The sequence below is a fragment of the Helicobacter macacae MIT 99-5501 genome (assembly GCF_000507845.1).
GTDB lineage: Bacteria > Campylobacterota > Campylobacteria > Campylobacterales > Helicobacteraceae > Helicobacter_B > Helicobacter_B macacae.
This window is the reverse complement of sequence record NZ_KI669455.1, coordinates 388231-445222: the sequence shown is the minus strand read 5'-3', so window position 1 is coordinate 445222 and position 56992 is coordinate 388231. Positions and strand designations below refer to the sequence as shown.

Genomic DNA, 56992 nt, shown 5'->3' with positions numbered 1-56992 from the left:
GATACTTCCCTTTCATCTGTGGGAATTTGATTTTTGTTTGTAGATTTCGCGGGGGTGGATTTTGAGCTAGATTTTTGGCTAGTTTTTGAGCTAGACTTTGAGCTAGAATCTAGACTTTGCAAATCAAGTGTGATTTTTGCCATTTTGTTTTACTTTAGATTTTGATATTTTGGTGGATTTAGTAGCTTTCTTGCTCGCTTGGGAAATCGCCACTTTTGACTTCATCGACATATTTTTGCAATGCGGATTTGAAAATCTCTGCGCCATTTAGGTATTGGCGCACAAATTTTGGCTTAAAATCCCCAAATAATCCAAACGCATCGCTCCAAACAAGAATCTGCCCATCGCAATCCACCCCAGAGCCTATCCCGATAGTTGGGATTTTTACATTGCTAGAAATCTCTTTTGCCACGCCACCTATAATCCCCTCCAAAAGTAGCCCAAATGCACCTGCTTCTTCAAATGCAAGTGCTGATTCTAGCAAGTATGCGCTTTGATGATTGTCTTTGCCTTTGACTTTATACCCACCCTCAAACTTCACAAATTGCGGCATAAGCCCGATATGCGCCATAATGGGAATCCCCTCATTTGCAAGGGCTTTTATGATATTTAGCTTGCTTAGTGGCACTTCTAGCTTTAGGGCTTGCACCCCTGTTTGTTTGATGATTTTTAGTGCGGATTTTAGTGCGGATTTTTCATTTGCATAACTACCAAAAGGCATATCAGCTATGACAAAAGATTGCTTTGTGTGGGCTAGAACTGCTTTTGTGTGGTATATCATATCTTGCAGGCTTAGGCTTGTGGTGTCCTCTTTGCCATTAAAGCTCATATTTAGACTATCGCCAACCAAAATCACATCTACAATGCCATCAAAAAGTCGCGCAAAAAGTGCGTCATAGGCTGTGATAGCAGTAATCTTGCTAGGATTTTTGCCTAAATGAGGGGGGATATTTTTTTTGGATTTTAGGGTGGTGAGTGTGATTTTTTGCATCGCTTTTGCTCCTTAAAGTTGTTTGCTTGTGAGTGTCGCTCCAAATGTGTGTTTATTTGCGTGCTTTTGTAAAAATCGTGGCGTTATTATACCCAAACTCGCTTATTTAAGGTTTAAAGTGTATAATGCGTTTTGCTTTGGGAAAATACTTTTAGAGTTTGTTTAATGTTATGAAGTTTTTAATGTTTTATAAGGTTTGATATGACAAAAAAAAATATCACTAATATCGCTACTAAAATCCCTCGCAAATGCGCATTGATTTTTGTCTGTGTGGTGCTAGCAAGCACCATAAGCTATGGTGAAAAATCTAAGCGATATTTGAAATATGAAAAATCTAGCAAAGAATCTACAAGCACAGCCAAAAAATCCCAAAAAGATTCTATAAAATCCAAAAAAGATTCCACCACAAAAGAAACCAACAAAGATTCCACAAAGCCACAAAAAGAATCCAAAACCACTGCAAAAGACAAGTCAAAACAAGAATCACAAGATGAAAATCTAATTGATTATTCCACGCTTAGCTTGTATTATTATCCATACATTATGGCATATCACAAAATCAGCGATAAAGAAATCGCCTCCCTTATCAAAAACCTAGACGCTTCAAAGAAAAAATCAGGTATTTTTATCGGCGTGTATGGTGGCTGGATATTTCACAATGCGGCTGGAAATACAGACTATGTCGTGGATAATTTCCTAGCTTATGGTGCAAAGGTGGGATTTCAGAGCTTTTATCCTACAATGTTTGATAGCATATCTTTCCCAAATAAAGTCGGTGGCAGAATCTATCTGCAATACTTAGGAAGCAATGCAAAGGAGCTAAACCTCTCCTCGCTTGGATTTTCTAGCATCGGCATAAGCGCAGATGTGCTGATAGATTTGCCTCTATTGCCGATGATAAAGGGCAAAAACAGCTTAGAAGCGGGAGCAATAGCGGGATTTGGATTAGCAAGTATGATATATGATTCTAATAGCGATGCTACGCTTGGTGGGATTATAAACATTGGGGCGAGCTTCACTCTCATAAGCAAGCACCGCATAGAGGGCGAAATCAAACTCATCATCAATGAAAGGCTAAATTGGTTTGGGATAATGCCTATGGTGGGATATAGCTATGTGTTTTAGGAAATGTGCTGTGCGTGCAGTGATAGATATGGGAATTGTGAAAGCTATGAGGGTATTGAAAACTATGCTGAAAAATTTTGGCAAAATCTGCTTTGTTGGATTCATAAGCGCATTGCTGATAAGCAGTGTAGCTCAAGGTTTAAGCGCGAAGCCAAGCGCAAAATCACTAAAATCTAGCAAAGAATCTCAAAGAGTGCAACCTAGTGATTCTAGCTCACTAGATTCTAAAGCAAAAAAAGAGCAAAAAAAAATCTCCAAAAATATCGATGAAATCGAAGTGATACACGGCGATGAAGAATCCTTACAGCAAATGTCAAAGCACCAAAAAGAAAAAGAGCTTTATTTCCTGCGCGGGCGATACTATCAGCTTTTGTATGAAAAATCTCAAGAGCTAAAAAACAAAACAAAACACGGCTGGTTTGCTGGAGTTTCGCTTGGCACTAGCCAAATGGAAATCAACAAAAATAGAGGCTTTGGCGAGGAGCTAAATCCATTTGCATTTGGGATTAACGGAGGATATATGCGATTTTTGGGGGCTGCACCTATGGGTGTGCGCGTGTATTGGCAATATCTAGCTGCGCTAAATGCCTCGCCAAATATACCCGATAGTGTCTCTAGCCATTTGTTTAGCTTCAATATAGATATGGTGGGGGATAAGGCAATAGGTGGCGAGGAGGGATACTATCTAGGTGTGTTTATAGGGATGGGAGCGGGGGTAAATCTCTACAAGCAAAGTGGCACACAAAGAGAGGATAAAATCACCATAGGACCTGTGCTAAATGTAGGCGTCTCTGCCACACTCAAATATCATCATCGCATAGAGCTAGGTATCAAAACTCCACCAAATATCTCAAACCAAGCAAGCTACTTTCTAGGGACTATGTATATCACGAGCTATCAATATTTGTTTTAGCTGGATTTGGGTTGGGTTGATAAATGGATTGTAGGAAAATATAATGAATCTAAAAAAACGCACAATATTAAATCAACTATCTTTGCAAAATCTAATGCTAGGCATTATATGCGTGGTATTTTTGCTAAGTAGTGCCCTAGCCGTGCCCACAAAATCTCCACCCGCAAAATCCCCCAAAAATCAAGTAAAAAAATCAAGTAAATCAAGTCGTATCACTGATGAGGAAATAGCGATGCTTATCTTGCCAAAGGATTTTAAAAATAGCCAAGTAAATCCAAGTGCGCTAATGAATGCCCAAGATGAGCGACTAAAGGACAAAAGCCTAGATGTCAAAATCGCTTTTTATCGCTCACTTTTGGAGATAAATGGCATAAAAGTAGAGCCTATCTACTCTCAAAGTGAATATATCCAAAAGCATTTCGCAGGAAAAACACTAGAGCAAAAAAAAGCAATCGCACATAAATATATGAGGGCTGGTAATAAAAGCGGGATTTTCATAGGGGCGAGTGTGGCAAGTGCTGGCATAACACAAACTTATGCTGATGGCAAATACAATACCCAAAATAGTGTAGGCACTACTACGAATGGGGTATTTAGCCCCGATATGACAGGTGCGCTAGATTCTAGCCTAGATTCTCCGCTTATCGCTCGCTCGGTGTTTGTCGCTTCTGGTGGAAATGTGGGGTATCAAAACTTCTATAATCTCTACTTTGGTAGCAGAATCTATGTCGATGTGCTTATCGGTGGTGGGAATCTCTCTATGAGAAAGCAGGGGCAAGGTAGTGCAAAAAGCGTGGGAAGTTTTTTTTATATGCTAGGGGGGCTAAATGCTGACTTGCTAGGCGAGCTACCGCTAAGCCTGCTTGGCGTGAAGCAGAGATTTTGGAGGGAGGTGGCTTTGGGTGGGTATTTTGGCTTAAATATCGGTGTAATGCTACTCACAGATAAGGCAAATAGTGAGCTAGATAGCTTCATAAAAGCTGGCGTAACAAAAAGTGAAAATGTGCTATGGAACTACCAAATCCAAGTAGACTACGGGCTAAATATGGGGCTTAGTCTATCACTTGGCATACTTGGCAAGCTAGAAGTAGGGGCAAAGGTCCCTCTCTCTGTGCTAGGGCTACCATCCGAGCTACGACTAGGCATAGAATCCCCTGCAAAATATGGCAACAAAGAAATTTTATCTAAAGACATAGCCTTTAGTCGCACCCCGATTTTTGTAGCGAGCTATATCAAGGTGTTTTAAGGCGTCTAGCAATGCTTGGGAAAATATTTTTGCAAGCATTCTATAATCGCACTTCGCCCTCAATAATCGTATGCAAGACTTTGGAGTGTAAGCACACTCCGTGATATGGACTAAAGCTATCATTTACTTCTGTTTTGGCTTGCAAATCTACGATGATAATGTCCGCGTCTTTTTGTGGTGTAATTTCGCCTTTGTTTAGAGAGAAGCATTTGGCTTGAGCGTATGAAGTCATCTGGCTAAAACGAGATAGACTTATAATCCCCTGCTTGACAAGCTGGCTAAATCCAAGTGGGAAGTAAAATCCAAATGCGTTTATACCAAAGCTGGCGTTTTCAAATACTTGGTCTTTTAGCGAGTTGTAAGAATCGCTCTGTAAGCAAGTAAGCATATCTATGCGAGAATATAAACAATCACGCAAAAAGTCGCGCTCCTCCTCACTCACAAGCGGAGGAAATAGCTTGAAGCGCGTATCGTAGTCCTTTATGTCATCGTGGGTAAAAATAAGGTGGTGGATAGGAGTTTGGGCTAAAATCTCTGCTCCCATAGCTTTGAATGTTTCTATGATTTTTAGGCTTTGGGGGTGGGTTATGGCATCAAAAATCCATTTTGTCTCGCTAAATCGCGACATTTCGCTAAGTCTAGCAACTTCCATAGTTTGCGATATGGATGGGATAGATGGCAAGCCTAGAGTGGAGCTTATCTCGCTTTGGCTTATCACACCATCACAAAGGCTTGGTTCTTGTGCTGTGGCGATGATGGGGACATTTAGCATTTTTGCATATTGAGCGACTTTGTGCAAGGCATAGCCTGATATGTCTGGACTATGTAGATAGATAGCGCGTGCGCCTGTGCTGATAAGAGATGCGATTTGGGTTAGACTATCATCTTTTGTCGCTAGTATGCTAGAAAAAAAATGCACGCTTAGCGCGGAATCTAGGCTTGATACAAGCTCAATAATCGCTTCTGAATCAATACTAGGGCTACTATCTGGGCGCAAAAGCACACTTCCTACACCACCTTGCAAAGCCTTTTGGCTTAGGGATTGTAGCGTCTTACGACAAAGGGATTTGTTTTTGGGATAGGATATGTCAATGAGTGCTGGTAGTATAAATTTATCTGTGCAATCTAGCACTTCCTCGCCCTCTTTTGGACTAAGGCTAGGGGCGACTTCTTTGATAAGTGTGCTTTCTATGCGGACATCAGCTTTTCTTTCTTGGCTATAATCGCAAATTGTCCCGTTTTTTAGTAGCATTTTTTTCCTTTGCAATAGATTTTATATTTTGGCTATCCACTCGCTTATTTTACCCAAATATAAGCTAAAATCCCCGCTAATCATAAATGAGCCCACACAAACAAGCAAAATCCCCGATAGAATCTCTACCTTGCGCAAATGTGGCTTGAATCTATCAATAAGCTCAAACCCTCTCTCTAGCGCAAGTGCAAGCACCAAAAAAGGTAGGGCAAAACCTAGTGCATACAGACATAGCAGGGCAAATCCTTGCGTGCTAGTGCTAGCCATAAGTGCGATAGCTCCAAAAATCGGTCCCGTGCAAGGACTCCACCCTAGTGCAAAGCTCACTCCTAGCACGAAAGGAGCTAGAATCTTTATAGCTGGGTGAGTGGCTTTTAGCTGAAATTTTTTGCTTACATAGAGCCATTTGATATGAAAAACACCCAAAAAATGCAATCCAAAAATAAGCACAACAACACCTGCCAAAATCTCTAGCAAAACAGAATCTAGCACAAAAAACACAGAACGCAAGGCAACACCTGCTAGGATAAATACAAGCGAAAAGCCTAGCACAAAGGCAAATGAGCGAGCAAAAATCATATAGCGGATATTGGATAAGTGTGGGGATTTTGGATTTTGGGAAGAGTATTTTTGTGTAGTGGATTTTTGCGTAGTGGATTTTATGTGGGTTATGGAGGGGTTGTTTTGGGTATTGCTTTGCGCGGGATGTATGGAGAGTTTTGCATGGGATTGCGCGGGGATTTGTGGATTTGCTTGTGATAAGTCATTTATGATGGAATCTTGCTTGGCAAAAATTTTAGAATCTTTTGTGCTATCACTCGTGCTAGCACTAAGCTCTGCTAGCGAAACACCCGAAATATACGCCATATAAAGTGGCACAAGTGGTAAAGTGCAGGGAGAAAGAAAGGAAAGCAAGCCAGCAAAAAATGCCACAAAAAAAGGTGTGATTGTCGCGCCACCATAAAAATACTCTAATAACGACTGCTCCATTTGGTGTGCCTTTTGCGTAAAAATCACTCAAAAATTATTCAAAATCATTCCAAAATCATATTTGGTATATTTGTGTAGTCTTGCTATTAAGATTTTGTAGTTTAAAAAGCACAAAAATTTAATCTAGCCCACATAATAATCTACATACTAATTCCGCGCGTAAATCTACACGCCAATCCACACAAAAATCCTTAAAAACTATGCTAGACTTAGCCACACATAGTCTTTGTCTATTTTTGTCTGTGTGCAATGTGCGACAGACAACACATTGCAAAGACATACTAAAAAAAGCGAAATAAAACTACTCTAGGTTTTTATAACCCCTGCTAGTTGCTACTTGATGAAGTGGTGGTTACTTGTGCTTTTTGGGCTGCTTCTTGCTTGGCGGCGGCTTCTTTTTGGGCTTTTTCAGCTTCTTGCTTTTGTTTTAGCATTCGCTCTAGCTTTTCTTTTTGCTCTATACTCTTTACCATATAGCAGCTTGAACCGTCTTTTAGCTCACAGCCTCGCTTCCAAAATCCCTTTGCTTTGCCGTCTTTATCTTCTTGATAAAGCATTTGGATAGTGTTTGCAGCTAGTAAGCAATAAAATCCCATTCCGTGATTGCACCCCAAAGCTGCTTGTTTGATAGCTTTGTTGGCATATCTTTTGTAGAGTTCTGGCTCTTCGTTTTTTAGGTATTTCGCCGCATATCTTGCACAAGAAAGAGGGTCATTTAGCTGGCAACCTTTGTCATATAGGGCTTGCTCAATGACATCTGCGTATTCAACTTCTTCTTTTACGACTAGCTCGGCTAGAGTAGCACAGCTAGCCCCGCTTCTAATCGTAGGCTTTGGTGCAAGACAATCGTGCTTTAGCTTCTCTGCTGCGATTTCGGTGTCTTCTTCTTCGTTGCTATTGTCATCAAACTCTACAAGCAAGTAGCACGCAGTGCCAAGCCCGCGATTGCAAGATTCATTTAGCATTTGGGTGGCTTTTGCATAGTCATCATTTGTAACGACTTCATAGTAAGCATTGGCATAAAGCTGCATAAGCTGCCTAAACTCTTCTCTAGACTCATCACTAAATTGTGCGCCAAAGACATTTGGATTGATTCGTTTGACTTTGGTTTGGGAAGTGGCTAATTTATTATTTGGTTGGAAAAGAGCACACCCACTTAGATTTAGCGCGATAAATGCACCAAATGCAAAAAGTGCAAGCTGCTTTAGAGCTACTACTAATCGTTGTTTTGATAGGGTATTAAATGCTTGTGTCATTGCCTACTCCTCGCTTAAGGAAATATAATTACGCAACATTGTATAGCAAAAAAACTAATCACAATGCAAAAAACACAAAACTATCGCTTGATGATATAAGGCACACCTTGCAATCCTGCCCCTCCAAGCTCTTGGGCAATATTCATCGCTTTATCGGCGTTTATGTTATTGCTAGGTTTGTAGCTTGGCTCAAATGCTTTTTTTAGGTAGGAAATCTTGCTTTCTTGGGTTTTTTGCTCATCTAGCTTGGTATAGAAAGTAGCAGCTTTTTTGGTGGATTCTAGGCTTAGTGCACCTGCGATTAGGATATGCAAATCCCCGCTTGCTAGATAGCTATTGATTTTTTGTAGCTCTTGCTTGCAGTAGGGACAATTCGTATCTAGCACAAGGTAGGTTATGGATTTTTTAGAATCGCTTTTTGACTTGCCCTCAAGCCTTAGCACAGAGTTTGGGTATTTTTGAAATATCGCTATGACTGCATCTTCTCTAGCTTTTTCGTTAAACTCTTGGACTTTTTTGGTGGTGGATTCTAGGGTATTTTTAAGCGTGGTGTTTTTGGTGATTAGTGCTTCTTGGGAGAGTATCATCAGTGTCTTTCCGTCACTGCTAGCAAAAAACGGAATTTGAAAATTATCCTTTTGAACGATGACAAACCAAAATCCATTTATCCCAGATTCTTGCGTGCTGATGATTTTTGCATTGGTAATCTCGCTAGATTTTAGTGTGTCAATTAGCGAAGTGGTGTTTAGCATCTCTTTGGCGTGCAAAGCTATGGGGATAAGCACAAAAAGGCTCAAAAACAGCACATACGCAAGTGCGCGTTTTTTTTGCGATTTTTTTGCCAAAAATATAAGCGGGGTAAATGGTGTGATATTTCGGGCGCAAAAACGCACGAAAGAGCGAAATCTAGCAAACAAAGCACCCAGCGCATCAAATGCGCCAAAGGCTTTAATGTTTTTAGATGAATGTTTGTGATATGGTCGAATATATTGAGATTTCATCAAATTCTCCTTAAATTTTTAGCGTTTTTTTGTTTTTGTCTGCAAGTAACCTTGCTCAATAAGTATATCGACTATCTTTTTAAACACAGGGGCAGAATTTTGACTACCATAGTAGTGCTGTCCAGATGCGCCAAAGGTAACAACGCCTATGACAAAGGTATTTTGCCCATCTTTTACAAAACCAAAAAATGAGCCATTGTGTTTTTGCCCATATCCACCACTTTGGGCTATTTCTCTAGCTGTGCCTGTTTTGCCCCCTGTGATGATTCCAGCTTGCTCGACTTTGGCGGCTTTGCCCGTGCCTGATTCTACGACTTTGATTAGCAGGCTTTGCATTTTTTTGGCAGTGGCTTCAGAGATAGCTTGTGTGGGCTTAGCTGTCCTTGTGGTGGGGATATAGATTTTGCCATCGGGGGCTATATAGCTTTGTGTGATATGTGGCGTTACTAGGTAGCCACCATTTGCAAAAACCCCATAAGCTCGCAAAAGCTGCATAAATGTTACTCGCGCTACATAGCCAAAAGATACGGATTTTTTGGTAGTGCCAGAGGATTTGGATAGCTCTTTTAGAGATGGCACGATACCATCTCGCTCATAGGGCAAATCAATCCCTGTAAGCGAGCCTAGCCCAAAAGAGCGCAAACCGTCATAAAATTCCTGTCCATTTAGTCGGTTTGATAGCAAAATCATACCCACATTGCTTGAGTGCAAAAGCACATCTTCTATGGTTGGATTTTGGGGCATTATGGTGTCATCTGTGATAGTGTGCTTGCCTAGCATATAATATCCATTGCCCAAGTCTATCGGGCTTAGCGGGTTTATTAGCTTTTTTTCTAGTAGCATTGCATAAATGATAGGCTTTATGGTGCTTCCGGGCTCAAATGATTCTGCTATGGCGCGGATTTTTAGGTGTGGTTTATCTTGCTCTCTTATTGCGTTTGGGTTAAATCGATTTGTCGTAGCGATAGCTAAAATCTGCCCGTTTTTTGGGTTTAGAATCGCTGCGATAATTTCTTGGGATTGGTATTCTTTTTTGGCACTATCTAGCAGCTCTTCTAGTTTTTGCTGCAAGCTAAAAGGAATCCCAAGCCTAACACTAAATCCGTCCTCTCTGCTTGTAGAATGCGCTTGCTTAGTTTGAATAATATTAAACCCAATATCTCGCTTGCCTATAACTTCGCCATTTTGCTTTTGCCTTAGGATTTTCTCACGCGAATTCTCTATGCCATCAACCCCTATTGGCATAGTAAGCCTGCCAATCTCGCTTTTGGTTACATAGCCGATAAATGGCTCAAGCATATCGTTGTATGGATATTCCCTGCTTACTCCGCTTACCTCCACGCTAAGCCCCATTTTGCCTATCACCCTGCCCTTTTCATCAATATATTCACGAAACACATCATAAGCCAAAAGTTTTGCGTTTAGTGCCCGCAGATTTGCAGCGACATTTGGCGAGATTTTATAAGAGAGGATTTGGTATTTTGGGCTTTTTAGCTTCTCTATGATAGTGTAGCGTGGCACACCGCTATAAATCTCTAAAAGCGTGATAAAAAGCTCTTTTTTGTTTGGGTCTATGGAGCGGGGGTTAAACCCTAGTTTGTAAAGTTTGTTGCTCCTTGCAAGGGAGTATCCCTCATCATCTTGGTAGGTTTTTGCCGTGTAGATATTACCCCGCACAGCGACATCTTCTTTTGCTACGATTAGGGTTGGCATTTTGGATTCTCTAGGCAATGCGACTTTTGAATACACACTAAAAAGAAAAATAACCGCGCTTAGCACAAACACCAAAAAAATCGCTAAGATTCTGCGAGATTTGGCGATTCCTATGCCGTTTTTTTGGAATCTTTTTAGTCGATTTTTGGGGGGTAGATTTTGGGGAGATTGCCCTAGAGTAGAATCGTATTTTTGAGAGTTTTTATTTCCATAATTGCTTGGATTTTGTGGGAGATATTTGGGGATAGGCATAGCGACTAGATTTTAGACTTATAGGATTGCTTGGCTTAGGATTCTAGTCGCACGGCTTATAGCTCTAGAACGAACTATACTTGTGTTCTTAGGATTTCTTTATACGCACTTAGGGCTTTGTTGCGCACTTCAAGCATTAGCTTCATACTTGTTTCGGCTTTGCCTATGGTTATGGCGGCCTGGTGCAAGTCTTTTAGCTGTCCGCTTGCCATATCAGCTAGGGCTTTGTCCGAGCTTTCTTGGACTTGGTTTAGCTCATCTATGGATTTTTTTAGTAGTTTGGTAAATTCGCCATTGTCATTTGCGGCTTGGGTGGGTGTGATATTTAGCTTTGGGTTTATAGGGTTTGATAAACCAACCTTTTTTATGTCGTCCATTTTGATACTCCTTATTTGCAAAAACTTCTATAAATTCTAAACAAAACTAATTTAAGCTAAACTACACTTGCATCATCATTATGGCATTTCCTGCCATTGTTTTAGCACTTTGAAACGCTGCGACATTTGCTTGATATGCCCTAGTAGCTTCGATTAAATCCGCCATTTCGACAACGGGATTGATATTGGGATATGCGACATAGCCCTCCGAATTTGCATCGGGGTGGCTAGGCTCGTATTTCATAATAGGACTCCTATCATCACGCACGATTTTGTCGATATACACGCCCATTATAGCAGGTTTTGGTAATTTTCCCAAATCCCCCTCATTAAGCGGGTCTTCATACTCTGCTTCATCGCTCTCTTTACTTAATCGTTCATTTAATGCTTTATTAAAATCAAATGCGCGAAAAGATACCATTTGTCTACGATATGGTCCTCCCTCATCGGTTCGTGTAGTGTTGGCATTGGCGATATTAGAGGATATGAGATTGGCGCGGATTCGCTGTGCTGAAAGTCCATAGCCACTAATGTCAAATGAGTTAAAAAAATTCATCTCTTCTCCTTGTGAGGTTACTTTTTATAAAAATCTTAAGAAATATTTTTGCCCGCTTCAATAGCGTAGTTTAGGATACCTTTGTGCTTTTTTAGGGCGACGGTTAGCCCTTGATAGACTACGGAGTTTTTGCCCATTTCGCTTGTTTCTATATCCAAATCCACGCTATTGCCGTCATTTCTAGCCAAATGCCCATCGCGGAAAAACAAATCTGGCTTGTGTTCAAACTTCGCTGTGCGAGAGGATTCTAGGCTTAAATGCCCTTTGTTGCTTTGTGCTAGCTGAAGTTGCCTTGATGGCTTTTTATACAAAATCTCATCTTGTCGCAACGCTAGAGCTTGGGTAAATTCTATATCGCGCGGGCGATAGTAGGGTGTGTTTTGATTGGCGATATTTCCCGCGATTAAATCCTGCCTTAGCGAGCGATAATCAAGGGCTTTGTGCGCTAGTGGATAGACTTTAGATTCTACCGCAAAAGAAATCATTGCATTCTCCTTAAACTAAGTCTTTAAGCCTTGTTTTGCGTGATTTTAGGTTTGCACTTATTGCTTGTTAGGTAGAAGCAAAAGACATTCCAAATAATGCTAAAAAATGATTGCGCGAAGTTGATTTTAGGAAGTTTATTTGTGAAATTTTTATTAGCAAAAGGTTGATTGTGTAGATTTAGTGTAAGGTTATTGTTTGGAAGTCAATTTTTGGTAGATTCTAGCTTTTAGGCAATACTCAAAAAGCTAGAATCTTTCTGTAAGACAGAATCACAAATAAGCAAAGAATAGCAAAATCTACCTGCTAGAATTTATACGCATAGCCGAGCATAAAAGAATTGTAAGCTGTGATATGATAGCTAGCTTTATTGCTCGCAGTTGGCTCATAATCAGAGCTGTAATATTGATACCTGTATGTAGCAAACACCATATGTTTGGCATTGTAATAGTAGTGGAATCCTGTGCTAAAAAGGTAAGAAAACTTTGTTTTTGTTGTCAAATCATCTTCTACGCTTAAGTTAGAATTAGTAGTGTTGGGAATAGAAGCTTTAAGACTACCAAAAAAAGTGCTTCCACCCAAGCCTATGGGAGCAAAATGCCAGCCAAGTGTATGCTCACCCATATTTAAGAAGTCCCACAAAAATTGTGCTTCTACACCATATTGTATAGCGTGTGAGCTAATTGAGAATTTAGCATTTTGATAATCATACCACCCCCAATCTGAAAAACTTGTGTTTAAATTTGTGTAACCGATATGTCCGCGAACTCTTACACCGAAATGAAACCACGGTCTATCATAGAAATACCACTGATACCCACCAAACACATTGATAGGGAAAGTCGAATGTGTGCTTGAGCCAGAATACCAATATCTACGCACACTCGCATAAGAATACGCGCTTCCTATACCAAATTCCCCGCCGACAAAGCCACCTGTTTTTGGCTTTTTGATGCCTACTTTGTATGGGTCGCTATTTTTTGTGCTATCAGCACGAGCTATACCACCAGACAATGAAAAAACCAAAATAAAAGCCAAAGTTAAAGCTATACAAAAGCGAAAAAAAGAATGTAGCGAAAAGAGAGAATGCGTAAAGTGAGGAGTGCAACTACGCCAAGATATGTTTTTGTGTATGTTTTGCTTATGCCTTGCGCGTGCTAAACGAGAGAGAGAGAGAGAGAGTAGCTCAAAGCCTTGCACGGATTTTCGTGCTGATTTAGAAGTAATGCCATTAAATGCTCCTTAAATACTAGATTTTTGTCCGCTAAATCAACTTTGCAAATTTAAGTTTGCAAATGGACTTCGCAATTTTAACAAAAAAAAAAAAAAACGCTCGCAAAAATCAAAAATACTTTCCAAAACTTCGCACAAAACTAATAAAATCCACAAATCCACAAAAGCTAGATTTTAAATTCACAAGTCGCGCTATTTAGCTCATTTGTCTTGCTGATAATTTCTTTTGAGGCTTTTTGCATTTGGATATTTATATCTGCTAGCTCTTTTATGTATGAATTTATCTTATCTCCATTGGCTATTAGCGCAGATACATTGTCATTTACTAGGTTTGCCATAGAGGAGGATTCTAGGGATTTTTCTAGGGTGTCATTTATCGCTTCCTCTAGGGTGTTGATATTGCCCTGCATATCTTGCGAGCCATTTACTAGCTCTTGCATAGATTCTAGGCTTTCTTCCATTTGGGTGTTTATCTCATCGACTGATTGTAGGATACTTTTTATGATGACACTTGTTTCATTTACGCTTCTTTGAGTGCGCTCTGCTAGCTTGCGCACCTCATCAGCGACAACGGCAAATCCCCTGCCGTGCTCGCCCGCACGCGCCGCTTCGATAGCTGCATTTAGTGCTAGCAGGTTTGTCTGCTCGGCTATGTCTGTTATCATAGAAAGAACGGCTTGTATGTTTTGGGCTTCTTTTGCTAGATGCTCGATTTTTGTGGCATTGTCCCGCTCTTTTTCCATTGATTCTTGCACTTGGGTGTTGATTTTGGTGGTTATATCTTTGGTAGATTTTGCGTTTTTTATGGCGTTTTCTAGCTCATTTTTGGTGGCTTTTAGTATGGCGATATTCTCATCAAGCGTTTGGTTGCTTTTTTGTCCTAGCTCGGTGTTTTCCTCGCTTATGGATTGTATCTTTGCCGAGCTAGAATCAAGCCTCCTAGATACGCCCTCCAAAGTTTGGACAGCACTTTTGTTGCTATTTATCGCTACTTGAAGTCCTACAAAGACTTTATGGATAAAGCCCAAAAACGCATTCACAGATTTTGCCATTTGCCCCACGCCATCTTGGCTTTTTACTTCTATGGTTTCATTTAGGGCTTTGTGGCTTGTGATAAAATCTAGCTTGGTATTTACTGCGCTAAGATTATCTAGTATGTTTTTGGTTACAAACACGCATAGCAATATACTGATAGCGAAAGCCAAGCCATCAAGCAAAAGCACCGCCCAAAATCCAACCTGCTGTGAGGATATTTCTTGGCTTAGTATGTTTTTGATATTTAGCGTGATTTTGTCCTCTACATCTTTTAGTATGTCTATCTTTGTGGTGATAGTATCCCACCATACTTTTGCTTCCACTCCATAGTCGCCACTTTTGTGGTGGGACTTGATAGATTCTCTTATGGATTCTACCTGCTTGAAGCTAGGTTGTTCTCTAGCTTTGTCATAGATAGCCCTATCTTTGCTATCACCAAAATCCAAAAACGCCTTTTCATAGACTTCTTGCTTTGTTAGTAGGCTTACAAAAGTATCATATTGCGCATCGCTTGCGGGGGAATTTGAGCTTAGCATTGCGTTGCCTGTGGCACGCTCTAGCCCTGCACTTTCTTTGGCATACAAGAAATTTGTGTAGCTAAACATTAGTCGCAATATGTGAGAATCTTTGACAAGGCTTGTAGATTTTGCTATGGCTTCCAAAAGCGTGGAAATCGTCTTGGTGTAGTAACCGATAGTTTGTGCGATGAGTGGAGAATCACCTCTAAGTGAGTTATCGGCATTAAGCCTCGTGCTATCAAGCAAATCAAGCGCGTCAAATCCGCTTTGCAAATCAAAGCCTTTTAGCAAATCTTTTGAAGCTATTTTTTTAAGCTCCTTTAGGACAGAATCCGTGCTATTTCTTTGGGATTTTAGCTCGCTAGAAAATTTAACCCCCCTGCTTGAGAGAAATCCAGCACTTAGCCCGCGCTCTTTTTGTAGCTCGTGGATAAGGTCTGATACTTTGGCTGATATGGCGATTTGAGTGGATAGGGATTTGTTTGCGCTTAGGGAATCTTGGGTGGATTTTAGCTGCATAAGCATAAGCACGATGCAGGCGATTAGTGGCAAAAGAGTTAGGGCTATGATTTTGCTTTTTAGCGTGAAATGGTTTAGAAAGTGCATCCAAATACTCCTTGAAATGTTTTGTATGCTGTGGTTTATTATATCTCAATTTTTGTGTTTTTTTTTTTTGTATTTTGTTGTTTTCTTGTGATTGATTGTTTGAGGTTTGCTACAATTACGCCAAATTATGCGACACAAAATAACAAAGGAAATACAATGCGACAAGATAAGCAAAAAGAGCAAGAAAGTATAAAAAAGCAGGACAATGAAGCACCTAGAAATAAGCGTGTATTAGTGAAGTTTTCAGGCGAGGCATTGGCAGGAGAGAGTGGATTTGGGATTGAGCCTGCTATATTGGGCTATATAGCAGGCGAGATAAAAGAACTGCAAGAAGCAAATATTGAGATTGGAATCGTTATCGGCGGGGGGAATATTATCCGTGGGGTTACCGCTGCGCAAGGCGGAATCATACGGCGCACAAGTGGCGACTATATGGGTATGCTAGCTACTGTGATAAATGCTGTGGCTATGCAAGAAGCACTAGAGCATAGTGGGCTAGATGTGCGCGTGCAAAGCGCGATAGAAATCCAAGAAGTATGCGAGACTTATATCTATCGCAGGGCGATTAGACATCTAGAAAAGGGGAGGGTTGTGATATTTGCCGCAGGGACAGGGAATCCATTTTTTACCACCGATACGACAGCTACTCTTAGAGCCGTAGAAATCGGTGCGGACTATGTGATAAAAGCCACAAAAGTCGATGGCGTCTATGACAAAGACCCAAAAAAATACAAGGACGCAAAAAAGCTAGATAAAATGAGCTATGATGAAGCATTGGCTGAAAACATCAAGGTAATGGACGACACAGCAATCGCCCTTGCCAAAGACAACAAACTGCCAATCGTAGTGTGCAATATGTTTAGAAAAGGAAATCTAGCTGCTATCGTGCGAGATAATGCAGGAATCTGCTCGGTGGTGAAATAGCCTAGATTGAGATAGTGGAGGTAGAGATAAAGTCTTTTTGCGCGAAGTGTAGGGGGAAGTGATTTTGTGGGGTTTTTAGCTTTGGGATTTTTTGCATTTTTTTTTTGCGTTTTTTAGTTTTTTTAACATTTTTGGATTTTCGTGGATTTTTGAGGGTTTTATACAAAATCTTAAAAAAGTGTTTTGAAGTTTTTAAGGAGTGGCCGGGAGAGAGGGATTCGAACCCCCGGAGGTGTTACCCTCAACGGTTTTCAAGACCGCCGCTTTCAACCACTCAGCCATCTCCCGCAAAAAGAAAGACAAAGTAAAGAAAGACAATCAAAAATCTAGTGAAGCAAAACTTAATAAAATCGCTAATAAAATTTGGAGGCGACACTCGGAGTCGAACCGAGGAATGGAAGCTTTGCAGGCTTCTGCCTTACCACTTGGCTATGTCGCCACCTGCTAATCCTTATCTAAAATCTTGTGCAAAAACTCCTAAAAATCTGCAAAAAAAAACTTAAAAAATACAAAATCTCTTTTAGTATTTTAGCTCTGTTATTGCGTAGTTTTATTAGCAAGATTTTTGTTTTTATTCTAGGATTTAAGGGTGGTGGTGCCCGGAGTCGGACTTGAACCGACACGGAAGCAATATCCGAGGGATTTTAAGTCCCTTGTGTCTACCATTCCACCACCCGGGCAATTTATCTATAAAGAACTTAAGCAAAAGCTTGTGTATAAAAACTTAAAGTGAAAGCTATCGAAGCGTAATGGAGCGGGAAACGGGGTTCGAACCCGCGACCCCAACCTTGGCAAGGTTGTGCTCTACCACTGAGCTATTCCCGCATATCTGCCGACACAAAATCAAAAAACTACAAATAAAATCCAAAAAATAAAGCTGTAATTTTAGCAATGCTTTATGAAAAAATCAAGACTAAAAGCATATTTTTACGATTTTTGATTACAATATCGCTTTGGCTTTTACCCTATAAATGTTTTAGAACTTCTCTAATCGTAGCTTAAATTTTGGCTTTTTACGCTTTCAATTAGATTTTGTCTTTTTAGATTTTGTAAGGACGCATAAATGCACTTTGAACCATATCCATTTGAGAAGCTAAACAAACTCCTAGAAAACATAACCCCTGCAAAACCCGCTAGAAAACTTACCATTGGAGAGCCACAATTCCCCACCCCCAAACCGATAGAACAAGCCCTCATAGATTTTGCTAGCGAGCTACGCTACTATCCTGCGTCAAAAGGCGAGGATTATCTAAAAGATAGCATTCTAGGCTTTATAAAGCATAGATTTGGCATCGCGCTTAAAGCCAAAGAAATGCTCCCCACATTTGGCACGCGCGAAGTGCTTTTTAATTTCCCTCAATGGCTATTCTCCTCTATAAACGCTCCCGTGCTAGCCCACCCAAATCCGTTTTATCAAATCTATGAGGGTGCGGCGCGTGCAAGCGGTGCAAAAAGCATATATATGAATCTAACCCCTGAAAATGGCTTCAAACCAACGCTTAGCAAAGAGCAAATGAAACTAGCAAATCTTGTAATTCTAAACTCCCCCAACAACCCCACAGGCGTAGCCCTAAGCCTAGATGAGCTAAAGGGGTGGGTGCAAAACGCACTAGAATACGACTTTGTGCTACTAAATGATGAATGTTATAGCGAAATCTATCAGCACACGCCACCTAGCTCGATTCTGCAAGCCTCGCTAGAAGTAGGCAACACCGAGTTTAAAAACATTTTAGCGATAAATTCTATTTCCAAGCGTTGCTCTGCGCCGGGACTGCGAAGTGGCTTTATCGCAGGGGATAAGTCTATTTTAGAGCCTTACGCGCTTTATCGCACTTATGCGGGGCTAGCTATTCCATTGCCTTTGCAGAGGGCTGCTGCGGTGGCGTGGGGAGGAGAGTCTATAAAAATCGCAGAATCTATCCGTCAAACTTACGCGCAAAATCTAAGCCTAGCCCAAAGCCTTTTCCCAAGCGCAAATGTCGCACCTTTTAGCTTTTATATGTGGCTATTTGTGGGTGATGATTTGGCTTTCACTAAGCAACTTTATGCACAAAGCGGGCTTGTGGTGCTACCGGGAAGTTTTTTGGGGCGAGAGGGTGCGGGCAGTGGATTTGTGCGCGTGGCATTAGTCTATGAGCCTAGAATTATGCGTGAAATGCTGGAATCTTTGCTAGCGTTTTATGAGACTTATATCCAATCACGCAAGCACAACCTAAAAAGTGCCATAAGTGCAAATCTAGCTTCCCTCCCTCCACTCTCTCAAGCCAAAATTCACTTTATCGGTATCGGTGGCATAGGGATTTCAGGGCTTGCCAAATACCTAAAAGCGCAAGGCAGTATCATAAGTGGAAGCGATATAGCACACTCTCCCACCACGCACTATCTGCGCTCACTTGGCTCAAATATCACTATCCCGCACGACAAAAAAGCCATAAAAGACCAAGACATAGTCATTCACTCCGCAATCATCAAGCAAGACAACCCCGAAATCCTCCAAGCCCAAAAACGACATATCCCCGTGCTATCTCGCAAGCAAGCCCTAAGCCTAATCCTAGATTCTAAGCGCGTATATAGCGTGTGTGGTGCGCACGGCAAATCAACCACAAGTGCTATGCTAAGTGCGATTTTTAATGAGTATGGCGCGATTATCGGTGCAGAGAGTAAAGAATTTCACTCAAATGTCCGTGAGGTATCAAGCCAAAGTATCATCTTTGAAGCTGATGAGTCAGACAAAAGTTTCCTAAACTCTAATCCCTACTTTGCTGTGCTGCCAAATGCCGAACCAGAGCATTTAGAGACTTACAACCACAATATAGAGGAGCTAAGGGGTGCGTATAGGGAGTTTTTGGGCAAGGCAAAGTTTCGCGTGCTAAATAAAGAAGATGAGTTTTTGGCTTGCTTTTCAAATGATTCTAGTGCCAAAGACTACTTGCCTCATATTGAGCTTTATCCTTCAAAAGACATTAGCGAGATTTCTTATACGCTAAAAAATGACGAACCACATACGCGCTTTAAGCTAAAAGATTTGGGGGGATTTGAAGTGTGGGGATTTGGAGCGCATATCGCCCTAAATGCTTCGCTTGCAATCCTTACCGCGCTAGAATCTAGGGCAAAAGATTTACTAGAGCAAGATAGCGCGCAAAATCACAACAAATCAAATGAGCAATACTCTACCAAACTAGATTCTGCAAGCAAGAAAAAAATCCTGCAAGAAATAAGAAAAAATCTAAGCCATTTTTGTGGGATAAAAAAGCGATTTGACATACTATGCAAAGAGCCTTTGACAATCATTGATGATTATGCTCATCACCCTACTGAAATTTTAGCCACGCTTAGTTCGCTAGAGATTTATGCAGATTTGCGAAAAATCAAAGAGATTTGTATCATTTGGCAGCCACACAAATACTCGCGACTTTTTGACAATCTAGAAGCGTTTCAGAGTTGCTTTGATAGCAAATATAAACTTGTGATTTTGCCTGTGTGGGCAGCGGGGGAGGAAGCGCGTGAAGTAGACTTTGGCTCGCTTTTTTCGCACGCTAGACCTGCGCTAGCCACACGCATAGCCCGCACAAATGAGGGAATCGAAATCTATAATGGCACACATATCATAGACAAAATCACAAATGGCTTAGTGGTAGGGTTTGGCGCGGGGGATATTACCTATCAGCTTCGTGGTGTGAAGTAAATTATCACAAAGCAATCAAATGCACAAGGGAATCAAATGATAGAAATCATCTCAATCGCTCTGCTTTACACGCTTTTAGCTGCGCTTGGTATGGCGATTTTGCACAATGCTAGCATTTCACTTATCAAAAAGTTTTTTTTGGGACTTATTTGGATTTTGGCACTAGGGTTGTCAGGGTTTTATAACTACCGACAAATCTCGCCAGATAGCAACTTTATGGAGCTTGAGAGGGCGTTCAAAGAGGATAAGACGCTAAATTGCGAGGGATTTTTGGTAAATAAAAGTGATTTTAACCTCATAGGACAGACTTATATGCTTATCGGAAAAAGTGGCTCTCCTACAAGCAATATCATTATTTCGCTAGAAAAATGCACTATCATTGTCCCATCAGAGCATAATAATGAGGAGGAATCCCCCGATGGCTACAAAATCGAAGATATAGAGAGGGATTAGCCAAGTTTAAAACTTTTAGCATTGTGCTTAAAATCTTGCTGAAACAAAATCTATAAAAACAAAATCCAAAATTCTATGAAATTTCATCTAAATATTGTGAGATTTTCTCTCTCACGCTATCTTTTATAAAATCTGGGCTTAGGACTTTGATATGGGGTATGTAGTAGCAGATAAGCGGGAGGATTTCCATTTCATTTGTGATATTTAGGCAGATTTCTAGCGAGCCGTCAGGATATTTGCCAAGTGTCTTTTGCCCTTTTAGTGGCTTTCGCAAAAAATACTTAGCAATTTGCTTGTCGATAAAGAGATGCACAGGATATGGCTCATCAAGGTTAAACCATACATTATTTGCATTTTCTAGCTTTTGCTCGATATTTTGCGTGATTTCAAAATGCGTATTTAAGCGCGTGATTTGGCTTATGTCTTTTAGATAAAATTTTTTGAATATTTTTTGAGTAGGATTTATGATGTCAAACCCTAGCAAATACCAAAATCCATCAAAAAATGCTAGCTTCAAAGGCTCTAGCCTAAACTCACTAGAGTGAAACACAAAAGAGATTTGCTCCTTTGCATTTATGGCAGATTCTAACAAAGCAAAGTTTTGTAGCTCTTTTTCACCCAAAGACTCTGTGCTAAAGTGTGTAAAAATCGGGCTTGCAAACTGCGAAGATATGCTCTCAAGTAGATTGTGCGCTTTGTGATAGAATATTTCTCCTACGGATTTTGCTAGATTATCTAGCACCGATAGTGTGATTTTTTCTTGGGATTGTAGGCTATCTTTTGCTAGTTTTTCGTCTAGTAGCCAGCCTTTGCCTACTTTTATCGCACCCATTTGGCTAAGGCTATCGTGCAAATCACGCGAAATCGTCTTGGTAGATACGCCACACTCTTTGGCAAGCTGGGTAATGCCTATCCTTTGCTTTGCCTTGCTAGCATTTAGCAGTCGCTCATAGATATATGTTTGGCGTTTGATTTTGTCATTTGCAAAAGGCATTTTTATGTTTTTCATTAGCCGCCTTGTTTTGTTAGTCGCCCCGTTAGCTACTCTGTGTGAAAATCTAATTTTATAGTTTTTGTGTGATTATTTTCCTTATGATTTGAGTTTTTGTTTGTTTATGAATCTATTTGGTAGTCTTTTACCTCTTTTGCAAGTTTGGCAATCTGCGAATTTGGATTATTAAATTCTTGCTCTTTTAGCCACTCATTGACTTTGATAACTTTTTCATAGTTTTCTTTAAAATATTTTAGCGGATTGTTTTTGCAATCATATAAATTAAACCAACCTTCAAGCCACCAATCATCATCACAAAATTTTATATTTGCCAAGTTAGAATTTTTTAAAATCATTTCTCTAATATTTTTAGCTATTTTGTTTACAAAAACTTCGTTTTTATCTACAAAATTTATACAACCTTCATCTTTCTTTATACTTAGCCTTACTCCAAATGATTTATCTTTTTCATTTTCAAACATAAATCTAAAAGTTTGTCCTGACTCCTCATATCGCTTATTATAAACCACGATATTTTTCCACCAATTCGTATTTGGCGAACTGCAAAATTTTTCACACTCTTTTTTTTCTACCAATATTTTCCAATCTGTAATACTAAGTTTGTCTAATTCTGTTTGTAGTTTTTTGCAAATATGCCTCTTTGATTTTGTCGGTATTTTTTATAATCTCAAACGCCAATTTAAAATCACTTTCAAAATCCTCTGAATCTTTGAAAAAATCCGCTATACCCATTGCATTCTCCTTTTCATCTATAATGATTTTAACTATGTCCTTGTAACATTCTAGCGCGTAGTTTAGATTTGCGATATTTCCTACACCACTTTTGCTCTGACATTTTCCTATCCACTTTTCTAGAATCTCATCTGCATAAGAAATTGGTATGTAAAGCACTTTGTCATTTTCGCATTCTAAAAAATTACCATTGATTTTCCATTTATCATGGCTTTTGTCGCTTAGCTTATCTCCCATTTTTGTGAGATAAACCACAGCGATATTTTCATAGCCGTTTTCACGCAAATTATCAATATATTTTGCTATTTGTTTATCGCCATCACCCGAATCTACCTTGTTCTCCAAAATAATATGTTTTGTATCGTTGTATATATACAAATCAATGAACCCCTTATCGCATTCATTTGTTATGTAATATTCCTTTTCTACACGCGCATTTGCCGTATCGTCAAACCACTCAAGCAAATTTTTATACTCACACCCTTTTAATTGCAACGATTCTAAGAAAAATCGCAAAAATAAATCATCTTGGTAATGTGCCCCATTTGTATCCAAAAATGAATGCAAAATTCTTGTATGCAATTTTGCTTCGTCTTTTGCGCTACGAATCACAAGCAAGGGATTGTAATCATTGTTTCCGCGCTTTTTACTTTCATTTGCCTTTGCTAGATAATCGCTAAATCTACTTACAAAGCTATCAAAATCACTTTGCGTTATGGTATTTTCACTCATCTTTGTCCCCTAAAAACTAAAATTTCATAGCATCTTACCCAAAAAAAAAAAAAAACATTTTTTTTATAAAAGTTTGCCAAGATTTTTAAGAAATTTTGCAAAATCAATGTGATTAAATCATAGCAAGATTGTATCTAACCAAACATTGATTTTACTTCATCTCGCACGCAATAGACTTCATCATACAAACAATGTGCGTTTATTTGCAATCCCAAATTTTTATCAAAATCTAGCGCACTATCAGCACTTTTATCACTATCAGCATTCTTAACACTTTTAGTCCTATCCACATTATCCGTGCCCTTAGTTTTATCCGCATTTCTAGAATCTAAATTCTCATAATCTGCGTTTTGTATCTCCACGCAAAAGTCAAAATCCCCGTGCCAATGCCCAAAAAACCACTCGATTTTCCCGCTTTGCTTGAGTGCGAGCCTTTGTGCCAAAAGCTCAAGCCACACGCTATTATCATCAGGGACTAGCAATTTAAATTCTAAAAGCAAGTGCTTAGAAATATGTGGCAAGAAGCTATTTGGGCAGGTGTGCGTGATGACTATGTCGATTTTGTCTTTGAAGTTTGTGAGATTTTGCAGGGCATATTTTATCTGTGTGGGCGTGATATTTTCTGCTTCCCACCACGAGATATTTGGCTCTCTAAAGTCCTTATCCACGCTCATTGCCCCACCCATAGTAAAGACATTGCGCCCCGCGATTTGATAAATCTCGCCACGCTTTAGATGATAGGCTTTGTCCTTGATATACTCGCCCACATTGCCGCCAAATCGCTTGATAGTGCGGAGGTTTTCTAGGCGGTTGAAATTCTCGTGATTGCCATCGATAAACAAAATCGTGCAAGGAAGTTTTTTAAACTCTTTAATCAAAATCGCCTCATTTGAATCCACTTCATCGCTCCACAGCACGCCAAAATCCCCACAGATGATGACAAAATCATCTTTTGTGTAGGATTTGTTGATTGAAAAAATTTTCTCAATATCCATAATCCCGTGCGTATCGCCAAACATATAAATCGTGGGGTTGCCAATCGTAGGTTTGCTAGGGGCTGTTTGCATAAGAAGCCTTTGTTGTGAGATATTTGCGCATTTTAAAAGTCCGCGCTAGTAAAACCGTGCTTAAAATCTGCACTAGTTAGAAAAATAGATAGAGAATCTCTATATCGGTGCTTATTTGGCTTTTTAGCTAAGTATTTATAGTGCTTGTGATAAATTAGCTAAGCCTATTTTCAGCGGTTTCTTTTAAGCCACTTAGGTGGAGATAGCTCCATTGCCGAGCCATCAAATGCGTTGTCCATAAGTCGCACATTGCCTACATTCCACAAATCCAAATTTTGGTTAAAAGATTTTGCGTTATAAAAGATATTATCCATAATCAAAACTTTTGAAGTATCCCAAGAATCTAATGCTTGGTTGAATGACTCTGCGTTTGCAAACATTCTATCCATAGTTTCTACATTGCTTACGCTCCACTTATCTAGCGGCTGATTAAAGCTCTTTGCCCCAGAAAAAACCGCTATCATTTCAGGGACTTTGGAAGTGTCCCATTGATTTAGTGGCTGATTAAACGCAGTGGCATTGCCAAACATACCTTTTATGCTTATCACACTTGAAGTATCCCATTTATCTAGCGGTTGGTTAAATCTTTTTGCTCCGTGAAACATACAAGTCATACTCTCTACTTTGGATACATTCCAAGTGTTTATGTTTTGGTTGAAGTTTTGCGCATTACAAAACAAATCACGCATATTTGTAACGCTACTTGTGTCCCATTTGTCTAGTGGCTTATTGAAACTCTCTGCACCCTCAAACATACTAGCCATATTTTTTACATTTGAGACATTCCACTTGTTTATGTTGTGATTGAAATATTTTGCATTTTGAAACATACATTCCATACTAACTACACTACTTGTATCCCAGCTCTCAATCCCGCTAAAATCTGTGCGATTTGAATCCCTAAAAAGATAAGCCATATCTGTGATAGCTGAAGTGTCAATGTCGGCTAGATTTAGTGAAAAATCTAGCAGTATTTTTTCTAGCTCATTTCTTGTTTGTGGTGTGTATTTAGCCATTAGCAAACTCCTTTGTTTGAGATAAGTTATTTGAGTAAGTTTTGTTTATTTTTTAGAATCGTATCCTATCCCCCTCCACCTACTCTATGCAAACAAAGCCTAGAAAGTAAAATTATTTAAAACCCTACTTTTGTGCTACCTCTGCCGCTCTCTTTGATTTTTGATTCTGCTTGTAGTTTTGAGAGCAAATCTTGTGCGGATTTTAGCGGGGCAAATCTCGCCTCCCTAGCGATAAGTGCGAAATCCCCAAAGCAGATATTATCTAGCTTAGCAAGATGAGATTCTACACTTGCAAAATCACTAGATTTCGCACTACTTTTCACGCTAGAATCCACCGCACTAGAATCCACGCTAGAATCCCCAAAATCACACTCTAACCCCAAATACTCCGCATACATTCTAAAAGCCTTTTTTAGATTGTGCGGGCTTAGTGGGCGAAACTCTATCTTGCTATCAAACCTCCTCAAAATCGCTCTATCAAGGCAATCCAAATGATTGCTAGTAGCGATAAATACACCATCATAATTCTCCATTTGCGTAAGTAGCTCATTGACTAGAGTGCGCTCCCAAGTGTGGGTTGCTCCCTCTCTATTGTAGCCTATGCTATCGATTTCATCGATATGTAATATCGCCTCTTTTTGCTTAGCTTTTTTAAATGCTCGTGCTATGTTTTTTTCACTTCCCCCCACAAACATAGATAGCAAATCACTCATCTTGTAGCTTAGTAGCTTTTTATCGCACTCTTTTGCTAGTCTTTTTGCAAACTCGCTTTTACCACTGCCAGCACTACCATAAGCAAGCAGTCTTATTCCGCAGTTTTTGCTAGATTTTGGCACTACTTGTGCCTTGCCACTAAAGTCGAGCAAAAAATCCCTATCAAATTCTCTGCCCTCCTTTTTTGCAGCTTTTTTGGCTAGGGCTAGTGGGCTTTTGCATTTGGGCTTCTCACAAAGGGCTTTGATATTTTGGCTTAAGCACACTATGTCCGTGCTACATTCTATCAGCTCCATACTATAAGGCATTTTGCCAGACTCTTTTGCTTCTTTGGATTCTTTAGGCTTTTTGGGCTTTATGGGGGCTACATTTTTGGCACGCAGAGTTTCGTTTATGCACTTGATAAATATTTTTTGCACATCTTTTTTGGCAAACTTACTAGCCACATTCGCGCTTTTTATGAGATTGCCTTGAGTTAGGTATTGATTTGTCGCTACTGCTTCTAGTAGAGGGGTATCAAGTGTGATTTTGCGCTTATCTAGCAGCGATTGTATGAGTGAGATTTTTTTGTGTTTGGGTGGGGGCTTTATCTCACACACGATGTCAAATCTACGCAAAAACGCGGGGTCCATTTGATTGGAATTTGACACAAAAAAGTTTACTAACTTTGTGTTTTCTAGCATTGTATTTATACCTGCTTTGCGCTCTAGTGCATTATAGCATATCGTATCCTCGCATTCATCATATAGCACGATATGCTTATCACTGCTTAGGGTATGCTGCATTAGCGCAAATGCACTCATTCGTTTTTCTGCTTTTGCTCCTTTGCGCTCCTCATCATTGATGATGATATTTTTGACACATATCATTTCTTTGCCCAGCTCTTTTGCTATGACACTTACTAGCTCACTTTTGCCTACACCTGCTTTGCCATATAGAAGTATAGAGCCGTTTTTACTGCATTTGGCATAGTGAAGTAGCATATCTACTTTTTGGCGCATATAAGAAAAATCATCTAGCTTAAGTGCGCTAGGAGATTGCTTGTAGCCAATCTTTTTGATAAGCGTATTTACCGATAGTGGCACACCAAATACCAAATCCAACATATCACTAGAAAAACCACTCCCAAGATTAGAGGATATATTTACAAAACCTGTTTTTGATAGCTTGCTATCTATTTGCAATATATCTTTTATCACAGCACTCCTATATCCAAAGATACGCGATATAAGTTGCGCGTGCATAGATAGATTTATCTTATCCTCATCAAAGGCTTTAGCCCTACCATATAAGACAGAAATATATGCAAGAGTGTCGCACTCCGCACGCGAAAGCCCTATACTTTGCAAAAGCTCAAAATTATCTTTTACAAAAGCAGGGTAGCAAAACTGCGTATAATAGGGCTTAAGAAGTCTAACTGCTTCTGAAGTGCTTATGAGCTTTATCTCTTTTATGTTGTTTTCAAAGAGGTTTTCAAAGTCATATCTATCGACAAAAGAGCGTCCAAAATTGCTAGCTAGAGTGAGGGTAGCGACTTTTGCATTGTGGTTTTTCCAGTGCTCTTTTTTAGATATGTATACTTTGGGTGGATTTTTTTTCAAATCAATCTCTTTTGCTTCCCTCTTTGCTTCCCTCGCTATCGCTTCTTTTCTAGCGTAGATTTGTTTTTGATTTTTTTCTCTTTGTCGCATTGACCAAAGTTGTTGTTCTGTCATTTTGCACTCCTTATGGATTTTGTCCTAAAGCCTTTTGACAATGTAATTATGCGTATTTTAGTGGACAGGTAGTGTCCATTTATGATAGTTTTTGGAAATTTTGAAAGAGAAATTTAGGGGGTAAAATTAGAGGGTATTTTGTGGGGTTTTGCAAATCTTGTGAATTTTTGTGAAAATTTTTGGTTTTGGAAAAGGGAGGATTATATTGAAGTTATACGATGGGCTTTTTGCGCGAGATTATTTTTACGATTTTTAATCAAAATCCAAAAATACTAAAAGTAGAATTTTTGTAGCGATTTTGCACAAAAATCTAAAAGACAAACGAATTTGCCACAATAAAATCTAAATAAAAAAGCTAGCAAAATCTCAAAAATCAACTTCTATTGCTTGCTTTTGTTTGTAATACACACACTTATCATAGCCTACTTCGCGTGCTAATTCTACACATTTATCATAGCCAAATCCCACTTGATTAAGTGCGTGCGCATCGCTACCGAAAGTTATAGGAATCCCTAGCGCGTAGGCTTTTTGCAAAATCTCTTTGCTAGGATAGATTTCGCCGATTTGCTTACGCAAGCCCGCTGCATTTAGCTCGATGGACATATTTGCTTCTTTTATGGACTTTAGCGCGCACTCTAGCTCATAAGCACACGCGCTAGAGTGTGGCATAGCATAGCCAAATACTTTTAGCAAGTCGATATGCCCCACGATTTGAAACAGCCTAGATTGTGCCATTTTTGCAACACTTTGAAAATATTTTACCCAGCAAGATTCTAAATCTTTCTTAGCATACTCTGCCAAAAATGCGGGATTGTCAAACCCCCAATCATCTAAAAAATGCACCGAGCCTATGAGGTAATCTAGTGGCGCACTCAATACTCGTGATTCTAGCAAGTCCTCCCTATCAAGTATAAAATCCACCTCTAGCCCTACCAAAATCTGCATTTTTGGATTTTGCACGCTTTTTTGAGCCTGCATATTTTCGCGCAAAGAAGCAATCTCATTTATATATTCATCTATCTCATCAAGCCTCATTCGATATTCTTCATCAAACTTCATCGGTGCGTGGCAAGCAAATCCATAAATATCAATCCCAAGCTCACAAGCCTTGCTAGCAAATTCTAGTGTGCTACCGCTTGCGTGGTTGCACCTTGTGGTGTGGTTGTGTAAATCTATGCGCATTTTGTCTCTTTTTTTTGCTTAGTTGGATTTGTGTAAGTCATAGCGTCTTGCTTGAAAATAGTTTTCTAAAAATTCCTCTAGGTTGAATCGTTTGCGCGTGTTTTCGGTAAAAATATGCACCATTATTTCGCCCAAATCCGCGATAATCCAATCCTCACTCTCCTCATCAGTGCTATAAAACACCTCGCCTAGTGGCTTTAGCTCACTTCTTAGAAAATCTAGCAATGCAAAAGAGTGCTTGCCAGCAAGCGCGGTAGTGATGATGACACATTGTGCGATATAGTCTTTGTCCTCCAAATCATAGATTGCGATATTTTCGCCCTTTTTGCTATCTAGCAAATCACGGATTTTATCTGCTCTTTTTGCGATATTTGTTTGAGTGCTTGTATTTTTTTTTGTCAAATTCTCTCCTTACAATTATGCTTTTTGCTTTTAAGTGGTTTTTGGATTTCGTGGAGTTTTTTAAAATTGTAGCGAAGTTTTGGCAAAAAATGCCAACACCTCATCACGCAGATTTTTAGGCAGGGCTTGCAGTATTTTTTCATTATTATTTTGGTTATTTAGATTTTGCTTTAGAGATTTTCGCAAAAAAGTCGAGCTTATATCGCCACTATTTAGCTTAAAATCTAGTAGCGCATTTGGACAAAAATCTACATAGTGAAGTTTTACAAAATCTACATTATTTTGGTTTGGATTGCTAAAGTTTTTTTGGTTAGATTTTTTTGCTTTTATAGATTTACTTTGACTAATTTTTTTTGGGCTAGATTTTTGTTCGCCACCTCTTTTAAGCACGACAAAATCTACTAAGCTACTTAGCTCATCTATATTTTTCCATTTGTATAAATCTGCTAGGCAATCCTCCCCTATGACAAAATACAGCGGGGGAGTGAAATTTTGTGATTTTTGCTTATTGCTTAAAAGTTTCTCGCCAAAATATTCTACATAAAAATGCCTTGCTAGCTCACAGGCAAACATTACGCGATTATTTCGAGCTTCTATATCGCTTATGATAACATTATCTATATTTTCACACATTTTTTTGCACCACTGCAAGCGCGTTTGCAGTGGGATAGTAGTGGGGGTTTTTAGCGGATTTTGATACGCGGGGATAACGATAACTTGCCCAAAAATCTTACTAAGCCACAAAATAATCTCAAAATGTGCCAAATGTGGTGGGTCAAAGCTACCACCAAATATAGCAACTTTGTCTGTGGCTATGCTATCTGGCGTGGTGGGGCTTGCTTGATTTTTGGTAGCTACAAGGGCTTTAGTGGCTTTCATCAAATCTGCTCGTGCGGGTTAGTTTGCTAAATTTCACGCCCCTTAGCCCTGCCATTTCTAGTGCGAAATTTTGCACCGCGCTTGGCTTGCCCTTTAGCATTATGGATTCTAGGCAGTTGTGAGCATCGATATGAATGTGTGTGGAGCAGAGAATATCAATATTTGCATTGTGCTGAATGTCGATAATGCGCTGATTTAGCTCTCTTTGATGATGGTCAAAAACAACTACAAGCACGGCGATATTGTCTTGGGACTCATCTTGCCAGCTCTCTTCGACTAGCTTTTGACGTATCATATCACGCACAAGCTCGGAGCGAGATGAGTATCCTTGAGTGATTATGCGAGAATCTAGCTCTGCTAATAAATGTGGCTCTAGCGAGATAGAAAGCCTTGTAACGCTATCTTCTTTAGAATGTTGTTTGGGGGAGTGTTGTTTGGGGGAATGTTTGGGGTTTTGGGTGTTTTCTGCGTGATTTGAAGCGGGATTTTGGGTAAGGTTTTTTGTAAGTTTTTCAGCAAGATTTTGGTTTTTTAGAGAATTTTTTGTGTAGCTTGTGTGGTTTTTTGATTTTGTCTTTATTGTAGCCATATCTTTGCCTTGCTTTTTAGTCCATCTATATCACTTGAAGCATAAAAATCAATATGTGTGATTTCAAAGGCGTTTCTGCGTAGATTGAAGTTTGATTCTAGTAGCTCCACAATCGCTTCGCCCGAATGAATTAGCACACTCTCCCCGCCAAAAAACTCCCCAATCTGCTTAGAGATAAGCGGGAAATGCGTGCAGCCCAAAATCACGGCTTGAGGTTTTGCCCTCCCAAGTGCGGGAGAGTCCAAAAACTCATCTAAATAAAAATGAAGTGCAGAATCTAGCACCACTTCGCCCTTGCCACGATATAGTCCCTCCTCTACAAGCGGGACAAATAGCCCTGTATCTTTGCTTACAAAGCGCGTGTATCCCGCTTCTCTTAGTCGCTTCTCATACTGCTTAGAATCTATGGTGGCTTTTGTGCCGATGATGAGCGTGGGAGAATCTTTGTCATCTAGCGCGTTTATGCAGGCTTTGACACCCGCTTCGATTACGCCTACTATGGGGAAGCTAGCTTTTTTTTGCATAGTTTCTAGGGCATAAGCACTCACGGTGTTGCACGCCACAAGTAGCATATCAATATTGTGCGGAGCGAAAAACTCCAAGCACTCAAGCGCAAATCGCACAATCGTATCACGGTCTTTGACACCATAAGGCACGCGCGCGGTGTCGCCATAATACACTGCTTGAGCAAACATTCGCGCTTCAAGCACGGACTTTGCCACACTTAAGCCACCTATGCCACTATCAAAAATTCCTACCTTTGTCATTGGTTTTGTCATTGCCTACATTGTGCCTTTTGTGATTTTGCTTTTTTGTGAGATTTATTTGGGAGTTTTTATGAAAGCAGATTTTAGGCAAAATATTGCCAAAATCTATCCCCAAAAACTACTCCTTTTCATTCATTTTGTTTAAAAACTCTTCATTGTCCTTGGTGGATTGCATTTTGGCATAGATAAATGATAGTGCCTCGACATCGTCCATTTGGCTCATCACATTTCGTAGCATCCATATTTTTGTGAGATTTTCTTTGCTTAGGAGCAAGTCATCTTTGCGCGTGCCTGATTTTAGTATGTCAAAGGCGGGGTAGATTCTGCGCTCTGATATGGAACGGGCTAGCACGATTTCGCTATTTCCTGTGCCTTTGAACTCCTCAAATATGACTTCGTCCATTTTGCTTCCTGTCTCTATGAGTGCTGTGGCGATGATAGTTAGGCTACCGCCTTGCTCAATATTTCTAGCCGCACCAAAAAACCTCTTTGGCTTATGAAGTGCGTTTGCATCGACACCACCACTTAGGATTTTGCCACTTGCTGGGGTTACGGTGTTATAAGCGCGAGCAAGCCTTGTGATAGAATCTAACAATATCACGACATCTTTGCCGTTTTCGACTTCACGCTTTGCCCTCTCTAGGACGAGCTCGGCTACGCGGATATGATTTGCGCTTGGGAGGTCAAATGTCGAGCTATACACGCTACCTTTGACACTTCGCTGCATATCAGTTACTTCCTCTGGTCGTTCATCGACAAGTAGCACCATTAGCTCTACTTCGGGATGATTGGCACTTATGCCGTGTGCTAGCTCTTTCATAAGCTCGGTTTTGCCCGTGCGTGGAGGGGCGACTATGAGAGCTCTTTGTCCCTTGCCTATGGGGCTAAACAAATCAAGCATACGGCCTGTAACCTTGCTAGGATTGTATTCTAGTCGTAATTGTTGCGTAGGGAAAAGTGGGGTTAGATTGTCAAAAAGTGGGCGGTTTTTCATCTCATCTAGCGGTTTATAATTCACCGCTTCTATTTTTAGTAAGGCGTAGTATTTTTCTTGCTCTCTAGGCAAGCGCACTTGCCCTGTAACAATGTCGCCATTTCGCAGAGCAAAGCGATAGATTTGTGTTTGGCTTACATAGGTGTTGTTTTTGCTATCAGTAAATGCCTCATCAACCGCGCGCAAAAATCCATATCCCTCTTGAGTAATCTCTAAAACTCCTGTGAAAAGCAAGTATCCACCTTGTGAAACTTGAGCTTTTAGGATTTCAAACATCAAGTCCGCGCGTTTGAATTCTTGTGGATTTTCTACTTGTAGTCCTTGCGCGATAGATACAAGCTGTGAAATGGGCTTTTGGCTTAGCTCTTCTAGCTTATAGACTTCTGCGGGGATATGTTTTTGGGTGCGATTTTGGTTGTTTTGGTGGTTTGAGTCGCTATTATTTGCGCGTGCGTGGGTAGAGGTGGAGTTTGAGTGGGATTTGGTAGCCATTTTGGGATTCCTTGTGTGTGGTAATGTAGTCAAAATAAGTAAAAAGCAGAAATGCGATTATAGCCTAAAAATTTAACAATCAAATGCAAATATGCCCAAATGGCGCAAAATTAGGATTTTGGATTTTGGGCAGAATCTTTTGTAAAATCTTGTGAAGTGTTGTGAAATTATTGTAAAAAATTATGGAGCTTAAAAAAGGTGTGAAAATCTTAAAACTTAATTGCGCTGAAAACTCTCTGCACCATTTGTGTCGTTTGCAAAGTCGCAAAGACTGTGTAAAGAAAGACTATTAAAGTTTATTTAGAATTTATAGGTGGCAAAAGCAGGTTTTAGATTTTATTTGGATTTTATTTTTGGGATTGTAGTCTAGATAAAGGGCTATTTAAAAAAAGCCGTTTTTAGATTCTAGGTTTGTGGCTAATTTGCATTGGAGGCGTTAGACACGGCTTGCAATGGGCATTTTTCATCTTCGCATACAAATGCCCTACCCTCCTCAAAATCCCTAGCCCATATCCCAAATCCATACGCAATGGTGTATTCCCACATTTTGCCATAGGCTTCTAGCTTGCCACTATACTCTGCGCAGCCCACACCTGCATACCCAGCGGGCAAATCAAGCCCGCTTGAAGCGATAGGCTTTGCTAGCTCAAAAAACTTTTTTACATCACTTTTGGTTTGTAGCTCGGTAAGCTCGGCGGGGCAGGCGTGTCCTGTGCCTTTGCGCTTGTATCTTTGGACACTTAGGCTTAGCACTTCTATTTGGGCTTTTTGTGGGTCAAAATCAGGCTGCCAATCGGCATTGTGATAAATATCGGGTGAGTTAAACCCTTTGGTAAAAAGGTGCATTTCGCCATTTTCTAGCACGGCTTTTGTCTGCATAAATCCAGCTGAAGTATTGCGCGGGACGGTGATAATTAGGGTGTTTTCCTCTATCTCAAACTTAGGGTGAGAGAGGATTCTCTCTATCTCGCCACGATAAAGTATCGCTTCTCTGCCTGCCTCGTGCTCAAAGATTTTGATAGTGTCAATGTGGTTTTTAAACACCCAGATTTTGTTGCGGCTCTCTAGCTCGCCCTCATACAGTAGCGTGCAGTCCTGCTCGCAATAGGGCTGAATGTATTTTTCAATCATTCTTTGGGCTTGAGGGGAAGTAAAGCTTGTGATACCATAGTCTTTTGGTGGGGCTTTTGGGGTGGATTTTTTGCTTTTGTCATCACAGCCTAGAAACAATGCTGTGGAGGCTAGCAATAGAGCTAGCACAAGATGGGCAAGTTTTTGCATTTTTGCTCCTTGCTAGATTTTGGATTGGGGGGTGTTTGGCGTGGTATGATTTGGGTCGCTACGAAGTAGCGGTATAAGGTGCTATGCAAAATCAAGTGGCATTATACCACACTCTGTGGCTTTAAGCAAAATATTGGATATTTGTATAAAAATCTTTGCTAGAATGTGGCGTTTGGCTTGGCTTTGGAAGTGGCAAGTCTTGGTAGTTGCAAATCTTGGCTACCGATTTGCATTTTAGCACTAAGGGTGGCAAAACACACATTTGATACGCACGCTATGGTGCATTTTATTTTATATTTATGGGAAAGGCAAATGCGTAAAACCACAAAATCTATGCAAAATCACACAAACATAAAGCATATCATTATCCAAGCAGGTGGCAAAGGCACACGCCTAGAGGGACTTACGCGCAATAAGCCCAAATGCCTTGTGCCTTATGATAATCTGCCTATCATTTTTCATCTTTTTAGGAAATTTGAGGGCGCGAGATTCACTATAATTGCGGATTATAAAATCGAGGTTTTGCAAAAATATCTCACTATCTTTGCCAAAGGCGTGGATTATAGGATTTTGCGTGCAAAAGATGAAGGCACGATTGCTGGAATCGGCGAGGCGATAAGTGATTTTAGTGAGAGTGAGCCTTTTATGATTATTTGGTGTGATTTGATTTTATCAAAAGCATTTAAGTTGCCAAATTTTGCCAAAAATTACGCACAAAATAGCATAAATTCTACTTCTACAAATATTACCCCCCCCCCCCCCAATTTACGCGCGAAATCTCGCGCGAATCGCATAATGATAGCAAGTTAGATTCATACAAACCCCACCCTAAATCCCTCGGCTGCGGGGAGGGACTTTCTTTTGATTCTCTTTCCACCGCTTGTGGCAACTCCGCACTTTCCCCCTCCCTTGCGGAGGGGGCTAGGGGGTGGGTAGAAAATTTCATCGGCATTTCAGGCGATTTTGAGTGTCGCTGGAGCTATGAAAATGGCAGATTCATAAATATCCCAAGTTATACAAACGGCGTAGCGGGGCTTTTTATCTTTGGCAACAAAAAATGTCTAGCAAATATCCCACAAAGTGGCGCATTGGTTGAGTGGCTTCAAACCCAAGACATAGCCTTTACGCCACTAGATTTGGCACATAGCAAGGAAATCGGCACGCTTTTAGTCTATACCGAGACAAACCCGCAAAATCTAACCCGCCCTTTTAATAAAATCGAGTTTAGGGACAATCTCGCCATAAAAACCGCGCTAGATTCGCAAGGCAGAGCGATAGCCCAAAAAGAGTGCGCGTGGTATGAATTCGTCCAAAGTCTAGGATTTACGCAAATTCCGCAAATCTACTCGCTCTCCCCGCTTACGATGAAAAAAATCAAAGGCAAAAATATCTATGAATACGAGTGCCTACTCAAAAGCCAGAAAAAAGAGATTTTGGCAAAAATCATCGATTCGCTAAAATCCTTACACAATCTCGTGCCCAAAATCCACGCAAATGACGCGGATTCACACGAAACCTATATCGCCAAAACCTTTGATAGACTTGCACTTGTGGAGAGCCTAATCCCCTTTGCCCGTGATGAGTTTATCAAAATCAACGGCAGATATTACAAAAACGCGCTTTTTGACAAGGACAAAATCACGCGCCTAGCGACTTCGCACTTTCCACGCGAATTTGCCCTGATACACGGCGACCCGACATTTTCAAACATACTCTTTGATAGCTTTAATATGCAGGTGGTGCTTATCGACCCGCGCGGATACTTCGGGGAAACGCGCTTTTTTGGCGATAGCGACTATGACTTTGCCAAACTTTACTACTCGCTGTGCGGGGGTTATGACCAATTTAATCGCAAGAAATTTACGCTTTTAATCGGTGAGCGTGAGGTAGAACTCGCCATAAAATCTAGCGGGTGGAGCGATATGAGCGAGGAATTTTTCGACTTACTACCAAGTGTTAGCAAAGAGAAAATCAAGCTACTTCACGCACTGATTTGGCTATCTCTAACGGCTTACGCGTGGGAGGATTATGATAGCATTTGCGCGGCATTCTATTACGGCACAATGCTTTTGGAGGGATTTTTATGATTAGCAAAGGCAATTTGTTCTGGGGTATGCGATTTCGCACTTGTAAAAATTTTTGGGAACAACAGACTCCAAGTCTAGTTTTATCCCAAAAATTTTTACAAATACAAAAGCCACACCGCCATTACTTCGATTGTTGCTTCGAGCTGTCGCTCTCGCAAATTACGCGAATTGCGATTCATCTTGTGAATCGGCTACGAATCAAATGTGAATTGCTATTTCGTCATTGCGAGATTTTGCGTAGCAAAATCGTGGCAATCCAAAATTCCCCCTCCATTGCGGAGGGGGTTAGGGTGTGGGTAATTCGCATTTTCGTCATTGCAAGTGAGTGCGTAGCACAAACGCGACAATCCACTTTTGCTCGTCATTGCGAGATTCGGCAACGCCGAATCGAAGCAATCCAAAAAAAAATGTGGATTGCCACGAATCGCTACGCGATTCCCACAATGACAATGAGCGTGGCAAGACAATAAATTTCAACAAAGGAGCATAAATGCTAAGATTTTACTTAGGACTTACAAGGCAAGAGTGGCGGATTTTTAAGGAGCGCAATCTAAATCTTTGCGCTATTATTTTGCAAAATCACGCGGTTTTGAAAGAAAAATATTTACAAAAATGGTGGTATTTGCGGTGGCTTTTGCGTAGATTCAAGCACAAAAGAATAGTGCGACTTGAAAAAATCAAGCTATTTTTCACGCGCAAAGTTTCCGTGCCGACTATGGACTTTAACATTACCACGCGTTGCACTTTGAAGTGCCAAGATTGCGGTAGTCTTATGCCACTATATACCAAAGAACAGCACTTTGATGAGAGTTTGGATAGCTTTAAGATTCGGCTTGATGCTTTGCTTAACAATGTTAGCCATATTTATCAGTTTAAAATCATCGGTGGAGAGCCATTGCTTAACAAAGACTTTGCGGGTATAGTGGATTATGCGTGTAGCAAAAAGCAGATTTTGCTTGTCCAAATCACTACAAATGGCACGATTTTGCCCTCGCCCCAAGTGCTAGAATCACTTATTCGCAACAAAGATAGAATCCAAATTTTTGTCTCAAACTACACGCTACACAATAAAACAAAATACGATGAGTTGCTTAATCTTTTGGCGCAAAATGACATTCCACACGATACCGTGCGCAATGCAAGTGATTTTAGGTGGATTCAAAGGGGCGATATTTTTGCTAGAAATAGAGACAAAGAGGGCATTAAGAACACTTTTTGGAATTGTTGGCAAAGGGATTGCGTTTCGTATTTTGAGGGGCGATATTTGGTTTGCACGAGGGCATATTGGATTGAAAAAGCGTTAAATCCAAATATCAATCTAAATGATGGTATCAACCTTAATATAACCGCTACAAATGGGGGGGGGGGGGGAATCAACCCCACAAAAACTTGTCGCGTGAATTTATCAAATTTTATACCAAAGAATCTTTTGGAGTTTGTGATTATTGCCACAATCTTAGTGAGGGATATAAGCAAATTGATGCTGGGATTCAAGTTAAATGATAAAAGCCGTCATTGCGGGAAATCCGCAAGGATTTTCGTAGCAATATGCGATAGATTCGTCATTGCGAGATTTTGCATAGCAAAATCGTGGCAATCCATATTGTTTTTGTGGATTGCTTCGTTGCACTTTGTGCGCCTCGCAATGACAAAACAACCAAAATTTCAACACAAAGGAGCATAAATGAAACTCACCAAAGCCCAATACCAAATCTACCAAAAGCGTGTCATAGACTACTATGTGCGAAACAAACTCTACGGCGTGCATAATCTAAAACGCGCTATGGGCAAAAGTAGCGATAAATCAATTATGATCTTAGAGCTACCCAAAGTCGCGCTTAAAAAGATTGCTAAATTTTTTAGCGTTTTTATCCCTATTTCGCGCTATCGCAAGTCATTTCGCAATGCGATTTTTAGCGCACTTGATTTTATACCAAGTCATCGCTATGATTTTTTGCGAATGCGCGTAATGCGTGATTTTAAGCAAAAAGGCAAAATCTGCTTGCCACAAGTGGAGTTTGCCATTACCACCACTTGCAACCTTAAATGCAAAAATTGCAAGAACTATATCCCCTACCTACCGCACGATAAGCAACGCACAATTAGCTTTAGCGATTTTCAAACCTACCTTAGCAATCTCCTTGCAAACGCAGACAAACTAAACGCGCTTTTGTTGCTTGGTGGAGAGCCACTACTGCATAAAGAACTGCCCCAAATGCTTGATTTTGCCCTGCAAAATCCAAAGATTGAGAGCGTTTATATAACTACAAATGGCACGATTTACTTTAGCGATGCCTTGCGCGCGGTGTTTGAGCGACACAAAGGCAATCCAAAGCTATGGATTTGGGTAAGCAACTACACGGCGAATCCGCGCCTTGTCAAACGGCTAAAAAGCTATGATTTGGTGGATTATCTAAAGGCGAATAATATGAATTATATTTTTATCGATGATAATGTGTGGGGCAAATCGCAACCGCCTACTTACAAGGAGTTTAAGCGCACGGACGCGGAGAATTCCGCCTACTTTTTGGCGTGCAATACGCCCTGCGTGTCGGTGTATGGCAGTGAGCTTTCCATTTGCCCACGCGCTAGTCATTTTGCGGCAAATGGCACGATTAACCAAAAGTCGCAAAGCAAAACTCAAAGCGTGGAAAATGTGGCGTTTGTGAATGCTGAATCATTAACGGGGGGGGGGGGGGGAATCGCCTTACAAAAAAATCTCTCAAATCCTCAAATCATTCGCGAATCGCGAATCAAGATTCACGAATCAAGATGGGCGATTCAGCTTTGCCACCGCTTGAATCTTTGCGACTTGATAGAGAGATTAGCAAGGAGGATTTACTCGCTTTTTATACCTACACAAATTTTAGTGCGTGTAGGTATTGTGATATTTGCAATCAGCGCGAGACTTGCACCCCAGCGTTGCAAATAGGAGAGGAATAGCTATGTGCCGTCATTGCGAGATTCGGCAACGCCGAATCAAAGCAATCCAAAAAATAAAGGAACATAAATGAAAAACATTAAAGACAATTTAGTGGAAGTATCACAGATGAGAAATCGTGGTTTTCAAGCGCGAAGCGAGGGAGTTTGCTTGTCGCAAATGACCGAAGCTAAGCGCGTAGAATCCACGATTTATCGCCGTGAGACAACGCTAAAACTATCCACTTTGCCAAAGACTTGGCTTATCGACATTGACGGCACGATTGTAAAGCACAATGGCTATAAAGATAATGGGCGCGACACTCTACTAAACGGCGTGAGTGAGTTTTTTGCGAGTTTGCCAAAGGACGATAAAGTGATTTTGCTTACCGCGCGTGAGAGTAGCCAAGTGCCTAGTCTTAAAGACTTTTTGGCAGAGCACAAAATCCGCTTTGACGCGCTTATCAGCGATTTACCCTTTGGGGAGCGGATTTTGGTGAATGATGCCAAGCCTAGTGGGCTTAAAACCGCCTTTGCGATAAATAAAAAGAGAGATGAGGATTTTTGCGTGGAGGTGGAAAGAGATGAGAAGTTGTGATTTACCCCTCCCTAAATCCCTCCCGCAAGGGGAGGGACTTTTCTTTGATTATCCATTGCGTGTGGGTAATCCCGCAGATTCCCCCTCCCTTGTTTTTGGAGTTTCTATGTGTCCCCCCCCCCCTCCCTTGCGGAGGGGGTTAGGGGGTGGGTAAATCGCATTTTCGTCATTGCGAGGCGATTTATCGCCGAAGCAAACCAAAAAACAATAAATAAGGAGTAAAAAATGAACGACAAACCTATCCAAACTTTGCAAGAACTCGCGCAAAACTTAAAAGCGGATTGCTATTATTTCGTAAGCCCTTGCAGTGCGGGTGATACTTATCGACTATGCACTCTAAAACCAGCATTAGAGTCGCATTATAAAGGCAAAATCATTTTTATCATAAAGGCTATGCACGAAGCGATATGCGAAATGTTTGTGGGGTTGGAATATGTGATTTGCGAGGATAAAAGCGTGGATTTTTGCAAAAACAAGCAATGTTTAACCATAGATAATGTCGTATCTGTGCCTACGCTAGGCAAGATTCACTCAAATTTTATATATTATCAATTTCCAGCTGATACGGATAATCAACTTGATTTTGATAGAGTGCGACTTATGCTCCCACAAAACGCACAGCGAGTTTTGCCTACAAATCTCCCAAAAATCAGCAAATCTCTACGCGACAAACTTGATAAAATCGCCCCTTTGAATCAAATCATATTATTTTGCCCAGAGGCAAATTCTTTTCCTAAACTACCATTTATCATTTTTAAGGACGAATGCCAAAGGCTACGCAAAGAGGGATACAGCATAGTTGTAAATAGCCTAAAATACAAGAAAGAATACGCTAGATTTTTTATGGGTGGCGTGTATGATTTGGACTTATCACTAAAAGAAGCGATTGCTTTGGGAATCTCGTGTGCTGGAGTGATTTCTACTCGTGCGGGATTTTGTGATATTGTCGCTCATTATTGCAAAAGACTTAAAATCTACTACACGGCTTTTAGTAATTACATAATGTGGGATAGAGTGCTACCAAATACACAGCGGGTGTATGTGTGCGATGTGCCTATCTATAAGAAGTTTTTGCAAATAAGTAGAGAATCTCTGCCGATAAGGCTTTATAAACGCTACGCCACAAAGGGATTTTTGAAAAAATTGCGATTGCCTTTCACGGCGTATTTTAAGATTTATCGGCGACATAAAGACAATGATATTGCGCCAAAAGAAATGGGAGAACTTATCGAGCAAGAGCTAATGCAAAGCTACGAATACAATCTAGGACTTGCCCTGCAAAAAGCCTGTGAGCGGTTTTGGTGGGGTGGATTTTTGCTTTTTCCACTTGCCTATCTCAAAATCAGAGTTCAAAAAGGTAAGGGCTTTAAGCGTATTGATGTGTTATCATAAAATCACGACTTAAAAATCACTAAATTTTGCGCTTTTGGATTTGATACAAGCAGCAAGCCTTGTAGTCAAAATCGCAAAAAACGCAAAAAATACTTTGTAAAATCTACCTTAGCAAACACGCTAAAAACCACGCAAACACGCTAAAAACCACTTTTACAAAATCTACTTCAAAAATCATTTTGCAAAACCTGCTTTATAAAACCTACTTTGCAAAATCTACATTGCGCAATCTTGCAAGTATCCCTCAAAATCAAAAAAAATTAAAAATCTACAAACAATAAAAATTAGCAAAAATTTTCACACTTTTTTAAATTTTTTGTTAATTTTTATTTATCGTTATTTTCTTAGGTTTTGCGTATTTTGCTTGCCTATTTCTTTTGAGTGCTTTTTTTGAGGTATTTTGCGTGCATTATTCCAATTTGGCGTTTTTTTTTTTTTTTTGGTATGGTTACACATTAGCCGACACTAAAGCGACCACCAAAACAACAAAAAGGAGAATCAAATGAAAAAGTCCGTCCGCAAAGAAGCTAGTAGAGTATTTTTTGTCGCATTAGCCTGTGTAGCGTTTGTGTCAAGCCATTTGAGCGCAAACTCGCCAAAAAAGTCTATCCAAGAGAGAAGCCAAGAGATAGAGCAAACATTTCAAACAAAAATAAACGAGCTAGAATCTCGCCTAAAAGTCATTATAGAAGCCGAGCAAAGAAACAAACCTCAAACAGAATCATATAAGGGAAGTGGCTATGAGCATTATCTTAGTCAGTTTGAGAGCAAAAAAGAAAGTGCCAAAGACTTAAGCAAACACCACAACCAATACAAACAAGAAGCGATTGCAAAAGCCAAGCAATCAGCCAAAGCATACAACGCAGAAAATGAGCTAGCACACTTAGAAGAAAATGTAGGCAAAATCTCTAGTGAGTTTTTAAGCAAAATAAAACACGCCAAAGCAAACCTACCCACAACACCACATAAACAATCTTTGAGCGCACAAACCCCACACTCACAATCCACAAAAAATAGTGCAAAATCTATCTACAAAGAAAAAATTGAGTGGATTTTGCAGAGTTTTGAAAATGAGCATAATGAGATTGTATCGGGCGCATATAATGCTTTTAGCGAGCATCTTGAATCGCTTTATGATAAAAAATAAGCAAGAAATAGATTCTCTACAAGAGAATGATTTGTGATTGCGCTTATTAAGATAGCTAAAAATACTGAGCAATAGCAAGGTGGCTACCTTGCCTGCCAATGACAAATAGATTGCCACGAGTGGCTTACGCGATTCTCGCAATGAATATGTGGCGGATTGCCTCCGTTGTGGCTTCGGTGCTACCTAGCAAGGCGAGATTTAGGAATCTAAAAGAACCCCCACTCCATAAAAATCCTTAAAACCTAATACCCACCCCCTTAATCCCCCTCCGCAAAGGGAGGGGGAAATAGTTTACTTGCCATAACTCGCAAGGGAGGGGGAAATAGAAACTTCGCCACGCTTGTTTTACTAAAGAAACTAAAGAAACTGCGGCTTCGCCTTGTTTTGCGTAGCAAAACCGTCATTGCGAGATTTTTCGTAGCAAAAATCGTGGCAATCCACCACCCCGTCATTGCGAGATTTTGTGTAGCAAAAATCGTGGCAATCCAAAATCAAACACGATTGACATAGAAAGTGGATTGCCACCGCTCGCTTTGCTTGCTCGCAATGACGGGAAAGGCTAGACTATTAAAGAAACTTCGTTTTGCCACACAAGTCTTAAAGACTTGCTAGCAATGACGATGAATGTGGACTACCACGATTTTGCTACGCAAAACAAGCGAAGTTTCTTTGATAAAATCTCGCAATGACGAAAAAAATGGGCACATTGCCTATCTAAAATCCATAAAAATCAAAATCTAAAAACATTACTTCAAGTTCTTTTGGTTTAGTGCCTTGTAGTTGGCACAGCCTTTGTTGCAGACGAGGTTACAGGCTTTGCCGTATAGCTCTTTTGCCATAAGTAGATTTTGCTTTGTGCCAAGCCCATTTGCATATAGCACGCCTAGATTGTTGCACGCATAGCCATATCCCATATCACAAGAGGTTTTGTAGTATTGGTGTGATTTGCGGTAGTCTTGCAGTGCGCCCTCGCCGTTATCATACATTACGCCTAGATTATGGCAAGCAAGCATTTTTGCTTCGCCATTGCTTTTTTCACACACGATTTCAAAGTGCTTGAGCGCGTTTGAGTAGTCTTTTTGCTCATAATATAAAGTCCCTAGATTTAGCCTTGCTCCGTAGTGTTGCTTTTGCAGTGCTAGCTCGTAGAATTTTTTTGCTTGTGGGATATTTCCTATCTCTTTGTGGTAGAGCAATCCTAGATTGTGATAAGCACGATTATCGTCCAATTCAATAGCTCTTTTGAAAAATGTGATAGCTTTTGCTTGAAATCCTGCATTTTGATATATTAGTCCATTGTCATTGCAAGTGGTTTTGGTGCATTCTTCTAGGGTTTGTAGTCCGTTGTTTATGAGTCTCTGACACATATTGTGGTCTTTGTTAAACACACAGGCGTTAAAGTCTTGATTCCATTCCTCTTGGCTAAGTGGAGCTGCATTTGATATGGAAATAGCAAGCGCGAAAGATAGTGATGAGAGGGTGGATATGGTTTTGCGTGAGAATGTGTAAGTTGGTTTTGCATAGATGATTTTTGACATTTTTTTTCCTTTCGTTAGATTTTGCTTGGCAAATTTTTAAGCGCGAAATTGTATCATTGTTTTTGTGTTTTTTGTCAAAAAGCAATAACGCTCAAAGCTAGATATATGCGACTTTTTGGGTGGTTTGTAATGAGTGGGATAAACGCCACATAACGATGGCAAGCACGAAAAGAAAAAAAGTAAATTTTTTATTTACACAAAAATAAAATTTTGTTTTCACGCTCGTTTTATGTTGGTTTTTTAGAATTGCGCTGTTTGTTTAAGACATTTGGACTTAAAGCGCAATCTTTTAAGCTATGAAATCCATAAGATTCTAGCTATAAAAGATTCTAAAAAAGCCTAAAGAGTTTTAGACAGCAAAATTTTCTTAAATAAGGAGAACACAAATGAAAACTTCACAAATGAAATTTTCGTGGGCAAGGGTATTGTTTTTGGCAAGTTTGGCAGGTTTTGCAAGTAGCGTTTTGTGTGGCTCTTTTGCTCTTGGTGCGGACTTTAGCGCGAAAAGCGATAGTGAGCTAATCAAACTTGCAGGCTCGATTGCCCCAAGTGATGAGCCAGATTTCGCCATAGAGGTAAATAAGCGCGTAAATGCAAAGCCCTACGCAGAAGCAAAAGACTTCAAACGCGCTATCAAATACGCTCGAAAGCAAGGTTTCTCTAAACTCTCTGTCGAACAAGCGCGAAAAAGAAAAATAGAATCTTGCAAGGCATTCCAAGCTAGGACAGACTCTATGACAGGAGCGCAAATCCGTGAAGCAGGGCTAAAAGTCTTTCATAAAAATTGCGATTTCATCGGACAAAAACATAAACACGAAAAACACGAAAAAGCCAAAGGGTTCAAAGACTATGAGTTTGATGACTAAATTGTAGTGCCTGCTTTGTTCCTTTTATAGCCTAGATTCTAGAATCTAGGCTATGCCACAAAACTTAGTAAGATTTTGCAAAATATATCACTTTTGTTTGGAGCAATGCGCATAGATTTTGCAAAATCTTTTACAATATCAAATATTTATGCTTAGTGATAACAACGCAAAAAGGAGAGCGCGAATGGCAAAAAAGGGCGTAAAAATCCTACTTTTAGAAGATGATTTGTCGCTTGGCGAAATGCTCTGTGATGAACTAAAAGAAAAAGGCTATCTTGTAACGCACTGCGAAAACGCACAAAACGCTCTAGAAATAGGCTATGAGCAGGCGTTTGATTTGTGGATATTTGATGTCAAGGTCCCTCTAGGAAATGGCTTTGAAGTGCTAAAAGAGCTTAGGGGGCTTGGCAAAAATACGCCCACGATTTTTCTTACTTCGCTTTCGATGATAGAGGATTTGAAGCGGGGATTTTTGGTGGGCTGTGATGATTATTTACGCAAACCATTTGATGTAGATGAGCTTCTTTTGCGCGTGGATTGCTTGCTTAAAAGGTCTTTTGCACACCAAAATAGCGAGATTTTAGAGCTTAGCGAGAAGCATTGCTTTGACATACTGCAAAAAACACTTTTTGATAAACATACACAAAAAGAAATCCCCCTTACTAACAAAGAGCGCGAACTGCTCGCACTGCTCTTGCAAAATCGAGGGAATTTTGTCAGCCAAGATGAGATTTTTGAGCGGATATGGAGCTATGATGAAAGCCCCACAAATATGGCGTTGCGCGTGTATATCAAAAACTTGCGAAAAGTGCTAGGGAGTGAGAGTATCGCCACGCAAAGGCATAGGGGATATTGCTATGCCAAATAAAAAGTTAAAGCATTTTACTCAATATGGCAAAAATCTTAAAAAACTAGGGAATCTAAGGAAGTTTTTTAAGGTGATTTGGGGGGAAATGCGTGCTAGCTTTTTGGGTAAATTTTTTGCTTTTCCCAAAGTCCCAAAATCCCAAAATCCCAAAAAAATCGACACTTTCACAAGCACAACTTATAAGATTTTACTCCTTTATTTGGGGACTTCGGTATGCTTTTTGGGAATCATATCTTTTATGATGTATAACAAAGAATTGCATAATTTGCGCGACCACCAATCAATGCAAATGCGCAATGACTTTATCCAAATCGCCACTGCAATGGCACAAATGGATTTCAAAAGTAGCGCAGGGATAGAGAGAGAAATCAAAAAAACACTCGAAGAAATAGAGGAAAAAGAGGCAAAACTTCAAAAGAAAAATACCCCAAAAAATCAAGCAAAACTCTTAAAAGAAATCCAAAAGCTCCAAGAACTGCGCTCTTTGCAAGCTAAGCAAGCCCTACAATATCAACAAAACGCGCAAACCCCACAAGACACGCCACAAGTCAATCAAAATGCACCACAAAGATTCCAAAAAAGTAAAGAAGCTTCGCCTGCTTTGCTGGAATTTTTGCGTGAAATGAGGGCGGAGATAAACTCGCCATTTGCCCTGCTAGATGAGAATCTAGGTGTGGTGTATAGTGATTTAAGCGTGGGGCTAGATTCTATTAGCCCTATATTTGCTAGTCCGCAGGGATTTTTGCGCTTTGAAGGGTTTATTTTTGTGAATTTTTCACGCAACAGAGGCTTGCTTTTTCATCACCCATTTGGTGGGGGCAAAATACCAAAATCGGCTATGAAATACCTTGATAAGCAGGGGTGGATTTTTATCTTGCAAGGCGAGGCGGTAGAGAGTGGCACAAAGATTTTTAGCAAAGATGATGCAAGGCTTGAAGCGCAAAGATTTAGCCAACCAAAGCAGATAAAATCTATAAAAAAAGAGATTCTCTCCATTCGCGTTGAAATCATCGCCCTTATGTTGCTTTGCTTGCTTGTGATTGCGATTGTGGCTTACGCGCTTGTGAGGCTATCACTACGCCCTATCAAAGCACAGATAAAGCACCTAGAGCGATTTATCAAAGACACCACACACGAGGTAAATACGCCCCTTAGCGTTATCCTAATGAGTGTGCAAAAATTTGATAACAGCGAGCTAGGAGAGGGAAACAAAAAGCGACTACACCATATCAAGCTATCTGCCCAAAGCCTGCACCAAATGTATCAAAATCTCATTTTCCTAAACTTCTATCAAGGCAAAAATAATGAGCAATCTTTGCAGATAGATTCTCTTATAAATGAGCGCGTGGAGTATTTCTCCACCCTTTTGGCACAAAAAAATATCACTCTAGATTCTAGCCTTGCCCCTGCTAAAATCTATGCAAACAAAGATGAAATCACCATAATGCTAGATAATCTCCTATCAAACGCAATCAAATACAACCACAAAGGAGGCACAATCTCTTTGCTCCTCACAGCTAGCCAAGACAAAGCAACGCTAGAAATACGCGATAGTGGCTATGGCATACAAAAGGAGGATTTGGAGCGGATATTTGAGCGATACAAGCGGTTTAATGATGATAAAGGGGGCTTTGGCATAGGGCTATCATTGGTGAGTGAAATCGCTAGCAAATATGACATAGACTTAAAAGTGCAAAGCGAGGTTGGCAAAGGTAGCGCGTTCGTGCTGGTGTTTAGGACTTTGTAAGGTTGCTTTTTGAGTTTTAGATTTTTAGATTTTGTGTGCTGATAGTGGATTGTAGAGGTGTTTGGATTCTTTTGTGTGGGTGGCTATTTTTGTTTGGTGTTTAGGGATTTTAGACTTGCCAAAGAATCTTTGCAAAATCTTTAATCAAAAAAATATTTATTAAAAAAATTATTGGCAATATTTATAGCCAAGATTTAGCCTAGATAAAGTATTGTGGTAAGATTTTGTGTTTGTTGTAGGTGCTTATAGCCTAAACAACAAAATCCATAAAATCATAGGGGTGCGTTTTGAGATTTTTGCTCGTTTTGGCGATGATGGGCTGGGGACTTGTGTGGGCATTATCCAAAGTGCTATTAGAGTATGCCTCGCCCGCGCAAGTTGCCTGCATTCGATTCCTTATCGTATCTATTTGCTTTGTGCCACTTCTTTTTGTGCTAAAAATCTCTTTTAAAATCCCTCGCAAAGCCTTTTTGCCACTAGCCTTTAGCGCGATTTGCCACACGGCGTATTCTTATGCTATGTATGCGGGTATGGAGTTTGGCGATGCTGGAAGCGCGGGAGTGATTACAGAGGTGCTGCCACCTATTATCGCGGCATTTTTGTGGAGTGTGTGGAGGGGACAGACACTGCTTAGGCGAGAGAAGTGGGGGCTAGCACTTGGTATAGTCGCAGGAGCGTTTTTGATAAATCTTTTTGGCAATAGTAGTGCGATATTGCACCCTTTTAATGCGATATATCTTTTTGCTTCGCTTGCTTGGGCGTTTTTGATGATAGGCTCAAGGCTAGCAAGTGAAAATCTAAATCCGCTTTGTGTGAATTTTTATATTTGCCTAATAAGTGCGGTGGCGTTTTTGCCCTCGCTTTTTATGCTTGATTCTAGTGGGGTTAGCGGGATTGAGAAAATCTTGGAGGCGGATTTTATCTTTTGGGGGAGTATAATAGTCGCGGCGGTATTTTGCACGGTGTTTTCTACAAGTGTGTTTTATCACGGGCTATTTGTGCTAGGCGTTACACAAGGTGGAATTTACGCGCTTTTGACGCCTGTGTTTGCGCTTATATTTGCATTTGTGATTTTGGGAGAGATTCCGCAGTATTGGATTGTCATAGGTGGTGTGCTAGCTGTGGGAAGCGTATGCGTGATAAATGACTTTAGAATCTTTTATAAAAAATCACGCAAAAATAGCCCAAAAACATAGCCCGAGATAAACCCAAAATCTAGCACAAGAGATAGTAGCAAGCTAGAAAGTTATCACTAAATGTAAATTTACATTTAGTGATTTGTGCTACAATGCCTAGCTGGTTTGATTTTGTAAGCACAAAAGCAAAGCACACCAAAAGGAGATAAAAATGAAAATAACAAAAATCCTGCTAGCACTTGGCATAGCCACTAGCGCAATTACCACGACAGCCCTTGCAGATGAGGACTTGACAATGTATAAAGTCGCAAATATGCTAAAGCAAGGCAAAGGCAATGTTTGCAAAACCCCCACCAAGCGCAAGAATGTAACGGCGGTATGCTACAATAACTTCGTCTATCTCTACAATATCAAAGAATCTGTCGAGCTACACCCAGAGCTAGATGATAGCGGAAAAAAGCTCGCTTGCAAATGCCCTCCTAAGAAAAAATAGCAAAAATCTAGGAATCTAGCTAGTTTGAAGCTAGCTAGATTTGACACAAGGTAGCTAAGTAGCAAGGCAGACAAATGAATTAAGAAAATGTCTGTGTTGCTAGGGGATTGTTTTTTAGGGGTTATAAAGTTTTTGAAATTCTTAAAATTCTTAAGACTTCTTAAAGTGTAGCTTGCTAAATCTTTCGTCAACTTCGCATAACAAAATTTCCACTTAAAATATAAATCTTGCCTTAAAAATCTTGACTTAAAATAATTTTCACTTGTAGTCTAAAACTCTTTGGGGTAAATGGAGCTGAAGTCTTTTATTCCTAAAACATAAGTAATGTGAAGTAGTGCAAGTATCAAAGTAAGTAAAATCTAAAAATTTATCTTAGAAATTTTGTGTGTAAATGATTTTGTATGTTTGGTTTTGTGGCTTTTGGTTGTTTTTAGTGCTCTCTACCACCACTTTTGCCACCTCCCCACATATACTTTTCCTGCATATTTTTATCTGTGGATAGATAGTCTGTCTCTGCATATCCGCTTTTGCCATTTCTCATCTTTCTCAAAGAAGCGATATTTTCTGTCATTTTTTCGATTCTTATGTGTTGGGAATTTCGCGCTTTGGTGAAGGCTATACACAGAACGATGATTGCGACAATGCCTAGTAGGCTTATGATGATTTTTAGTGCTAGAGGTTGCATTTGACTTCCTTGCATTTTGATTTTGCTTGTATTTTTGGTTTTGGTGTTTTTTGCATTTTTAGGATTCACTATCTTGATGAGAGAATCTCAAAAATGAATTCCTCTCATCAAGCTGACTAAACTAAAAAATAAATTGATTGATAAAAATTATTTATTAGCATTGTATCACAATAAAAGTTAATCAATAATTTTTATTCATTAGAATTTTTGTTTTTTTAAATACATATTAGAAATAACAGTGTTATTTTGCCCCCCCCCCCCCTACTTAAAATAAGCTTAAAAATCTGCATATTGCTATGAAAAATGATATTTTTGACAAAAAAGCATATAAATCTTGCAAAAATCAATGCTTGCAGGATAAGCCACACCAAAGCCACAAAATACACACAAAGCGCATAAGGCTAGATTTTATAAAATTTTGCAAAAATAATCTATGTATGAAGTGTAAGTATTGTTTATGATAGGTATTTGGGAGTTGGCTTCTCTGCACTTCTTCACACTTCTCTGTGCTTGCCCACACTTGCCAATACTTCTTTCCTTCCCTCACTTGCCCACATTTCCCTCGCTTGCCACTACTTCCGTAGCTTTTTGCCCACGCTATTTCACTTGCTATGTATATAGCCTTATTGTATAGCCTCTTCCTTAGTGTATATCTTGCGTGATTGCGATTAGCTCGTCTTGGCTAAGCCATTTGGTGTTTTTCTCGCTTGAGTATTCAAAGCTCTCTTTTACGCGCTCCCCCCTCTCGCCATTTCGCGTTGTGCCGTAGTCTATGGGGGATTGAAACACTATGCTAGGCTCTAGCAGATAAAAATCATCAAACTCAAAGCAATGCCTAGAGTCATCAAGCGGAATCATTACTTCGTGTAGCTTCTCTCCTGCTCGTATGCCGATAGATTTGATAGGCAGGTGTGGGGCTAGGGCATTGGCTAGTTGCGTGATTTTCATACTTGGGATTTTGGGGACAAAGATTTCGCCTCCGTGCATTCGCTCCAAACTTTTTAGCACAAACTCCACCCCCTGCTCCAAAGTGATAAAAAACCTCGTCATTCTCTCATCTGTTATGGGAATCTCTTTTGCGCCTTGCGCGATTAGACGCTTAAAAAGCGGCACGACACTTCCGCGACTTCCCACGACATTGCCATATCGCACCACGCTAAATACAGATTCTCTAGCACCTTTTATATTATTTGCGCTTACAAATAATTTATCAGAGCAAAGTTTTGTCGCGCCGTATAGATTGATAGGATTTGCTGCTTTGTCAGTCGATAGCGCAATGATATGCTTTACTCCGTTTTTTAGGCACGCAGAGATGACATTGCTTGCGCCATTTATGTTTGTTTTTATGCACTCGGTGGGGTTGTATTCTGCGATTGGGACTTGCTTTAGCGCGGCTGCGTGTATGCAAATATCCACGCCCACAAGTGCGGATTCTAGTCTGTCCAAATCCCGCACATCGCCGATAAAATACCGCATAGCTTTGTGGGAAAAAACTTGGCTCATCTCATATTGCTTTAGCTCATCTCGGCTATATACGATAAGGCGAGCGGGGCGGTATTTTTGCAACACCTTTTCGACAAACTTTTTGCCAAAGCTCCCTGTGCCACCTGTGATAAGAATATGTTTATTATTTAGCATTATTTCCCGCTTTGTGTTGACTTTGTGTTGTAAGTTTTGAGTTTTTGGGTAGATTGCTTAGGTTTTGTGTATCGTGCTTTTATAAGCACTAAGCATTCCATTTAGCCCATAAGTGCGAAGTTTGAATAGATATTTTTTCACTCTAATGTGGCAAAAATAGCACAAAATGCACTAAAAATGCAAAAAATATTGGTTTTTAGCAAGGAGTAGAATCTACTTGCGCAATATAAATTTATCTCTACAAAAGCCTATTTTGCGAAAAATCAGCTTTTTTGCAAAAATTTCAAAGCAAGTTTGACAAAAAATTGTATAATTTCGTAACAAAATGCAATTTTTCTTAGCAAGCTACGCAAAAACACCAAAGCAAAATCTATTTAACCACCAAAAACTTCAAAAAGGCACACGATTTTATGCAAGACTTTATGCAAAACATTTCCCAAGCAAAACCAAATATCACAGATTCCGCGCTTGATTCTTTTGCAAAAGATACCACGCTTATCTTGCTTGCTGCGGGAGATTCTACGCGGTTAAGAGAGCGATTCCCTATCAAAAAACAATGGCTTAGCATAGATGATAAGCCACTTTGGCTCTTTGTCGCCCAAAAATGTGTAGAGCGCTTTAGCTTCGCTCAAGTGCTAGTAAGCGCGCACAAAGATGAGCAAAACTATATGCGCAAACTTTGTGAGTATGAAATCACGCAAGGTGGGGAATCTCGCCAAGATTCTATCATCAACGCACTTAAAAGTGTGCAAACAAAATGGGTGCTAATAAGCGATGTGGCAAGGTTTGGCATTGATTATGACATTATCTCACGGCTTTTTGGCAAAGCGATAGCTTCAAGCGATATGGCACAGGGCGAGCGCATAGACTGCGTAGTGCCGACTTTGCGCGTGCCAGACACAGCGATATATGATGGCAAATATATCAAGCGAGAATCCCTGCACCGCATACAAACCCCACAGCTCTCACGCACACAATCCCTACGCGCAGCACTGCAAGCCACAAACCAAACATACACAGATGAAAGTAGCATAATCGCTGCAAATGGTGGCAAAGTCGCATACATAGAGGGCAAAGACTCGCTTCGCAAGCTCACTTTTGTGGAGGATTTGGAGTATTTGGCAGATTTTGCTAGCGATGCCAAAGCAAATCAAATTGCTTGCAAAAATGATATTTTTATCGGCAATGGTATTGATGTGCATAGCTTTGAGGAGGGCAAGCAAATGGTGCTAGGGGGAGTAAAGATAGATTCTAGCTTTGGGTTTAGGGCTCATAGCGATGGCGATGTGGCACTGCATAGCCTTATAGATGCACTACTTGGTGCGATAGGTGCGGGCGATATAGGCGAGTGGTTTCCAGACAATGATGAATCATACAAAAACGCTGATTCTAAGCAGTTACTACAAAGCGTGGTGGATTTTCTCCAAAAGGTAGGCTTTGTGGTGGGCAATGTCGATATTAGCATCATCGCTCAAATGCCCAAAATCACGCCCTATAAACGCGCCATACAAGAATCTATCGCCACACTTCTAAGTGTGCCTCTGCGCTTTGTAAATATCAAAGCCACCACCACAGAGCATTTGGGCTTTGTAGGGAGGGGAGAGGGCGTGTGTGTGATGACTTCAGCGATAGTTAGGAGGGTTGATTGGGTGGCTTTGGCAAAATCTTATAAGCCAAGCCAAACTTAGCGATAAACGCACAAAACATAGCAAAACTCCAAAAACAAAAAGGACGGACAAATGACACTTCTTATCTTAGAGCCAGAAATCTACCTAGCAGAATCCCTATCAGGCAAACTTGATGAAGCGGGCTATGAGTGCTCTATCGCCACAGAGATTCCCAAAGAAAAGGTTGATTATGATGTGATATTGATAGCATCAAAGCTATATGATGATGCTTGTGAAGTATTTATCAAAAGGCACTCGACTAACTCAATTATCATTATGATGGTAACCTATACCAATGACAATACTGTGAATAAACCTATGCTTATAGGGGCAAAAGACTATGTGATAAAGCCTTTTTCTACTGATGAGCTGATGCGCAAGATTTCACATTATCACGAGTTTGCCAAAATCAAAAAGGTGCTAGGATTTTATAACGCTTATTTCAATTTCGTCCAAAACGAGCTAAACACCCCTCATCTTATCCAATACAATCCTCCTTTTCTCATCAAAAGCACCTCGCAGCGAAGCGCGGATATTTATGCGATGAAATACGCTAGGGACAAAAATGTATCCTTTGACTTCATCACGCTAAAAAACACCGACTACAAAGAGATACTAGAGCAATCCCCTCGCAGAAGCAAAATCTCATATATCACAAATCTTGAGGAGCTAAAAAGAAGCGAAAGAAGGGAGTTTTTGGAATCTGTTACTAAATATCCCTTTATCATCTCGTGCGTATCCACAGATAAAATCTTTTTCCCTCAAATCATTGATATTTGCCATATCCCAAATATGCAAGAAATCGGTGGGGACATAATGTCTGTAACGGACTATGTCAAAACCATTATCACAAGGTTTGAGAATCGCTACCCTGATGTCGAGCTTGCCAAAAAGCTAGGTATGAGTCGCAAGAGCCTGTGGGAAAAACGAAAAAAATACGAGTTATTGCGAAAAAAGCAGAAATAATCCAAAACGCAAGCCTACTTTTAAGATATTTTCTGCTACAATGTGCCTTATGCGAAATCATTAGAGAGAGATACAAAAATAGTGCAAAATCTAGCGATAAATCAGCAATGATTCTTAGGATAGCTTAGTAAGTAAATTCTGTCAAATTCTGCTAAAAATCTTAAGATAGTCTATATAGTTTAGGAAAGTCTAAAGATTTATGACTAGATTTAAGTTTATGGAAATATAGGGTTACGGCTAAATCACGCAAAAAGCACACAAAATCTGTGCAAACACGCGCAAAATCCAAAAAACAAATTCAGGGGATAAAAGGAGTTAGAAAATGCAAGCTTGGACAAATATGAAACTTGGCACGAGAGTCGCGCTATTTATCAACGGCATAGTGATGCTTTGTATGCTACTTATGGCATTTGGGATAACTAAAATGTCATCAAACATACAGACAGAAGAATCTCACAAACTAATTGATAACATTTCAGCTAGATTTGCAGGCTTTTTAGAGGATTCGATAAATGAGGCTTTTGCTATGCTAAAAACAAGTGGAGAAAGCATAGGGTTTGTGTTGCAAAATCCGCGCTATGACAATGAGGATATTTTGCAAAGCTCTATATCAAGCCTGCTTGATAACAATCCTTGGGCTTCTCTTGGCTATGTGTATTTGCAGGATTCTAGTGTGCTAGGCGGGATAAAAGACTCAAAACATAGGCTTCCAAATGGAGAGTTTCTAATCCTAGCAAAAGACAAAACCCCCGACCAAAAAGGCGGGATAAGTATTTTAGAGGCAGACCCTGTCGTGGCTAGCTTCAAAGGACTGCAAAAAGCAATGAGTAGTGGCAAAATCGCCATAAGCAATCCCGCATTTAAGAGAGTCTCAAGCATAGGCGAAGTCTATGGCGTATCTCTAAATGTGCCTATCACAAAAGATGGCAGAACCATTGGCGTGGTTGGCTTGCTTATTGAAGCAAGTAATTTGGGTGATGAGATTTTGCAAAGTGCAAAAGAAGCCCTAAAGGCAGATGGCGTAGTGCCATTTGTGCTTACTCAAGATAGCACTATCATTATCCACCCTAGAAAGGAATGGCAAGGCGAGGAAATAGCCTCTATAAACAAAACCCCCTCTTCAGCACGACTAGCCAAAGGCGTAGCAGAGCGCAAAAATGGCATATACGAATACCGCACAAGCAATGGCGATATAAGCTGGACAGGGGTAAAAACATTTGAAGCAGGCAAAGGAAGTGGGACTTATTGGGCTATGGTGTTTGCACTTCCAGAGGAGCAAGTCATAGCCCCTGTAAATGAACTCCGCAATGTCGTGCTGCTAGGAATCATCATATCACTAGGGGTTATTGTAGGCACTGTGTTTGTGTATATCAAAAATCGAGTTGTTAGCAGAATCAGCAATATTTCTAGTCAGCTTTTTGGGTTTTTTGACTATCTAAATCATAGGACAGATACTCTCCCTCCGTTTTTGCAACCAAAGGCGAGAGATGAGCTAGGGGCTATGGCAATGGCGATAAATGAGAATGTGGAAAATACCCAAAAATACTTGGAGCAAGACGCAGCCCTAGTCAAGCAATCCCTAGAAGTCATAAGCAATATTCAATCAAGTGGTGTGATAGATAGACGCATTTCACTAGAGGGTAGCAATCCACAGCTAAATGCGCTAAGGGATTCTGTAAATAATCTAATAAATGGGATAAATACAGCTGTGGGCACAGACCTAAACGAAATCAATCGTGTATTTGACAGCTATACAAAGCTAGATTTTACTACTGAAGTAGCAAATCCAACAGGACGCGTAGAAGTCGTTACCAATACACTAGGTGCAGAAGTAAGAAAAATGCTAAAGACTTCACTAAACTTTGCAAACTCTCTTAATGAACAAAGTGATAAACTTGAAGAGGCAGTAGCTTCTCTTACTCAAAGCTCAAACTCTCAAGCCTCAAGCCTAGAGCAAACTGCAACAGCAGTAGAGGAAATCACTTCATCTATGCAAAATGTATCCTCAAGAAGTAATGAAGTGATTAACCAAACAGAAGACATTAGAAATGTCATAGGAATCATAAGAGATATAGCAGACCAAACAAACTTACTTGCACTAAATGCAGCTATCGAAGCAGCTAGGGCTGGTGAGCACGGCAGAGGATTTGCCGTTGTCGCTGATGAAGTGAGAAAGCTAGCAGAGCGCACAGGTAAATCACTAGGAGAGATTGAAGCAAATACAAACTTACTTGTGCAATCAATCAATGATATGGCAGAATCTATAAAAGAGCAAACTGCTGGAATCGCTCAAATCAATGAAACCATAACCAACCTAGAATCTGTAACCCAAGAAAATGTAAGCATAGCAAATGCTAGCTCACAAATCTCTACAAGTGTATCTAATATCGCTAAAGCAATATTAGATGATGCTAATAAGAAAAAGTGCTAGGGAGAGAGTATAAAAAGAGAATGTGAGGGATTGAATTTTAGTGTGGTAGTATAGGGATTGGTGTTTTTGTTTGGATATTTTGTTGTGCGAGAGAGAATGTAGAGTGAGGGTTAGAAAGTGAGTGAGAGGGAGAGTGAGGGTGTGTAATATAGCAGGAGTGGAATTTGTGCTAGAGAGTGAGTGAATGTGAGAGAGTGGCTTATGCTTAATCAGTTCCCCATCCCTTGCAAGCGCAAGCAAGCCAATTAGTTCCCCCCTCCCTCTGCGGAGGGGGCTAGGGGGTGGGTAGATACCACCTACGCTTCTTAAGCAAAGCTAACAACTGCAAGCGACAAAAACCCAACTGCTAGCAATGCGAATATTTCCATTGCCAACAAAGCAAACACAGCACTTCTGTCATTACTAAAGAAACTTCGGCTTCGCCTTGTTTTCTAAAGAAACTGCGCTACGCTTGTTTTCTAAAGAAACTGCGCTACGCTTGTTTTGTGAGCGAACGAAGCAAGCGTAGCAATCCATATAAAAAACAAAAAGACATAGATTGCCACGATTTTGCTACGCAAAACAAACGAATGAAGTTTCTTTAGTAAATTCTCGCAATGACAAAACTTCGTCTTATAATGTCGGCATTATA

At 40.2% G+C, this 56992-nt stretch carries 56 protein-coding genes, 4 tRNA genes and 3 pseudogenes (1 of these 63 cut by a window edge); 26 read left to right on the top strand and 37 right to left on the bottom strand.

Translation table 11 applies throughout. The features are described 5' to 3' along the window. Together ruvB and panB are read right to left on the bottom strand one after the other, a co-directional pair. Positions 1–143, bottom strand: partial view of a Holliday junction branch migration DNA helicase RuvB gene (gene ruvB, locus HMPREF2086_RS09425; protein WP_023928602.1) — the start only. Its footprint begins 1012 nt before the window's first position; only the first 143 of its 1155 coding nucleotides appear in the window; the start codon lies at positions 141–143; the stop codon falls past the left edge of the window. Positions 144–178: 35 nt separating this feature from the next. After that, entirely contained in the window at positions 179–991 is an 813-nt protein-coding gene (gene panB / locus HMPREF2086_RS09420) for a 3-methyl-2-oxobutanoate hydroxymethyltransferase (protein ID WP_023928600.1), read from the bottom strand. 201 nt (positions 992–1192) lie between these two features. On the opposite strand from panB, the gene HMPREF2086_RS09415 reads away from it, so the two are divergent. Genes HMPREF2086_RS09415 through HMPREF2086_RS11035 form a run of 3 tightly spaced genes read left to right on the top strand, consistent with a single transcriptional unit; the run spans position 1193 to position 4275 of the window. Next, a complete protein-coding gene (locus tag HMPREF2086_RS09415; RefSeq protein ID WP_023928599.1) occupies positions 1193–2116 on the top strand; it encodes a hypothetical protein in 924 nt (307 codons plus the stop codon). Further along, a complete protein-coding gene (locus HMPREF2086_RS09410; RefSeq protein ID WP_023928597.1) occupies positions 2106–3029 on the top strand; it encodes an outer membrane beta-barrel protein in 924 nt (307 codons plus the stop codon). The genes HMPREF2086_RS09415 and HMPREF2086_RS09410 overlap by 11 nt, the downstream gene beginning before the upstream one ends. 43 nt (positions 3030–3072) lie before the next feature. Beyond that, positions 3073–4275 (top strand): outer membrane beta-barrel protein, encoded by a 1203-nt coding sequence (locus tag HMPREF2086_RS11035; RefSeq protein ID WP_023928595.1) that lies wholly within the window; start codon positions 3073–3075, stop codon positions 4273–4275. A gap of 40 nt (positions 4276–4315) precedes the next feature. On the opposite strand, the gene HMPREF2086_RS09400 is transcribed toward HMPREF2086_RS11035, so the two are convergent. The 9 genes from HMPREF2086_RS09400 to HMPREF2086_RS09360 all read right to left on the bottom strand — a co-directional run bounded on the left by HMPREF2086_RS09400 (position 4316) and on the right by HMPREF2086_RS09360 (position 13181). After that, positions 4316–5527 carry an amidohydrolase family protein gene (locus HMPREF2086_RS09400; RefSeq protein WP_023928594.1) on the bottom strand — a complete coding sequence of 404 codons (1212 nt, stop codon included), beginning with the start codon at positions 5525–5527 and terminating at the stop codon, positions 4316–4318. Positions 5528–5548: 21 nt separating this feature from the next. Then, positions 5549–6517 (bottom strand): cytochrome c biogenesis CcdA family protein, encoded by a 969-nt coding sequence (locus HMPREF2086_RS12410; protein WP_023928593.1) that lies wholly within the window; start codon positions 6515–6517, stop codon positions 5549–5551. 326 nt (positions 6518–6843) lie between these two features. Continuing rightward, positions 6844–7773, bottom strand: a complete 930-nt coding sequence (locus tag HMPREF2086_RS09390) for a hypothetical protein (protein WP_023928592.1) — start codon at positions 7771–7773, stop codon at positions 6844–6846. An 80-nt stretch (positions 7774–7853) separates the two neighbouring features. Continuing rightward, positions 7854–8774 carry a hypothetical protein gene (locus tag HMPREF2086_RS09385; RefSeq protein WP_023928591.1) on the bottom strand — a complete coding sequence of 307 codons (921 nt, stop codon included), beginning with the start codon at positions 8772–8774 and terminating at the stop codon, positions 7854–7856. An 18-nt stretch (positions 8775–8792) separates the two neighbouring features. Further along, positions 8793–10739: a peptidoglycan D,D-transpeptidase FtsI family protein gene (locus HMPREF2086_RS09380; protein ID WP_023928590.1), complete on the bottom strand. Its 1947-nt coding sequence runs from the start codon at positions 10737–10739 to the stop codon at positions 8793–8795. Between the two features lie 74 nt (positions 10740–10813). Then, positions 10814–11116 carry a flagellar hook-basal body complex protein FliE gene (fliE, locus tag HMPREF2086_RS09375; RefSeq protein ID WP_023928589.1) on the bottom strand — a complete coding sequence of 101 codons (303 nt, stop codon included), beginning with the start codon at positions 11114–11116 and terminating at the stop codon, positions 10814–10816. A 61-nt stretch (positions 11117–11177) separates the two neighbouring features. Further along, positions 11178–11672, bottom strand: coding sequence for a flagellar basal body rod protein FlgC (gene flgC, locus HMPREF2086_RS09370; protein ID WP_023928588.1), 495 nt, complete (start codon positions 11670–11672; stop codon positions 11178–11180). Between the two features lie 35 nt (positions 11673–11707). Beyond that, positions 11708–12157, bottom strand: a complete 450-nt coding sequence (flgB, locus tag HMPREF2086_RS09365) for a flagellar basal body rod protein FlgB (protein WP_023928587.1) — start codon at positions 12155–12157, stop codon at positions 11708–11710. A 304-nt stretch (positions 12158–12461) separates the two neighbouring features. Continuing rightward, entirely contained in the window at positions 12462–13181 is a 720-nt protein-coding gene (locus tag HMPREF2086_RS09360) for an outer membrane beta-barrel protein (protein ID WP_187367112.1), read from the bottom strand. 76 nt (positions 13182–13257) lie between these two features. Between HMPREF2086_RS09360 and HMPREF2086_RS11960 the strand changes: the two genes are divergently transcribed. After that, a complete protein-coding gene (locus HMPREF2086_RS11960) occupies positions 13258–13401 on the top strand; it encodes a hypothetical protein (protein WP_187367111.1) in 144 nt (47 codons plus the stop codon). 358 nt (positions 13402–13759) lie between these two features. Here HMPREF2086_RS11960 and HMPREF2086_RS09355 read toward each other — a convergent pair. Beyond that, positions 13760–15367, bottom strand: a pseudogene (locus HMPREF2086_RS09355) (methyl-accepting chemotaxis protein); the annotation flags it as partial. Between the two features lie 336 nt (positions 15368–15703). Here HMPREF2086_RS09355 and pyrH point away from each other — a divergent pair. Further along, positions 15704–16471, top strand: a complete 768-nt coding sequence (gene pyrH / locus HMPREF2086_RS09350) for a UMP kinase (RefSeq protein ID WP_023928582.1) — start codon at positions 15704–15706, stop codon at positions 16469–16471. 200 nt (positions 16472–16671) lie between these two features. Here pyrH and HMPREF2086_RS09340 read toward each other — a convergent pair. The 4 genes from HMPREF2086_RS09340 to HMPREF2086_RS09325 form a co-directional block, all read right to left on the bottom strand. Next, positions 16672–16759, bottom strand: a tRNA-Ser gene (locus tag HMPREF2086_RS09340). Between the two features lie 76 nt (positions 16760–16835). Then, positions 16836–16910: transfer RNA gene (locus HMPREF2086_RS09335), tRNA-Cys, on the bottom strand. A 154-nt stretch (positions 16911–17064) separates the two neighbouring features. Continuing rightward, positions 17065–17151, bottom strand: a tRNA-Leu gene (locus HMPREF2086_RS09330). A 70-nt stretch (positions 17152–17221) separates the two neighbouring features. Next, a tRNA-Gly gene (locus HMPREF2086_RS09325) sits at positions 17222–17296 on the bottom strand. A 238-nt stretch (positions 17297–17534) separates the two neighbouring features. Between HMPREF2086_RS09325 and HMPREF2086_RS11800 the strand changes: the two are divergent. From HMPREF2086_RS11800 to HMPREF2086_RS09310, 3 genes and pseudogenes are all read left to right on the top strand, one after another. Next, positions 17535–18644 (top strand): annotated as a pseudogene (locus HMPREF2086_RS11800) (succinyldiaminopimelate transaminase); the annotation flags it as partial. 51 nt (positions 18645–18695) lie between these two features. Next, the gene (murC, locus tag HMPREF2086_RS09315; protein WP_051397697.1) at positions 18696–20156 is read left to right on the top strand and encodes a UDP-N-acetylmuramate--L-alanine ligase; all 1461 of its coding nucleotides are present in this window, start codon (positions 18696–18698) and stop codon (positions 20154–20156) included. A 36-nt stretch (positions 20157–20192) separates the two neighbouring features. Continuing rightward, on the top strand, positions 20193–20609 hold the full coding sequence (locus HMPREF2086_RS09310; RefSeq protein WP_023928578.1) for a hypothetical protein: 417 nt from the start codon (positions 20193–20195) through the stop codon (positions 20607–20609). 73 nt (positions 20610–20682) lie between these two features. On the opposite strand, the gene HMPREF2086_RS09305 is transcribed toward HMPREF2086_RS09310, so the two are convergent. The 15 genes and pseudogenes from HMPREF2086_RS09305 to HMPREF2086_RS12405 form a co-directional block, all read right to left on the bottom strand. Continuing rightward, on the bottom strand, positions 20683–21618 hold the full coding sequence (locus HMPREF2086_RS09305) for a helix-turn-helix transcriptional regulator (RefSeq protein ID WP_023928577.1): 936 nt from the start codon (positions 21616–21618) through the stop codon (positions 20683–20685). 104 nt (positions 21619–21722) lie between these two features. Beyond that, a complete protein-coding gene (locus HMPREF2086_RS09300; protein ID WP_023928575.1) occupies positions 21723–22196 on the bottom strand; it encodes a hypothetical protein in 474 nt (157 codons plus the stop codon). Positions 22197–22215: 19 nt separating this feature from the next. Beyond that, on the bottom strand, positions 22216–23085 hold the full coding sequence (locus HMPREF2086_RS09295; protein WP_023928574.1) for a PDDEXK-like family protein: 870 nt from the start codon (positions 23083–23085) through the stop codon (positions 22216–22218). Between the two features lie 134 nt (positions 23086–23219). Then, a complete protein-coding gene (locus tag HMPREF2086_RS11245; protein ID WP_023928572.1) occupies positions 23220–24152 on the bottom strand; it encodes a metallophosphoesterase family protein in 933 nt (310 codons plus the stop codon). 170 nt (positions 24153–24322) lie between these two features. Further along, positions 24323–25168, bottom strand: coding sequence for a BspA family leucine-rich repeat surface protein (locus tag HMPREF2086_RS09285; RefSeq protein WP_023928570.1), 846 nt, complete (start codon positions 25166–25168; stop codon positions 24323–24325). A 116-nt stretch (positions 25169–25284) separates the two neighbouring features. Then, positions 25285–27597, bottom strand: coding sequence for an AAA family ATPase (locus HMPREF2086_RS09280; protein ID WP_023928569.1), 2313 nt, complete (start codon positions 27595–27597; stop codon positions 25285–25287). A gap of 366 nt (positions 27598–27963) precedes the next feature. Beyond that, positions 27964–28779, bottom strand: a complete 816-nt coding sequence (locus HMPREF2086_RS09275; protein WP_023928567.1) for a histidinol-phosphatase — start codon at positions 28777–28779, stop codon at positions 27964–27966. Between the two features lie 18 nt (positions 28780–28797). Then, positions 28798–29181, bottom strand: coding sequence for a ribosome silencing factor (gene rsfS / locus HMPREF2086_RS09270; protein WP_023928566.1), 384 nt, complete (start codon positions 29179–29181; stop codon positions 28798–28800). Between the two features lie 60 nt (positions 29182–29241). After that, positions 29242–30060 carry a nicotinate-nicotinamide nucleotide adenylyltransferase gene (locus tag HMPREF2086_RS09265; RefSeq protein ID WP_023928565.1) on the bottom strand — a complete coding sequence of 273 codons (819 nt, stop codon included), beginning with the start codon at positions 30058–30060 and terminating at the stop codon, positions 29242–29244. Beyond that, positions 30047–30475: pseudogene (nikR, locus tag HMPREF2086_RS09260) on the bottom strand (nickel-responsive transcriptional regulator NikR); the annotation flags it as partial. The pseudogene nikR and the gene HMPREF2086_RS09265, both read right to left, overlap by 14 nt. Positions 30476–30636: 161 nt before the next feature. Then, positions 30637–31428, bottom strand: coding sequence for a glutamate racemase (murI, locus tag HMPREF2086_RS09255; protein ID WP_023928563.1), 792 nt, complete (start codon positions 31426–31428; stop codon positions 30637–30639). Beyond that, on the bottom strand, positions 31394–31531 hold the full coding sequence (locus HMPREF2086_RS11795; RefSeq protein ID WP_156921336.1) for a hypothetical protein: 138 nt from the start codon (positions 31529–31531) through the stop codon (positions 31394–31396). Before HMPREF2086_RS11795 ends, murI begins: the two co-directional genes overlap by 35 nt. A 3-nt stretch (positions 31532–31534) precedes the next feature. Then, positions 31535–32902 (bottom strand): transcription termination factor Rho, encoded by a 1368-nt coding sequence (gene rho / locus HMPREF2086_RS09250; protein WP_023928562.1) that lies wholly within the window; start codon positions 32900–32902, stop codon positions 31535–31537. A gap of 417 nt (positions 32903–33319) precedes the next feature. Beyond that, positions 33320–34183 carry a hypothetical protein gene (locus tag HMPREF2086_RS09245; protein ID WP_023928561.1) on the bottom strand — a complete coding sequence of 288 codons (864 nt, stop codon included), beginning with the start codon at positions 34181–34183 and terminating at the stop codon, positions 33320–33322. A 121-nt stretch (positions 34184–34304) separates the two neighbouring features. Beyond that, complete coding sequence (locus HMPREF2086_RS12405; protein WP_269549995.1) at positions 34305–34436, bottom strand: hypothetical protein; 132 nt, start codon at positions 34434–34436, stop codon at positions 34305–34307. 59 nt (positions 34437–34495) lie between these two features. Here HMPREF2086_RS12405 and HMPREF2086_RS09240 point away from each other — a divergent pair, with 59 nt between their 5' ends. Next, the gene (locus tag HMPREF2086_RS09240) at positions 34496–34993 is read left to right on the top strand and encodes a nucleotidyltransferase family protein (RefSeq protein ID WP_023928560.1); all 498 of its coding nucleotides are present in this window, start codon (positions 34496–34498) and stop codon (positions 34991–34993) included. On the opposite strand, the gene HMPREF2086_RS11790 is transcribed toward HMPREF2086_RS09240, so the two are convergent. Continuing rightward, positions 34929–35135 (bottom strand): hypothetical protein, encoded by a 207-nt coding sequence (locus HMPREF2086_RS11790; RefSeq protein ID WP_148374524.1) that lies wholly within the window; start codon positions 35133–35135, stop codon positions 34929–34931. The two genes, HMPREF2086_RS09240 and HMPREF2086_RS11790, sit on opposite strands and share 65 nt — an antisense overlap. A gap of 136 nt (positions 35136–35271) precedes the next feature. On the opposite strand from HMPREF2086_RS11790, the gene HMPREF2086_RS09235 reads away from it, so the two are divergent. The 9 genes from HMPREF2086_RS09235 (at position 35272) to HMPREF2086_RS11775 (ending at position 42565) form a co-directional block, all read left to right on the top strand. Beyond that, positions 35272–36270: a phosphotransferase gene (locus HMPREF2086_RS09235; protein WP_023928559.1), complete on the top strand. Its 999-nt coding sequence runs from the start codon at positions 35272–35274 to the stop codon at positions 36268–36270. A 182-nt stretch (positions 36271–36452) separates the two neighbouring features. Next, positions 36453–36740 carry a hypothetical protein gene (locus tag HMPREF2086_RS11785; RefSeq protein WP_148374523.1) on the top strand — a complete coding sequence of 96 codons (288 nt, stop codon included), beginning with the start codon at positions 36453–36455 and terminating at the stop codon, positions 36738–36740. A gap of 20 nt (positions 36741–36760) precedes the next feature. After that, a complete protein-coding gene (locus tag HMPREF2086_RS09225) occupies positions 36761–37954 on the top strand; it encodes a radical SAM protein (RefSeq protein ID WP_023928556.1) in 1194 nt (397 codons plus the stop codon). Then, positions 37955–39202, top strand: coding sequence for a radical SAM protein (locus HMPREF2086_RS09220; protein WP_023928554.1), 1248 nt, complete (start codon positions 37955–37957; stop codon positions 39200–39202). A gap of 78 nt (positions 39203–39280) precedes the next feature. Further along, positions 39281–39787 carry a hypothetical protein gene (locus tag HMPREF2086_RS09215; RefSeq protein WP_023928552.1) on the top strand — a complete coding sequence of 169 codons (507 nt, stop codon included), beginning with the start codon at positions 39281–39283 and terminating at the stop codon, positions 39785–39787. Then, positions 39774–39941, top strand: a complete 168-nt coding sequence (locus tag HMPREF2086_RS11780) for a hypothetical protein (protein ID WP_156921335.1) — start codon at positions 39774–39776, stop codon at positions 39939–39941. Before HMPREF2086_RS09215 ends, HMPREF2086_RS11780 begins: the two co-directional genes overlap by 14 nt. Before the next feature lie 71 nt (positions 39942–40012). After that, positions 40013–41179, top strand: coding sequence for a hypothetical protein (locus tag HMPREF2086_RS09210; RefSeq protein WP_023928551.1), 1167 nt, complete (start codon positions 40013–40015; stop codon positions 41177–41179). A gap of 502 nt (positions 41180–41681) precedes the next feature. Next, the gene (locus HMPREF2086_RS09205) at positions 41682–42326 is read left to right on the top strand and encodes a hypothetical protein (RefSeq protein WP_023928550.1); all 645 of its coding nucleotides are present in this window, start codon (positions 41682–41684) and stop codon (positions 42324–42326) included. Between the two features lie 98 nt (positions 42327–42424). Further along, on the top strand, positions 42425–42565 hold the full coding sequence (locus tag HMPREF2086_RS11775; RefSeq protein WP_156921334.1) for a hypothetical protein: 141 nt from the start codon (positions 42425–42427) through the stop codon (positions 42563–42565). A 118-nt stretch (positions 42566–42683) separates the two neighbouring features. On the opposite strand, the gene HMPREF2086_RS11770 is transcribed toward HMPREF2086_RS11775, so the two are convergent. Then, positions 42684–42851, bottom strand: a complete 168-nt coding sequence (locus tag HMPREF2086_RS11770) for a hypothetical protein (protein WP_156921333.1) — start codon at positions 42849–42851, stop codon at positions 42684–42686. A 221-nt stretch (positions 42852–43072) separates the two neighbouring features. Further along, positions 43073–43864 (bottom strand): tetratricopeptide repeat protein, encoded by a 792-nt coding sequence (locus tag HMPREF2086_RS09200; protein ID WP_023928549.1) that lies wholly within the window; start codon positions 43862–43864, stop codon positions 43073–43075. A gap of 386 nt (positions 43865–44250) precedes the next feature. On the opposite strand from HMPREF2086_RS09200, the gene HMPREF2086_RS09195 reads away from it, so the two are divergent. The 5 genes from HMPREF2086_RS09195 to HMPREF2086_RS09175 all read left to right on the top strand — a co-directional run bounded on the left by HMPREF2086_RS09195 (position 44251) and on the right by HMPREF2086_RS09175 (position 48974). Continuing rightward, positions 44251–44730 carry a DUF1104 domain-containing protein gene (locus tag HMPREF2086_RS09195; protein ID WP_023928548.1) on the top strand — a complete coding sequence of 160 codons (480 nt, stop codon included), beginning with the start codon at positions 44251–44253 and terminating at the stop codon, positions 44728–44730. Positions 44731–44914: 184 nt separating this feature from the next. Further along, the gene (locus HMPREF2086_RS09190) at positions 44915–45598 is read left to right on the top strand and encodes a response regulator transcription factor (RefSeq protein WP_023928547.1); all 684 of its coding nucleotides are present in this window, start codon (positions 44915–44917) and stop codon (positions 45596–45598) included. Next, the gene (locus HMPREF2086_RS11025) at positions 45588–47345 is read left to right on the top strand and encodes a sensor histidine kinase (protein ID WP_023928546.1); all 1758 of its coding nucleotides are present in this window, start codon (positions 45588–45590) and stop codon (positions 47343–47345) included. Before HMPREF2086_RS09190 ends, HMPREF2086_RS11025 begins: the two co-directional genes overlap by 11 nt. A gap of 287 nt (positions 47346–47632) precedes the next feature. Then, a complete protein-coding gene (locus tag HMPREF2086_RS09180; RefSeq protein ID WP_023928545.1) occupies positions 47633–48541 on the top strand; it encodes a DMT family transporter in 909 nt (302 codons plus the stop codon). A gap of 151 nt (positions 48542–48692) precedes the next feature. Continuing rightward, complete coding sequence (locus tag HMPREF2086_RS09175; RefSeq protein ID WP_023928544.1) at positions 48693–48974, top strand: hypothetical protein; 282 nt, start codon at positions 48693–48695, stop codon at positions 48972–48974. Positions 48975–49404: 430 nt separating this feature from the next. On the opposite strand, the gene HMPREF2086_RS09170 is transcribed toward HMPREF2086_RS09175, so the two are convergent. From HMPREF2086_RS09170 to pseB, 3 genes are all read right to left on the bottom strand, one after another. Next, on the bottom strand, positions 49405–49659 hold the full coding sequence (locus HMPREF2086_RS09170) for a hypothetical protein (protein WP_023928543.1): 255 nt from the start codon (positions 49657–49659) through the stop codon (positions 49405–49407). Between the two features lie 343 nt (positions 49660–50002). Continuing rightward, positions 50003–50206 (bottom strand): hypothetical protein, encoded by a 204-nt coding sequence (locus tag HMPREF2086_RS11765; RefSeq protein ID WP_148374522.1) that lies wholly within the window; start codon positions 50204–50206, stop codon positions 50003–50005. A gap of 95 nt (positions 50207–50301) precedes the next feature. Then, the gene (gene pseB / locus HMPREF2086_RS09165; protein ID WP_023928541.1) at positions 50302–51297 is read right to left on the bottom strand and encodes a UDP-N-acetylglucosamine 4,6-dehydratase (inverting); all 996 of its coding nucleotides are present in this window, start codon (positions 51295–51297) and stop codon (positions 50302–50304) included. A gap of 410 nt (positions 51298–51707) precedes the next feature. On the opposite strand from pseB, the gene HMPREF2086_RS09160 reads away from it, so the two are divergent. The 3 genes from HMPREF2086_RS09160 to HMPREF2086_RS09150 all read left to right on the top strand — a co-directional run bounded on the left by HMPREF2086_RS09160 (position 51708) and on the right by HMPREF2086_RS09150 (position 56361). Beyond that, positions 51708–52985, top strand: coding sequence for a bifunctional 2-C-methyl-D-erythritol 4-phosphate cytidylyltransferase/2-C-methyl-D-erythritol 2,4-cyclodiphosphate synthase (locus tag HMPREF2086_RS09160; RefSeq protein WP_023928540.1), 1278 nt, complete (start codon positions 51708–51710; stop codon positions 52983–52985). 51 nt (positions 52986–53036) lie between these two features. Beyond that, the gene (locus tag HMPREF2086_RS09155; protein WP_023928539.1) at positions 53037–53930 is read left to right on the top strand and encodes a DNA-binding transcriptional response regulator; all 894 of its coding nucleotides are present in this window, start codon (positions 53037–53039) and stop codon (positions 53928–53930) included. Between the two features lie 322 nt (positions 53931–54252). Beyond that, positions 54253–56361, top strand: coding sequence for a methyl-accepting chemotaxis protein (locus HMPREF2086_RS09150; RefSeq protein ID WP_023928536.1), 2109 nt, complete (start codon positions 54253–54255; stop codon positions 56359–56361). Positions 56362–56992: the final 631 nt, after the last annotated feature.

What these genes read in the sequence shown, in the direction of transcription:
- panB (WP_023928600.1), bottom strand. Translation starts at nt 991, where the DNA reads ATGCAAAAAATCACACTCACCACCCTAAAATCCAAAAAAAATATCCCC.
- HMPREF2086_RS09415 (WP_023928599.1), top strand. Translation starts at nt 1,193, where the DNA reads ATGACAAAAAAAAATATCACTAATATCGCTACTAAAATCCCTCGCAAA.
- HMPREF2086_RS09410 (WP_023928597.1), top strand. Translation starts at nt 2,106, where the DNA reads ATGTGTTTTAGGAAATGTGCTGTGCGTGCAGTGATAGATATGGGAATT.
- HMPREF2086_RS11035 (WP_023928595.1), top strand. Translation starts at nt 3,073, where the DNA reads ATGAATCTAAAAAAACGCACAATATTAAATCAACTATCTTTGCAAAAT.
- HMPREF2086_RS09400 (WP_023928594.1), bottom strand. Translation starts at nt 5,527, where the DNA reads ATGCTACTAAAAAACGGGACAATTTGCGATTATAGCCAAGAAAGAAAA.
- HMPREF2086_RS12410 (WP_023928593.1), bottom strand. Translation starts at nt 6,517, where the DNA reads ATGGAGCAGTCGTTATTAGAGTATTTTTATGGTGGCGCGACAATCACA.
- HMPREF2086_RS09390 (WP_023928592.1), bottom strand. Translation starts at nt 7,773, where the DNA reads ATGACACAAGCATTTAATACCCTATCAAAACAACGATTAGTAGTAGCT.
- HMPREF2086_RS09385 (WP_023928591.1), bottom strand. Translation starts at nt 8,774, where the DNA reads ATGAAATCTCAATATATTCGACCATATCACAAACATTCATCTAAAAAC.
- HMPREF2086_RS09380 (WP_023928590.1), bottom strand. Translation starts at nt 10,739, where the DNA reads ATGCCTATCCCCAAATATCTCCCACAAAATCCAAGCAATTATGGAAAT.
- fliE (WP_023928589.1), bottom strand. Translation starts at nt 11,116, where the DNA reads ATGGACGACATAAAAAAGGTTGGTTTATCAAACCCTATAAACCCAAAG.
- flgC (WP_023928588.1), bottom strand. Translation starts at nt 11,672, where the DNA reads ATGAATTTTTTTAACTCATTTGACATTAGTGGCTATGGACTTTCAGCA.
- flgB (WP_023928587.1), bottom strand. Translation starts at nt 12,157, where the DNA reads ATGATTTCTTTTGCGGTAGAATCTAAAGTCTATCCACTAGCGCACAAA.
- pyrH (WP_023928582.1), top strand. Translation starts at nt 15,704, where the DNA reads ATGCGACAAGATAAGCAAAAAGAGCAAGAAAGTATAAAAAAGCAGGAC.
- HMPREF2086_RS09310 (WP_023928578.1), top strand. Translation starts at nt 20,193, where the DNA reads ATGATAGAAATCATCTCAATCGCTCTGCTTTACACGCTTTTAGCTGCG.
- HMPREF2086_RS09305 (WP_023928577.1), bottom strand. Translation starts at nt 21,618, where the DNA reads ATGAAAAACATAAAAATGCCTTTTGCAAATGACAAAATCAAACGCCAA.
- HMPREF2086_RS09295 (WP_023928574.1), bottom strand. Translation starts at nt 23,085, where the DNA reads ATGAGTGAAAATACCATAACGCAAAGTGATTTTGATAGCTTTGTAAGT.
- HMPREF2086_RS11245 (WP_023928572.1), bottom strand. Translation starts at nt 24,152, where the DNA reads ATGCAAACAGCCCCTAGCAAACCTACGATTGGCAACCCCACGATTTAT.
- HMPREF2086_RS09285 (WP_023928570.1), bottom strand. Translation starts at nt 25,168, where the DNA reads ATGGCTAAATACACACCACAAACAAGAAATGAGCTAGAAAAAATACTG.
- HMPREF2086_RS09280 (WP_023928569.1), bottom strand. Translation starts at nt 27,597, where the DNA reads ATGACAGAACAACAACTTTGGTCAATGCGACAAAGAGAAAAAAATCAA.
- HMPREF2086_RS09275 (WP_023928567.1), bottom strand. Translation starts at nt 28,779, where the DNA reads ATGCGCATAGATTTACACAACCACACCACAAGGTGCAACCACGCAAGC.
- HMPREF2086_RS09265 (WP_023928565.1), bottom strand. Translation starts at nt 30,060, where the DNA reads ATGAAAGCCACTAAAGCCCTTGTAGCTACCAAAAATCAAGCAAGCCCC.
- murI (WP_023928563.1), bottom strand. Translation starts at nt 31,428, where the DNA reads ATGACAAAACCAATGACAAAGGTAGGAATTTTTGATAGTGGCATAGGT.
- rho (WP_023928562.1), bottom strand. Translation starts at nt 32,902, where the DNA reads ATGGCTACCAAATCCCACTCAAACTCCACCTCTACCCACGCACGCGCA.
- HMPREF2086_RS09245 (WP_023928561.1), bottom strand. Translation starts at nt 34,183, where the DNA reads ATGCAAAAACTTGCCCATCTTGTGCTAGCTCTATTGCTAGCCTCCACA.
- HMPREF2086_RS09240 (WP_023928560.1), top strand. Translation starts at nt 34,496, where the DNA reads ATGCGTAAAACCACAAAATCTATGCAAAATCACACAAACATAAAGCAT.
- HMPREF2086_RS11790 (WP_148374524.1), bottom strand. Translation starts at nt 35,135, where the DNA reads ATGCCGATGAAATTTTCTACCCACCCCCTAGCCCCCTCCGCAAGGGAG.
- HMPREF2086_RS09225 (WP_023928556.1), top strand. Translation starts at nt 36,761, where the DNA reads ATGCTAAGATTTTACTTAGGACTTACAAGGCAAGAGTGGCGGATTTTT.
- HMPREF2086_RS09220 (WP_023928554.1), top strand. Translation starts at nt 37,955, where the DNA reads ATGAAACTCACCAAAGCCCAATACCAAATCTACCAAAAGCGTGTCATA.
- HMPREF2086_RS09215 (WP_023928552.1), top strand. Translation starts at nt 39,281, where the DNA reads ATGAAAAACATTAAAGACAATTTAGTGGAAGTATCACAGATGAGAAAT.
- HMPREF2086_RS11780 (WP_156921335.1), top strand. Translation starts at nt 39,774, where the DNA reads ATGAGAAGTTGTGATTTACCCCTCCCTAAATCCCTCCCGCAAGGGGAG.
- HMPREF2086_RS09210 (WP_023928551.1), top strand. Translation starts at nt 40,013, where the DNA reads ATGAACGACAAACCTATCCAAACTTTGCAAGAACTCGCGCAAAACTTA.
- HMPREF2086_RS09205 (WP_023928550.1), top strand. Translation starts at nt 41,682, where the DNA reads ATGAAAAAGTCCGTCCGCAAAGAAGCTAGTAGAGTATTTTTTGTCGCA.
- HMPREF2086_RS11775 (WP_156921334.1), top strand. Translation starts at nt 42,425, where the DNA reads ATGACAAATAGATTGCCACGAGTGGCTTACGCGATTCTCGCAATGAAT.
- HMPREF2086_RS09200 (WP_023928549.1), bottom strand. Translation starts at nt 43,864, where the DNA reads ATGTCAAAAATCATCTATGCAAAACCAACTTACACATTCTCACGCAAA.
- HMPREF2086_RS09195 (WP_023928548.1), top strand. Translation starts at nt 44,251, where the DNA reads ATGAAAACTTCACAAATGAAATTTTCGTGGGCAAGGGTATTGTTTTTG.
- HMPREF2086_RS09190 (WP_023928547.1), top strand. Translation starts at nt 44,915, where the DNA reads ATGGCAAAAAAGGGCGTAAAAATCCTACTTTTAGAAGATGATTTGTCG.
- HMPREF2086_RS11025 (WP_023928546.1), top strand. Translation starts at nt 45,588, where the DNA reads ATGCCAAATAAAAAGTTAAAGCATTTTACTCAATATGGCAAAAATCTT.
- HMPREF2086_RS09175 (WP_023928544.1), top strand. Translation starts at nt 48,693, where the DNA reads ATGAAAATAACAAAAATCCTGCTAGCACTTGGCATAGCCACTAGCGCA.
- HMPREF2086_RS09170 (WP_023928543.1), bottom strand. Translation starts at nt 49,659, where the DNA reads ATGCAACCTCTAGCACTAAAAATCATCATAAGCCTACTAGGCATTGTC.
- pseB (WP_023928541.1), bottom strand. Translation starts at nt 51,297, where the DNA reads ATGCTAAATAATAAACATATTCTTATCACAGGTGGCACAGGGAGCTTT.
- HMPREF2086_RS09160 (WP_023928540.1), top strand. Translation starts at nt 51,708, where the DNA reads ATGCAAGACTTTATGCAAAACATTTCCCAAGCAAAACCAAATATCACA.
- HMPREF2086_RS09155 (WP_023928539.1), top strand. Translation starts at nt 53,037, where the DNA reads ATGACACTTCTTATCTTAGAGCCAGAAATCTACCTAGCAGAATCCCTA.
- HMPREF2086_RS09150 (WP_023928536.1), top strand. Translation starts at nt 54,253, where the DNA reads ATGCAAGCTTGGACAAATATGAAACTTGGCACGAGAGTCGCGCTATTT.